This window comes from Bacillus sp. JK62, from assembly GCF_053663455.1.
Genome location: NZ_JBSJQA010000011.1, coordinates 1 through 55,265, shown reverse-complemented (window position 1 = coordinate 55,265; position 55,265 = coordinate 1). Strand labels below are relative to the sequence as shown.

The 55,265-nt window shown below is 45.5% G+C and carries 59 protein-coding genes, 2 tRNA genes and 1 rRNA gene; 61 read left to right on the top strand and 1 reads right to left on the bottom strand.

Annotation, left to right across the window (positions count from 1 at the left end; all coding sequences use genetic code 11):
* Positions 1 to 68: 68 nt before the first annotated feature.
* The 14 genes from rrf (at position 69) to rsmI (ending at position 9,600) form a co-directional block, all read left to right on the top strand.
* Positions 69 to 184: ribosomal RNA gene (rrf, locus tag ACWJJ4_RS19475) — 5S ribosomal RNA — on the top strand.
* Between the two features lie 174 nt (positions 185 to 358).
* On the top strand, positions 359 to 553 hold the full coding sequence (locus ACWJJ4_RS19470) for a sigma factor G inhibitor Gin (RefSeq protein WP_004264749.1): 195 nt from the start codon (positions 359 to 361) through the stop codon (positions 551 to 553).
* A 148-nt stretch (positions 554 to 701) separates the two neighbouring features.
* Complete coding sequence (locus tag ACWJJ4_RS19465; protein WP_014304187.1) at positions 702 to 1,316, top strand: 5-bromo-4-chloroindolyl phosphate hydrolysis family protein; 615 nt, start codon at positions 702 to 704, stop codon at positions 1,314 to 1,316.
* 15 nt (positions 1,317 to 1,331) lie between these two features.
* Positions 1,332 to 2,450 carry a toxic anion resistance protein gene (locus ACWJJ4_RS19460; protein WP_454021878.1) on the top strand — a complete coding sequence of 373 codons (1,119 nt, stop codon included), beginning with the start codon at positions 1,332 to 1,334 and terminating at the stop codon, positions 2,448 to 2,450.
* A gap of 77 nt (positions 2,451 to 2,527) precedes the next feature.
* Positions 2,528 to 3,961, top strand: coding sequence for an aminotransferase class I/II-fold pyridoxal phosphate-dependent enzyme (locus ACWJJ4_RS19455; RefSeq protein WP_454021877.1), 1,434 nt, complete (start codon positions 2,528 to 2,530; stop codon positions 3,959 to 3,961).
* Positions 3,958 to 4,596, top strand: coding sequence for a dTMP kinase (gene tmk, locus ACWJJ4_RS19450; RefSeq protein WP_004264737.1), 639 nt, complete (start codon positions 3,958 to 3,960; stop codon positions 4,594 to 4,596). The genes ACWJJ4_RS19455 and tmk overlap by 4 nt, the downstream gene beginning before the upstream one ends.
* Positions 4,597 to 4,666: 70 nt before the next feature.
* A complete protein-coding gene (gene darA, locus ACWJJ4_RS19445) occupies positions 4,667 to 4,996 on the top strand; it encodes a cyclic di-AMP receptor DarA (protein WP_004264734.1) in 330 nt (109 codons plus the stop codon).
* A 12-nt stretch (positions 4,997 to 5,008) separates the two neighbouring features.
* Positions 5,009 to 5,449 carry a YaaR family protein gene (locus ACWJJ4_RS19440; protein ID WP_004264730.1) on the top strand — a complete coding sequence of 147 codons (441 nt, stop codon included), beginning with the start codon at positions 5,009 to 5,011 and terminating at the stop codon, positions 5,447 to 5,449.
* A gap of 11 nt (positions 5,450 to 5,460) precedes the next feature.
* Complete coding sequence (gene holB / locus ACWJJ4_RS19435) at positions 5,461 to 6,450, top strand: DNA polymerase III subunit delta' (protein WP_077721686.1); 990 nt, start codon at positions 5,461 to 5,463, stop codon at positions 6,448 to 6,450.
* 2 nt (positions 6,451 to 6,452) lie between these two features.
* Complete coding sequence (gene ricT, locus ACWJJ4_RS19430) at positions 6,453 to 7,280, top strand: competence/sporulation regulator complex protein RicT (protein ID WP_004264723.1); 828 nt, start codon at positions 6,453 to 6,455, stop codon at positions 7,278 to 7,280.
* 14 nt (positions 7,281 to 7,294) lie between these two features.
* Positions 7,295 to 7,654, top strand: a complete 360-nt coding sequence (gene yabA / locus ACWJJ4_RS19425; RefSeq protein WP_004264720.1) for a replication initiation-control protein YabA — start codon at positions 7,295 to 7,297, stop codon at positions 7,652 to 7,654.
* A 60-nt stretch (positions 7,655 to 7,714) separates the two neighbouring features.
* Positions 7,715 to 8,458 carry a tRNA1(Val) (adenine(37)-N6)-methyltransferase gene (locus ACWJJ4_RS19420; RefSeq protein WP_004264717.1) on the top strand — a complete coding sequence of 248 codons (744 nt, stop codon included), beginning with the start codon at positions 7,715 to 7,717 and terminating at the stop codon, positions 8,456 to 8,458.
* A complete protein-coding gene (locus ACWJJ4_RS19415; protein WP_007409921.1) occupies positions 8,445 to 8,744 on the top strand; it encodes a GIY-YIG nuclease family protein in 300 nt (99 codons plus the stop codon). Before ACWJJ4_RS19420 ends, ACWJJ4_RS19415 begins: the two co-directional genes overlap by 14 nt.
* The gene (gene rsmI / locus ACWJJ4_RS19410) at positions 8,719 to 9,600 is read left to right on the top strand and encodes a 16S rRNA (cytidine(1402)-2'-O)-methyltransferase (protein WP_070081259.1); all 882 of its coding nucleotides are present in this window, start codon (positions 8,719 to 8,721) and stop codon (positions 9,598 to 9,600) included. Before ACWJJ4_RS19415 ends, rsmI begins: the two co-directional genes overlap by 26 nt.
* Positions 9,601 to 9,649: 49 nt before the next feature.
* Here rsmI and abrB read toward each other — a convergent pair whose 3' ends face one another.
* On the bottom strand, positions 9,650 to 9,940 hold the full coding sequence (abrB, locus tag ACWJJ4_RS19405) for a transition state genes transcriptional regulator AbrB (RefSeq protein WP_169510469.1): 291 nt from the start codon (positions 9,938 to 9,940) through the stop codon (positions 9,650 to 9,652).
* Positions 9,941 to 10,422: 482 nt separating this feature from the next.
* Between abrB and metG the strand changes: the two genes are divergently transcribed.
* From metG to lysS, 47 genes are all read left to right on the top strand, one after another.
* Complete coding sequence (gene metG / locus ACWJJ4_RS19400; protein WP_053573816.1) at positions 10,423 to 12,414, top strand: methionine--tRNA ligase; 1,992 nt, start codon at positions 10,423 to 10,425, stop codon at positions 12,412 to 12,414.
* Positions 12,415 to 12,489: 75 nt separating this feature from the next.
* Positions 12,490 to 13,257 carry a TatD family hydrolase gene (locus tag ACWJJ4_RS19395; protein WP_032868379.1) on the top strand — a complete coding sequence of 256 codons (768 nt, stop codon included), beginning with the start codon at positions 12,490 to 12,492 and terminating at the stop codon, positions 13,255 to 13,257.
* Positions 13,258 to 13,391: 134 nt separating this feature from the next.
* Positions 13,392 to 14,717, top strand: a complete 1,326-nt coding sequence (locus ACWJJ4_RS19390) for a G5 and 3D domain-containing protein (RefSeq protein WP_094247906.1) — start codon at positions 13,392 to 13,394, stop codon at positions 14,715 to 14,717.
* Between the two features lie 134 nt (positions 14,718 to 14,851).
* Entirely contained in the window at positions 14,852 to 15,415 is a 564-nt protein-coding gene (gene rnmV / locus ACWJJ4_RS19385) for a ribonuclease M5 (protein WP_004264696.1), read from the top strand.
* Positions 15,405 to 16,286, top strand: coding sequence for a 16S rRNA (adenine(1518)-N(6)/adenine(1519)-N(6))-dimethyltransferase RsmA (gene rsmA / locus ACWJJ4_RS19380; protein WP_004264694.1), 882 nt, complete (start codon positions 15,405 to 15,407; stop codon positions 16,284 to 16,286). Before rnmV ends, rsmA begins: the two co-directional genes overlap by 11 nt.
* A gap of 172 nt (positions 16,287 to 16,458) precedes the next feature.
* Positions 16,459 to 17,334 (top strand): sporulation peptidase YabG, encoded by an 876-nt coding sequence (gene yabG / locus ACWJJ4_RS19375; protein ID WP_070081260.1) that lies wholly within the window; start codon positions 16,459 to 16,461, stop codon positions 17,332 to 17,334.
* Positions 17,335 to 17,545: 211 nt separating this feature from the next.
* Positions 17,546 to 17,806, top strand: a complete 261-nt coding sequence (veg, locus tag ACWJJ4_RS19370) for a biofilm formation stimulator Veg (protein WP_003218330.1) — start codon at positions 17,546 to 17,548, stop codon at positions 17,804 to 17,806.
* 162 nt (positions 17,807 to 17,968) lie between these two features.
* Positions 17,969 to 18,157, top strand: coding sequence for a small, acid-soluble spore protein, alpha/beta type (locus ACWJJ4_RS19365; protein WP_011996172.1), 189 nt, complete (start codon positions 17,969 to 17,971; stop codon positions 18,155 to 18,157).
* Between the two features lie 143 nt (positions 18,158 to 18,300).
* The gene (ispE, locus tag ACWJJ4_RS19360; RefSeq protein WP_004264668.1) at positions 18,301 to 19,170 is read left to right on the top strand and encodes a 4-(cytidine 5'-diphospho)-2-C-methyl-D-erythritol kinase; all 870 of its coding nucleotides are present in this window, start codon (positions 18,301 to 18,303) and stop codon (positions 19,168 to 19,170) included.
* Between the two features lie 55 nt (positions 19,171 to 19,225).
* On the top strand, positions 19,226 to 20,083 hold the full coding sequence (gene purR, locus ACWJJ4_RS19355; RefSeq protein WP_004264666.1) for a pur operon repressor: 858 nt from the start codon (positions 19,226 to 19,228) through the stop codon (positions 20,081 to 20,083).
* Positions 20,080 to 20,460 carry a 2-iminobutanoate/2-iminopropanoate deaminase gene (gene ridA / locus ACWJJ4_RS19350; protein ID WP_004264663.1) on the top strand — a complete coding sequence of 127 codons (381 nt, stop codon included), beginning with the start codon at positions 20,080 to 20,082 and terminating at the stop codon, positions 20,458 to 20,460. The genes purR and ridA overlap by 4 nt, the downstream gene beginning before the upstream one ends.
* Positions 20,461 to 20,655: 195 nt before the next feature.
* Positions 20,656 to 20,949: a septation regulator SpoVG gene (spoVG, locus tag ACWJJ4_RS19345; protein ID WP_004264660.1), complete on the top strand. Its 294-nt coding sequence runs from the start codon at positions 20,656 to 20,658 to the stop codon at positions 20,947 to 20,949.
* A gap of 191 nt (positions 20,950 to 21,140) precedes the next feature.
* Positions 21,141 to 22,511 carry a bifunctional UDP-N-acetylglucosamine diphosphorylase/glucosamine-1-phosphate N-acetyltransferase GlmU gene (glmU, locus tag ACWJJ4_RS19340; protein ID WP_070081261.1) on the top strand — a complete coding sequence of 457 codons (1,371 nt, stop codon included), beginning with the start codon at positions 21,141 to 21,143 and terminating at the stop codon, positions 22,509 to 22,511.
* A gap of 21 nt (positions 22,512 to 22,532) precedes the next feature.
* Complete coding sequence (locus ACWJJ4_RS19335) at positions 22,533 to 23,486, top strand: ribose-phosphate diphosphokinase (RefSeq protein WP_004264656.1); 954 nt, start codon at positions 22,533 to 22,535, stop codon at positions 23,484 to 23,486.
* Positions 23,487 to 23,570: 84 nt separating this feature from the next.
* Positions 23,571 to 24,179: a 50S ribosomal protein L25/general stress protein Ctc gene (locus tag ACWJJ4_RS19330; protein ID WP_070081262.1), complete on the top strand. Its 609-nt coding sequence runs from the start codon at positions 23,571 to 23,573 to the stop codon at positions 24,177 to 24,179.
* An 84-nt stretch (positions 24,180 to 24,263) separates the two neighbouring features.
* Positions 24,264 to 24,830, top strand: coding sequence for an aminoacyl-tRNA hydrolase (pth, locus tag ACWJJ4_RS19325; protein WP_004264652.1), 567 nt, complete (start codon positions 24,264 to 24,266; stop codon positions 24,828 to 24,830).
* Positions 24,831 to 24,891: 61 nt separating this feature from the next.
* On the top strand, positions 24,892 to 25,122 hold the full coding sequence (locus tag ACWJJ4_RS19320) for an anti-sigma-F factor Fin (protein ID WP_454021876.1): 231 nt from the start codon (positions 24,892 to 24,894) through the stop codon (positions 25,120 to 25,122).
* Positions 25,123 to 25,191: 69 nt separating this feature from the next.
* Positions 25,192 to 28,725, top strand: a complete 3,534-nt coding sequence (gene mfd, locus ACWJJ4_RS19315; RefSeq protein WP_025854078.1) for a transcription-repair coupling factor — start codon at positions 25,192 to 25,194, stop codon at positions 28,723 to 28,725.
* Between the two features lie 136 nt (positions 28,726 to 28,861).
* Complete coding sequence (spoVT, locus tag ACWJJ4_RS19310; protein WP_454021875.1) at positions 28,862 to 29,398, top strand: stage V sporulation protein T; 537 nt, start codon at positions 28,862 to 28,864, stop codon at positions 29,396 to 29,398.
* A 168-nt stretch (positions 29,399 to 29,566) separates the two neighbouring features.
* Positions 29,567 to 31,147, top strand: coding sequence for a putative polysaccharide biosynthesis protein (locus tag ACWJJ4_RS19305; RefSeq protein WP_454021874.1), 1,581 nt, complete (start codon positions 29,567 to 29,569; stop codon positions 31,145 to 31,147).
* Entirely contained in the window at positions 31,137 to 32,612 is a 1,476-nt protein-coding gene (locus ACWJJ4_RS19300; RefSeq protein WP_173613290.1) for a bifunctional methyltransferase/pyrophosphohydrolase YabN, read from the top strand. Before ACWJJ4_RS19305 ends, ACWJJ4_RS19300 begins: the two co-directional genes overlap by 11 nt.
* A 1-nt stretch (position 32,613) precedes the next feature.
* Complete coding sequence (locus ACWJJ4_RS19295; protein ID WP_004264639.1) at positions 32,614 to 32,874, top strand: RNA-binding S4 domain-containing protein; 261 nt, start codon at positions 32,614 to 32,616, stop codon at positions 32,872 to 32,874.
* Positions 32,875 to 32,952: 78 nt separating this feature from the next.
* Positions 32,953 to 33,255 carry a sporulation protein YabP gene (yabP, locus tag ACWJJ4_RS19290; protein WP_004264638.1) on the top strand — a complete coding sequence of 101 codons (303 nt, stop codon included), beginning with the start codon at positions 32,953 to 32,955 and terminating at the stop codon, positions 33,253 to 33,255.
* Positions 33,252 to 33,887 (top strand): spore cortex biosynthesis protein YabQ, encoded by a 636-nt coding sequence (gene yabQ, locus ACWJJ4_RS19285; RefSeq protein ID WP_004264635.1) that lies wholly within the window; start codon positions 33,252 to 33,254, stop codon positions 33,885 to 33,887. The genes yabP and yabQ overlap by 4 nt, the downstream gene beginning before the upstream one ends.
* 17 nt (positions 33,888 to 33,904) lie before the next feature.
* Entirely contained in the window at positions 33,905 to 34,282 is a 378-nt protein-coding gene (divIC, locus tag ACWJJ4_RS19280) for a cell division protein DivIC (RefSeq protein ID WP_004264632.1), read from the top strand.
* Positions 34,283 to 34,362: 80 nt separating this feature from the next.
* Positions 34,363 to 34,749 carry a S1 domain-containing RNA-binding protein gene (locus tag ACWJJ4_RS19275; RefSeq protein WP_004264630.1) on the top strand — a complete coding sequence of 129 codons (387 nt, stop codon included), beginning with the start codon at positions 34,363 to 34,365 and terminating at the stop codon, positions 34,747 to 34,749.
* 157 nt (positions 34,750 to 34,906) lie between these two features.
* A tRNA-Met gene (locus ACWJJ4_RS19270) sits at positions 34,907 to 34,983 on the top strand.
* Positions 34,984 to 34,992: 9 nt separating this feature from the next.
* Positions 34,993 to 35,064 (top strand) — tRNA-Glu (locus tag ACWJJ4_RS19265).
* Positions 35,065 to 35,273: 209 nt separating this feature from the next.
* Positions 35,274 to 37,763, top strand: a complete 2,490-nt coding sequence (gene spoIIE / locus ACWJJ4_RS19260; RefSeq protein ID WP_004264625.1) for a stage II sporulation protein E — start codon at positions 35,274 to 35,276, stop codon at positions 37,761 to 37,763.
* Positions 37,764 to 37,830: 67 nt separating this feature from the next.
* Positions 37,831 to 38,568 carry a vWA domain-containing protein gene (locus tag ACWJJ4_RS19255; protein ID WP_004264624.1) on the top strand — a complete coding sequence of 246 codons (738 nt, stop codon included), beginning with the start codon at positions 37,831 to 37,833 and terminating at the stop codon, positions 38,566 to 38,568.
* Entirely contained in the window at positions 38,534 to 39,535 is a 1,002-nt protein-coding gene (locus tag ACWJJ4_RS19250) for a protein kinase domain-containing protein (protein ID WP_025650390.1), read from the top strand. Before ACWJJ4_RS19255 ends, ACWJJ4_RS19250 begins: the two co-directional genes overlap by 35 nt.
* Before the next feature lie 104 nt (positions 39,536 to 39,639).
* Entirely contained in the window at positions 39,640 to 41,058 is a 1,419-nt protein-coding gene (tilS, locus tag ACWJJ4_RS19245) for a tRNA lysidine(34) synthetase TilS (RefSeq protein ID WP_454021873.1), read from the top strand.
* Positions 41,055 to 41,594, top strand: a complete 540-nt coding sequence (hpt, locus tag ACWJJ4_RS19240; RefSeq protein WP_004264611.1) for a hypoxanthine phosphoribosyltransferase — start codon at positions 41,055 to 41,057, stop codon at positions 41,592 to 41,594. The genes tilS and hpt overlap by 4 nt, the downstream gene beginning before the upstream one ends.
* Before the next feature lie 97 nt (positions 41,595 to 41,691).
* On the top strand, positions 41,692 to 43,611 hold the full coding sequence (ftsH, locus tag ACWJJ4_RS19235) for an ATP-dependent zinc metalloprotease FtsH (protein ID WP_004264608.1): 1,920 nt from the start codon (positions 41,692 to 41,694) through the stop codon (positions 43,609 to 43,611).
* Positions 43,612 to 43,759: 148 nt separating this feature from the next.
* Entirely contained in the window at positions 43,760 to 44,536 is a 777-nt protein-coding gene (locus tag ACWJJ4_RS19230) for a type III pantothenate kinase (RefSeq protein WP_025650393.1), read from the top strand.
* Between the two features lie 10 nt (positions 44,537 to 44,546).
* Positions 44,547 to 45,422 carry an Hsp33 family molecular chaperone HslO gene (gene hslO, locus ACWJJ4_RS19225; protein WP_004264606.1) on the top strand — a complete coding sequence of 292 codons (876 nt, stop codon included), beginning with the start codon at positions 44,547 to 44,549 and terminating at the stop codon, positions 45,420 to 45,422.
* A 45-nt stretch (positions 45,423 to 45,467) separates the two neighbouring features.
* The gene (locus ACWJJ4_RS19220) at positions 45,468 to 46,358 is read left to right on the top strand and encodes a peptidyl-prolyl cis-trans isomerase (protein WP_060561971.1); all 891 of its coding nucleotides are present in this window, start codon (positions 45,468 to 45,470) and stop codon (positions 46,356 to 46,358) included.
* 75 nt (positions 46,359 to 46,433) lie between these two features.
* Positions 46,434 to 47,360, top strand: coding sequence for a cysteine synthase A (gene cysK, locus ACWJJ4_RS19215; RefSeq protein ID WP_004264603.1), 927 nt, complete (start codon positions 46,434 to 46,436; stop codon positions 47,358 to 47,360).
* Positions 47,361 to 47,527: 167 nt separating this feature from the next.
* Positions 47,528 to 48,949 carry an aminodeoxychorismate synthase, component I gene (gene pabB / locus ACWJJ4_RS19210; RefSeq protein WP_024084798.1) on the top strand — a complete coding sequence of 474 codons (1,422 nt, stop codon included), beginning with the start codon at positions 47,528 to 47,530 and terminating at the stop codon, positions 48,947 to 48,949.
* Between the two features lie 6 nt (positions 48,950 to 48,955).
* Positions 48,956 to 49,543: an aminodeoxychorismate/anthranilate synthase component II gene (pabA, locus tag ACWJJ4_RS19205; RefSeq protein ID WP_003150674.1), complete on the top strand. Its 588-nt coding sequence runs from the start codon at positions 48,956 to 48,958 to the stop codon at positions 49,541 to 49,543.
* Positions 49,540 to 50,424: an aminodeoxychorismate lyase gene (pabC, locus tag ACWJJ4_RS19200; protein WP_025854072.1), complete on the top strand. Its 885-nt coding sequence runs from the start codon at positions 49,540 to 49,542 to the stop codon at positions 50,422 to 50,424. The genes pabA and pabC overlap by 4 nt, the downstream gene beginning before the upstream one ends.
* Positions 50,405 to 51,262, top strand: a complete 858-nt coding sequence (gene folP / locus ACWJJ4_RS19195) for a dihydropteroate synthase (RefSeq protein ID WP_003150672.1) — start codon at positions 50,405 to 50,407, stop codon at positions 51,260 to 51,262. The genes pabC and folP overlap by 20 nt, the downstream gene beginning before the upstream one ends.
* Positions 51,255 to 51,617: a dihydroneopterin aldolase gene (gene folB / locus ACWJJ4_RS19190; RefSeq protein ID WP_094247301.1), complete on the top strand. Its 363-nt coding sequence runs from the start codon at positions 51,255 to 51,257 to the stop codon at positions 51,615 to 51,617. The genes folP and folB overlap by 8 nt, the downstream gene beginning before the upstream one ends.
* On the top strand, positions 51,614 to 52,117 hold the full coding sequence (gene folK / locus ACWJJ4_RS19185; RefSeq protein ID WP_007409947.1) for a 2-amino-4-hydroxy-6-hydroxymethyldihydropteridine diphosphokinase: 504 nt from the start codon (positions 51,614 to 51,616) through the stop codon (positions 52,115 to 52,117). Before folB ends, folK begins: the two co-directional genes overlap by 4 nt.
* On the top strand, positions 52,069 to 52,278 hold the full coding sequence (locus ACWJJ4_RS19180; protein WP_003150668.1) for a helix-turn-helix domain-containing protein: 210 nt from the start codon (positions 52,069 to 52,071) through the stop codon (positions 52,276 to 52,278). Before folK ends, ACWJJ4_RS19180 begins: the two co-directional genes overlap by 49 nt.
* Positions 52,279 to 52,299: 21 nt before the next feature.
* Positions 52,300 to 53,301, top strand: a complete 1,002-nt coding sequence (dusB, locus tag ACWJJ4_RS19175; protein ID WP_014304210.1) for a tRNA dihydrouridine synthase DusB — start codon at positions 52,300 to 52,302, stop codon at positions 53,299 to 53,301.
* Between the two features lie 90 nt (positions 53,302 to 53,391).
* Positions 53,392 to 54,891, top strand: coding sequence for a lysine--tRNA ligase (gene lysS / locus ACWJJ4_RS19170; protein ID WP_014304211.1), 1,500 nt, complete (start codon positions 53,392 to 53,394; stop codon positions 54,889 to 54,891).
* Positions 54,892 to 55,265: the final 374 nt, after the last annotated feature.

Here is a 55,265-nt window from a genome sequence, read left to right as displayed (position 1 = left end):
GATCGAGGACTTAACCAATTTGAATGTATGCTTACTGTTATCTAGTTTTGAGAGAACACTCTCAATGGTTTGGTGGCGATAGCGAAGAGGTCACACCCGTTCCCATGCCGAACACGGAAGTTAAGCTCTTCAGCGCCGATAGTAGTCGGGGGTTTCCCCCTGTGAGAGTAGGACGCCGCCAAGCTATCATTACGGTAAAGGCAGCTCATCATGAGCTGCCTTTTTTGTTTTTGAATAAAAACAAAACAAACACCGAAATACGGGAACGCCCATATACTAATTGCAAACTTCAAAAAGATCCAAATTGTGTATACAATCAACAGCTTAAGGGAAGGCTATTCATACGGAGGTGGGCAAAATGAATGAAACGTCCGGCCATGAAGAAACATGTATTGTGTGTGAAACCAAGAAAAGCAGGGGAATCCATATTTATACGAAATTTATATGTTTAGAGTGTGAGAAGAAAGTAGTTTCCACTCCGACCTCTGATCCGAATTATGAATTTTTCGTTCGTAAACTGAAAAGCCTTCATACACCGACGTTATATTCTTAACCCTGAAAAGGGTCTTTTTTTTGCCTGAAATTAGAGGAGTTTTTTCACTTTTTATAAAAGAACTGATACGATAAGAAGAGGAACTTGTTTAGACATGGAATGTAATAGATAATACTGATAAAAGTGAATAAATAGGAGTCGATCAAGTATGAAACCGTTTATTCAATATATGAAATGGACGTTTTGCGGCAGCACAGTTTTTGTATTAGCGGGGATAACCTTCTTTACGATAGGGCATCAGCCTTTTCTGTATTCGCTTTTATACGGGGCAGCCGGCGGAGCCGCAGTCAGTGCGTCCGGCTTGTGGAATGCGAAGCGTCTCTTTTTAAAAAAACACCGGCTGACAAGAAAAGAATATGCTTATATCAAGGAAAATCTTGAGGAAGCAAAGGGTAAAATCATCCGATTACGCAGGGCGCTTTTTCGCTCTAAAAGTATACAAATGCTGAAGCAGAATGCAGAGATACTGCGGATAACCCGACGAATATATCTGCTCACCAAGCAGGAGCCGAAGCGTTTTTATCAGGCAGAGCGTTTCTATTATCAAACGCTTGATTCTGTTGTGGAACTGACGGAAAAGTATGCTTTGCTCTCATCACAGCCGCGAAAAAATAAAGATTTATCAATGTCCTTGAGTGAGACGAGGATGACTCTGGCAGAGCTTTCCAGAAGGCTGGAAGAGGATCTTCATGAACTGATGAAGGAGGACATCGACGACCTGCACTTTGAATTAGATATGGCAAAGCATTCACTGAGAAAATAAGAAAGGAAGAAGGAAATGGCCAAAGACCGTTCCGACGACAGTATGGGCGCCCAAAATGACCAGACTCATCTAAAGCTTGCAGATACGCTGCCGGAAGAAAAAAGAGAAGCGGCACTTCAGCTCGCTGAAAAACTGGACCCTGGGAACATGCAAAGCATTGTTCTGTTTGGTTCACAGGCGCAGGCGAATCTTCTGGAATTTTCCCACACGATGATAGAGCACGTGCAAAGAAAAGATGCAGGAGAGATGGGACAGATATTGGCTGATCTGATGCTGAAGCTTGACCAGGTAAACCCCGATGATCTGCAGGTAAAGAACAAAGGATTTTTCGCCCGGCTGTTTAAAAGGGTATCCGGATCTGTGCAGGAAGTGCTTTCGAAATATCAAAAGACAAGTGTGCAGATTGACCGTATCAGCAGAAGGCTGGAACATTCTAAAAATGTGCTGTTGAGTGACAATAAATGGTTAGATCAGCTGTACGCCCAAAATAAACAATACTTTTCTGATTTAACTATGTATATAGCAGCGGGTGAATTAAAATTAGATGAGCTGAAAACAAAGCTCATTCCTGAAGCGGCAAGAAAAGCCGAATTACGAGAACACAATCAAATGGACGCGCAGGAAGTGAATGATCTTCGCCAGTTTGCCGACCGTCTGGATAAGAGGGTGCATGATCTGCTGCTGAGCAGGCAGATTACGTTTCAGAGTGCGCCGCAAATCCGTCTGATTCAAAACACGAATCAGGCACTGGCAGAGAAAATTCAGTCCTCCATTGTTACGGCTATTCCTTTATGGAAGAATCAAGTCGCCATCGCGCTGACGCTTATGAGGCAGCGGAGTGCGGCAGATGTGCAGCAGAAGGCGGCGGATACGACAAATCAATTGCTGCTGAAAAACGCCGAACTTCTGAAAACAAGCACAGTCGAGACGGCCAAAGCCAATGAGCGCGGGCTTGTTGAGGCAGACACCCTCAAAAAAGTGCAGGAAAGCTTAGTCAGCACACTTGAAGAAATCATGTCTATTCAAGAAGAAGGCAGGATGAAACGCAGGCGTGCCGAGGAGGAGCTTGTTATCATGGAAGGCGATTTAAAAAAGAAGCTGCTTGATATGAGGTCCGGCCGGGATAACGGCTAGATGGCAAAAAGTCTTAGCTTTAAGTTGGCTCGCAGGCACGATATAATAAGAAAGACAGGCAAAGGATTTGTTTAAAAATGGACACACCTTTATATACAGCGCTGATGAAGCATGCGCACCGAAATACGTATTCTTTTCATGTTCCGGGACATCACAATGGAGATGTCTTTTTTGATGAAGCCAAATCTGTATATCAATCTCTTTTATCTATTGATATGACTGAGATCACGGGTCTGGATGACTTGCATCACCCGACGGGGGTCATTAAGGAAGCGCAGGATTTGGTGAGCAGATTGTACGGCTCTCAGGAAAGCTTCTTTCTCGTCAACGGAACGACCGCCGGCAATCTGGCGATGATTTTAGCTGTTTGTGAACCGGGTGAACCCATTCTGATCCAGCGTAATTGTCACAAGTCTGTTTTCCATGCGGTGGCATTGGCCGGAGCCAAGCCGGTTTATTTGGCGCCGGAAATCGATGAAAACATGCATGTGCCGGCACATGTATCCCTTTCAGTCATCGAAAAAGCGCTGGCGTCATATCCGGACGCGAAAGGACTTGTTTTGACCAATCCGACTTACTACGGACACGCCGCCGATTTGACTGCGGCAGTTAAAAAAGCCCATTCATACGGTGTTCCTGTACTGGTGGATGAGGCTCATGGGGCTCACTTTGTATTAGGGCAGCCTTTCCCGCCTTCATCATTGGCTATGGGGGCGGACGCCGTTGTTCAATCGGCTCACAAAACGCTTCCGGCTATGACGATGGGATCTTACTTTCATTTAAACAGCACCCGAATTGACAGAGATCGATTAACTTATTATGTAAGCAGTTTGCAAAGCAGCAGCCCGTCATACCCGATTATGGCATCTTTAGATACGGCGCGTGCTTATGTGCAGGACATTGCTGAAAAAGGGACACTTCCCGTCCATATGGAGCACATTGAGAAAATCAAACGAAGGTTCGCATCAATTTCTTCTATTGAAATAATCGAGCCTTCCGGATATGGGCTGCGGGCGGACCCGTTAAAATTAATACTTCGGTCAAAGCTCGGACATTCCGGCTATTCATTACAACGCATTTTGGAGAGTGAAGGCATTGTTGCCGAGCTGGCTGACGAGTACCAAGTATTGCTCGTACTGCCGATAGGCGGCCGGCGGATGATAGAACAGGCAGCCGTAAGAAACATACAGCAGAAACTGGAGAATACACCGCCCGATAAATTGCCGGATGCCGTGTATTGGACATTTCCGTCCATTTCGACACTTGAATATCCGCAAAATGAGATGCGGAAGTTTACAAAAGAGCCTGCAGATATAAATAAGGCGGCCGGGCGCTTGCATGCGGGGAACATTATTCCTTATCCGCCGGGAATTCCGCTGATCATGGACGGAGAACGGATAACAGAAGAGATTGTACAGAAGCTTTCCCGTTTAATCGGCATGGACGCGCATATTCAAGGCTTGTTAAACGGGGAACAATTACTTGTCTATATAGAAGAGGAGAAATCATGAGCGGTTTATTTATAACATTTGAAGGTCCTGAAGGTGCAGGGAAAACGACTGTGCTTCAGGAACTGAAAGAGATTCTGTCGGCAGAGGGGCTCCCGGTGACAGCGACAAGAGAACCGGGCGGCATCGACATTGCGGAACAGATCAGAGAAGTGATCTTAAATAAAAACAATACACTGATGGATGCAAAAACGGAGGCGCTGCTTTACGCCGCGGCGAGAAGACAGCATTTAACCGAAAAGGTGCAGCCTGCATTGAAAGAAGGGCGCATTGTGCTGTGTGATCGTTTCATCGACAGTTCGCTGGCTTATCAAGGCTATGCGAGAGGGCTCGGCATTGATGAAGTTCTTTCTATCAACCAGTTTGCAATCGGCGATACGATGCCTGATGTCACCATCTATTTTTCTATTGAGCCTGAAGAAGGGTTGAAACGGATTACGTCGAATGATTCAAGAGAAAAGAATCGTCTCGATCTTGAGGCCCTGCACTTTCACACGAAAGTACGGGAAGGATACCAAAAGGTTATGCAGCGTTTTCCGGAAAGATTCCATACAATCGACGCATCGAAAAAGAAGGAACTCGTCATTCAGGACGCACTTCAAGTGATAAATGAAGCATTGAAAAAAATTCAGTTGTGACCTGTTTCTCATAAGTTGCTATAATGAATGTAACGACAATGTTCTTTCCAACCTAAAGGGGGCCTAGAGAATGAAATTAATAGTGGCAGTGGTGCAGGATCAGGACAGCAACAGGCTTTTGAAAGTATTAACCGACCACAACTTCAGGGTGACGAAGCTTGCGACAACAGGCGGATTCCTTAAATCAGGCAATACGACGTTTATGATCGGGGTGGAAGATATCCGTGTCGATAAAGCGCTCAGCCTCATTAAAGAGAATGGCTGTAAACGTGATCAGATGATTGCCCCGGTATCCCCGATGGGCGGGAATGCGGATTCATACGTTCCATATCCCGTCGAAGTGGAAGTCGGCGGAGCGACGGTCTTTGTCCTCCCGGTCGATGAATTTCATCAATTTTAAGGATTTGACGACGTGAAAATAAATTCTGACTTACGTACATTTATTGAGAAAAAGCAGCAGCCTGCTTATAAAGCGGCAGAGCTTTCCGGAACGTTTAAAAGTTCAATGGACAGCCAAAGCAGCAAGCTGAAATTTGATCAGCTGAGCAGGTTCTTAACGGATATAGAAACGTTCGGGAAAAGGCTGACGAAGTCGAGAAACTTCAAAGACTTAGCGAAATTCAAAGGATTGGTAAAACGTTTTGTAAAAGAGGCCGTAGACAGCGGATTATCGCATGAGACGGAGAAAAGCTTTGACTTGTACGGCAGCAGCCGGACCCTGGGGCTTGTGAAAGAAATAGATGAAAAACTGCTTCAGCTGACGGAAGAAATGTTAGATCAGGAAAAACCGGCAATTGATTTGCTGGATCGAATCGGAGAAATAAAAGGTTTATTAATTAACCTTTACACATAGAGAGTGATACAATGGCAATATCATGGAAGGAAATGACCGGGCAGCAGCCCAGAGTGATGCGGCTTTTGCATAACAGCATTAAAAAGAAAAGGCTTTCTCACGCATATCTGTTTGAAGGCAAAAAAGGTACGGGCAAATTGGATGCCGCACTGCTTCTCGCAAAAAGCTTTTTTTGCCTTGAAGGCGGGACTGAGCCTTGCGGGGAGTGCCGGAACTGTAAGCGTATCGAATCCGGAAACCATCCCGACCTGCATGTGGTTCAGCCCGACGGATTATCCATTAAAAAGGCTCAGATCCAATCGCTTCAGGAAGAGTTTTCTAAAACAGGACTGGAATCGCATAAAAAGCTGTACATTATATCCCATGCGGATCAAATGACGACAAATGCGGCAAACAGTCTGCTGAAGTTTTTAGAGGAGCCGAGTCAAGACACCATCGCAATTCTGCTTACTGAGCAGCTCCACCGAATACTGGATACCATCGTTTCGAGATGTCAGGTTCTTCCGTTCCAGCCGCTTCAGCCGAAAGCCATAGAAGAAAGACTGATTGAACAGGAAGTGAGCCCTCACATGGCCCGGCTCTTAGCAAATATGACAAATAATATTGCGGAAGCAGTCGAATTAAGTCGAAATGATGAGTTTGCAGAGTCCAGAGCGAAAGTGATAAAATTGTATGAAGTCTTACATCAGCGGAAAGGACATGCCTTTTTCTTCATTCAGGATCAGTGGGTGCCCTTTTTCAAAGAAAAAACCCATCAAGAAATGGGTCTTGATATGCTCTTATTGATATACCGTGATGTATTATCCATCCAAATTGGAAATGAAGATAAACTGATTTATCAAGACTTATTCCAATCAATAAAACAGCATGCGCTGCAATTTACACAACAAAGCGTTACGAACCAAATTCTCGCTGTTTTAGAAGCAAAAAAACGGCTTCATTCCAATGTGAATGTGCAGGGATTAATGGAGCACTTGGTGTTAACGTTGCAGGAGGGATAAGCTTGTACAACGTAATAGGCGTCCGCTTTAAAAAAGCGGGGAAAATTTATTATTTTGATCCGAACGGATTTGATATAGAACAAGACAGCTGCGTCATTGTTGAAACCGTAAGAGGTGTCGAATACGGGCAGGTTGTCATCGCAAATAAACAAGTGGACGAGCATGATGTTGTGCTTCCGCTTCGAAAGGTCATTCGCGTTGCTGATGAACGCGATCTTCTCATTGTAGAAGAAAACAAACAGGAGGCCCTGTCCGCTTTTGAAGTCTGTCAGAAAAAAGTGGCTGACCACGGCTTAGATATGAAGCTGGTTGATGTTGAGTTTACGTTTGACCGAAATAAAGTCATTTTTTACTTTACGGCAGACGGACGGGTTGATTTCAGGGAATTGGTCAAAGACTTGGCTTCTATCTTTAAAACGAGAATCGAATTGCGCCAAATCGGGGTAAGGGACGAGGCGAAAATGCTCGGCGGTATCGGACCATGCGGGAGAATGCTTTGCTGCTCCACGTTCCTCGGTGATTTTGAACCGGTGTCCATCAAAATGGCGAAGGATCAAAATTTATCGTTGAACCCAACGAAGATTTCCGGTCTGTGCGGCCGTTTGATGTGCTGTTTGAAGTACGAAAATGATGAGTATGAGACGGCAAAAGAACAGCTGCCGGATTTAGGCGAAATGATTACGACGGCAAACGGCCCCGCAAAGGTTGTCGGTCTTAATATTCTGGAACGGGTGCTTCAGGTGGAACTGAAGAATCGTGAAAAAGTGATAGAATATACTTGGGAAGAGCTCTTGGAAGAGGGCGTCGTATCCGCACAAACCACAGATTAACGAGGTGTGGAACCTTGGATAAAAAAGAGTTATTTGATACTGTCATAAACCTGGAGGAACAAATCGGTTCGCTGTACCGTCAGCTGGGTGACTTAAAGCAGCATATCGGCGAAATGATTGAAGAGAATCACCATCTTCAGCTTGAAAATAAGCATTTGCGTAAGCGGCTTGATGACACGACGGAGCAAATTGAGAAATTCAAAGCCGATCAGAAAGAAACAAAAACACAGAAGGCAGAGCAGAGTGATATAGGAGAAGGGTACGACAATCTGGCCCGGCTGTATCAAGAAGGCTTTCATATTTGCAACGTCCATTATGGGAGCGTCCGCAAGGGAGATTGCCTTTTTTGTCTGTCCTTCTTAAATAAAAAATAAGGAAAAGGCTTCCGCTGATGTCGGAAGCCTTTTTCAAAGAGTGCCGAAAGGAATAAGATTATGGTTTCATTACGTGATGATGAAAGATTGGATTACTTATTAGCAGAGGATATGAAAATAGTACAGAGTCCGACGGTTTTCGCTTTTTCATTAGATGCCGTGCTGCTGTCTAAGTTTGCATACGTTCCGATTCAAAAGGGGAACATCGTTGATTTATGCACGGGGAACGGCATTGTGCCGCTTTTGCTCAGCACAAGGTCAAAAGCCGATATCACCGGGGTTGAAATTCAGGAACGCTTGTATGATATGGCGCTCCGAAGCGTGGAATACAACGGGCTGGGCGGTCAGATCAGTCTCATTCATGATGATCTGAAAAATATGCCGGAAAGACTCGGACATAATAAATATGATGTTGTCACCTGCAATCCGCCTTATTTTAAAACACCGAAAGAGGCGGAGCAGAACCTGAACGAGCATCTCAGAATCGCAAGGCACGAAATCCTTTGCACGCTTGAAGATGTGATTTCCGTCAGCAGCAAACTGCTGAAGCAAGGCGGAAAAGCGGCTCTCGTTCATCGGCCGGGGAGGCTTCTGGAAATCTTTGAATTAATGAAAGCATACCGAATAGAACCGAAACGGGTTCAGTTTATTTATCCGAAACAAGGTAAAGAAGCGAATACCATTTTGGTTGAAGGAATTAAAGGCGGCCGCCCTGATCTCAAAATTCTTCCCCCGCTCTTTGTATACAATGAACAAAATGAATATACGAAAGAGATCCGCACGATTTTATATGGAGACAAATAGCCATTTCTTTTATGTGCTGCTGTGCAATGACAACAGTCTGTATGCCGGTTATACAAATGATCTGCAAAAACGGCTGAAAACCCACAATGAGGGAAAGGGCGCGAAATATACAAGGGCGAGAAGGCCGGTTTCGTTATGCCATGCGGAATCATTTGAAACAAAACGGGAAGCGATGCAGGCGGAATACCGTTTTAAACAGCTGACCCGAAAGAAAAAAGAGCAATATATAGAAGAAAAACGACGCAGCAAGGAGGCTGTATATGTTAAGACGCCAGATGAGTTTTAACGGAAAATCTGAAATGGGAACTCTGTACCTTGTTCCTACACCGATCGGCAATTTGGAGGACATGACCTTTCGTGCAGTAGAGACGCTGAAATCGGCCGATGTCATAGCTGCCGAAGATACGAGACAGACGAAAAAGCTGTGCCATGTTTATGACATAGAAACATCTCTCATCAGCTATCATGAACATAATAAAGAAAGCAGCGGCCATAAAATCATTGAATGGCTGAAAAGCGGAAAGAATGTGGCATTGGTCAGTGATGCCGGTATGCCGACAATTTCCGACCCGGGGGCTGAGATTGTGAGAGATTTCACCCAAATCGGCGGATATGTCGTTCCGCTTCCGGGTGCAAATGCGGCATTAACCGCGCTGACCGCATCAGGGATCACCCCGCAGCCGTTTTTCTTCTACGGATTCTTAAACAGACAGAAAAAAGAAAAGAAGAAAGAACTCGAACTCCTGAAAAAACGGCAGGAAACGATGATATTTTACGAAGCGCCGCACAGATTAAAAGAAACATTAACAGCAATGCATGACGTTTTGGGTAATCGAACCATCGCCGTCACGAGGGAATTAACGAAAAAGTACGAGGAATTCATCAGAGGAACCATCGCCGAGGTGCTTGAATGGGCAAATGAAGATCAAATCCGCGGTGAGTTCTGTCTCGTTGTCGAAGGCAATCAAGGCGATGAACCGGATGAAGAGGAAAAGCCTTGGTGGACGGAGCTTTCTGAGAAAGAACATGTGGAGCATTACATAAATGAAGGATCCTCTTCCAAACAGGCCATAAAACAAACAGCGGTAGATCGGGACGTACCGAAACGCGAGATTTATGACGCTTATCACATTCAATCATAAAAAAAACCGTTCTTGTGTCGTAACAAGAACGGTTTTTGTATGAAATAGCTTATTTTTGGTTTTGAAGCTGGTTTTGAATTTCAGAGATGATTTGCTCAGCGCCTTCTTTGCTGAGTACCAATTTGCCGCCGGCAAGTTTAAGGTTATCATCAGAAACTTCACCAGTTACTTGGCAAGTCATGTTTGGTTTATATTTTTTAAGGATGATTTTTTCATCATCAACATAAATTTCAAGAGCGTCTTTTTCTGCGATGCCCAGTGTACGGCGAAGTTCGATAGGGATAACGACGCGTCCAAGTTCATCAACTTTACGTACGATACCAGTAGATTTCATTAACAGTCTCCTCCCGAGAGATAATTATTTGTAGTTTATATTTTTCTTCGTCATTATTCGACAAAATTCCTTACATTCCTAGCATAACAAGGTTTCCAATAATCGTCAATCTTTTTGTTTGCTATTGTTTGTAAGAATTAGTTCTTATAGTAAGTAAAGCCTTGGAAATCCTGAAATAACAGGCTTTTTGACTGCTTTTTCGAACCTATTATCCTACTGAAAATCCTTTTAAATCAAGACTTTCGAACCAAGATGTTTTATATTAGTAGATTATATACGACAAATTTCGACATGTTAAGACTTTTTTTAATTTCAATAAAAATTTTTAATTTTATTTACTCTTTTACACGCAGTACGTATATATCCTTGATCTTAAAGGCTAAGATGGTATCATAGATAGAGGACAAATATCAATATTGTATATCAAATAAAACCGCTCTCGTCCTTTGGGCGTGAGCTTTTCGACATTCTGAATGGGAGGTTGCAACATGCCGCAAGACAATAATACTTTTTATATTACGACCCCGATATATTATCCGAGCGGAAAATTACATATCGGCCATGCTTATACTACCGTGGCCGGCGATGCGATGGCGCGTTACAAAAGATTAAAAGGATTTGACGTACGCTACTTAACCGGAACGGATGAGCACGGACAGAAAATCCAGCAGAAAGCGGAGGAAGAGAATATCACGCCTCAAGCTTATGTGGATCGCGCAGTTGCTGAAATCCAAAAACTATGGAAGCAGCTCGACATTTCTCACGATGATTTCATCCGGACGACGGAAAGCCGGCACAAAGAAATTATCGAGAAAGTGTTTCAAAAACTTCTTGATAATGGTGACATTTACCTGGATGAGTATGAGGGCTGGTACAGCATCCCTGATGAAACATTCTATACGGAAACACAGCTGGTGGATGTGGAACGAAATGAGAAGGGTGAGGTTGTCGGCGGAAAAAGCCCTGACAGCGGCCACCCGGTCGAATTAATCAAAGAGGAGTCATACTTCTTCCGCATGAGCAAATATGCAGACCGCCTGCTGAAGTTTTATGAGGACAATCCTTCTTTCATCCAGCCTGAATCACGCAAAAATGAAATGATTAACAACTTCATTAAACCAGGGCTTGAAGATTTGGCCGTTTCCAGAACGACGTTCGACTGGGGCGTAAAAGTGCCGGGAAATCCGAAGCATGTCGTATATGTATGGATTGACGCACTGTTCAACTATATTACAGCGCTCGGTTACGATACGGAAAATGATGAGCTTTACAAAAAGTACTGGCCGGCTGACGTCCACCTTGTCGGTAAAGAAATTGTCCGTTTTCATACCATTTACTGGCCGATTATGCTGATGGCGCTTGATCTCCCGCTGCCTAAGCAAGTATTCGCGCATGGCTGGTTATTGATGAAAGACGGAAAAATGTCGAAATCAAAAGGAAATGTCGTTGATCCGGTAACGTTAATTGAACGCTACGGCTTGGATGAACTTCGTTATTACCTGCTTCGCGAAGTACCGTTCGGTTCAGACGGTGTCTTTACGCCGGAAGGTTTCGTAGAACGGATTAATTATGACTTGGCGAACGACTTAGGAAACCTTCTGAATCGTACAGTCGCAATGATCCAAAAATATTTTGACGGCGAGATTGGTTCATATGAAGGAAATGTGACCGATTTTGATTCAGAGCTTTCTTCTGTAGCCGGTGAAACGGTTAAAGCTTATGAAAAGGCAATGGAAAACATGGAGTTCTCAGTAGCTTTATCAACGCTATGGCAATTAATCAGCCGTACGAACAAATATATTGATGAAACTGCTCCGTGGGTGCTTGCTAAAGATCAGGAAAAAGAAAAAGAATTACGTTCTGTCATGTATCATTTAGCTGAATCATTGCGTATTTCGGCCGTATTGCTCCAGCCTTTCTTGACGCAGACACCTGAAAAAATGTTTGCCCAGCTCGGAGTTGAGGATCAGTCTCTTAAAGCTTGGGACAGCATTCAGACATTCGGCCAATTGAAGAACGCGAAAGTGAAAAAAGGGGAACCGCTTTTCCCTCGTCTTGAAGCTGAAGAAGAAGTAGCTTATATCAAGCAAAAAATGCAAGGAACTGCTCCTGCTAAAGAAGAAAAGGCGGAAGAGCCGCAAGAAGCAGAGCGTCTTCCTGAAATTACGTTTGATCAATTTATGGATACAGAACTTCGCGTCGCAGAAGTCTTGTCCGCAGAGCCGGTGAAAAAAGCAGATCGGCTGCTGAAATTGCAAATTGATCTGGGCTTTGAACAGCGCCAAGTTGTATCAGGTATCGCGAAGCATTACACACCGGATCAGCTTGTGGGAATGAAGATCATTTGTGTAACGAATTTAAAACCGGTAAAACTGAGAGGCGAACTTTCTCAAGGAATGATACTGGCAGGAGAATCGGACGGCGTTCTCAAAGTTGTAGCTGTCGACCAGTCATTACCGAAAGGCACTCGAATTAAATAATAGGGGCAAAAGGTGTTTCACGTGTAACATTCCGTCGAACACCTTTTGTTTTTCAACAAGAAAGGAGTTTTTATGATGCTTTTTGATACACATGCGCACTTAAATGCCGAGCAATTTGACACAGACTTAGAGGAAGTCATTGCGCGTGCAAAGGCTGAAAAAGTTGAACGAATCGTCGTTGTCGGGTTCGACAAACCCACTATCACGCGTGCGATGGAGCTGATTGAGGAATATGACTTTATATACGCTGCGATCGGCTGGCATCCGGTAGACGCAATTGACATGACAGAGGAAGATTTATCATGGATTAAGGAACTGTCCTCTCACGAAAAAGTCGTGGCGATCGGAGAGATGGGCCTTGATTACCACTGGGATAAATCACCAAAAGACATTCAAAAAGAAGTATTTCGGAAACAAATCGCTCTCGCCAAAGAAGTGAACCTTCCAATTATCATTCATAATCGTGATGCAACGGAAGATGTTGTCACAATTTTGAAAGAAGAGGGAGCGGAAGAAGTCGGCGGCATTATGCACTGCTTTACGGGGAGCGCGGAGGTTGCGCGGCAGTGTATGGATATGAATTTCTATATTTCATTCGGCGGACCGGTTACCTTCAAAAACGCGAAGAAACCAAAAGAAGTAGCAAAGGAAATTCCGAATGACCGTTTGCTGATTGAAACGGACTGTCCTTTCCTGACACCGCATCCTTTCCGCGGCAAACGAAATGAGCCAAGCTACGTAAAATATGTTGCTGAACAGCTCGCTGAATTAAAAGGGCTGACATATGAAGAAATTGCCTCAATTACAACCGAAAACGCAAAAAGACTTTTCCGCATGAACTGACAGAATGCGCTGTCATAACGTGTAAAAGCTTGTCCGATTCAGTGGATATGTATAACGGTTCTACAAGCTTCCTTCTCCTCATAAGATAGGTTGTCGATATGTCTCTCTTCCTTTTTTTGCTTTGTTTTTGCATAATGAGGGATACGCTGAAGGTTTTTCATCTTCGAGATGGGAGGGTTGACAGCATTTTAGATACTCTATATAATCTCTCCGAGGAGAAGGAGGCGTTTTTCATCACACAAAAAATGAAAAAACTGTTTTCCGTAAAGCTTGGTAAAAGCAAGGTTATTCTTATTGCAGCTATTATTCTGCTGGGCGGAACCGGGACTGCATACGGGGCACATGAGCTCTCAAAACAATCAGTTTCTGTTTCCATCAACGGCAAGAAAAAGCAAATACGCACTCATGCAAAAACGGTTGGGGAACTTCTGGAAGATTTACATATAGAGACGAGAAATGAAGACCGGATTACCCCGTCTAAGCAGACAGCATTGGCAGACAACATGAATGTCGTGTATGATGCTGCAAAGCAGATCCGTGTGACAAGAGGCGGAGAAGAAAAGACTTTATGGTCAACGGCAAAAACAGTCGGCGCATTTCTGAACGAACAGCATACACCTGTGAATCAGCACGATAAAATAGATCCAGCAGCAGATACGAAAGTGACAAACGGCATGAAAGTCACGGTCGACCCGGCTTTTCAGGTCACTGTAAATGATGCGGGAAAGAAAAAGAAAATATGGACGACTTCGACTACGGTCGCTGACTTTTTAACGCAGCATAAGATGGACATGAAAGACGAAGATAAAGTAAAACCGGCATTACACGAAAAGCTCACAAAAAATCAGGCCGGCATACAAATCACTCGTATCGAAAAAGTCACCGATGTAGTTGAGGAAAAAATAGCGTATCAAGTGAAAGAAAAAGAAGATGCGTCTCTCGACAGCGGGAAAGAAAAGATCGTTCAAAAAGGAAAAGAAGGCAAACTTAAAAAGCATTTTCACGTTGTCAAAGAAAACGGAAAAGAAGTATCAAGAAAGCTTGTCAAAGAAGAAACATCTGAAAAAAGCAAAGATCAGATCATTGCGGTCGGCACAAAGCGGCACAGTCCCAAGATTGAGCAGCTCAGTGCACCTGTGAAGGCATCTTCGGGCGAAAACGGATCTTCCGGTAAAGTGATTACCGTGTCTTCCACGGCTTATACCGCAAGCTGCAGCGGCTGTTCCGGCCAAACGGCTACAGGCGTTAACCTGACAAGCAATCCGAATGCCAAAGTCATTGCGGTAGACCCAAGCGTCATCCCGCTCGGCACAAGAGTCCACGTAGACGGATACGGGGATGCCGTGGCCGCTGATACAGGCTCAGCCATTAAAGGAAGACGGATTGATGTCTTTTTCCCTGAAAAATCTTCAGCTTACCGCTGGGGAAAGAAACAAGTCAAAATAAAAATCTTAAATTAATTCCGATTCACTCAGAGGGTTTTGCGCCCTCTGTTTTTTTCGTTATAATAGGTAAAGTGTATTTTCAGTATATTAGACGTGACATGCAAGCAAAGGTTTCGTTTTGGATATAAAAAGTTTTTTTGGAGGAAGTAATGAAAATTAAAGAAATTATTGTAGTCGAGGGACGCGATGACACTGCGCGCATAAAACTTGCCGTTGATGCGGATACGATCGAGACAAACGGTTCCGCAATCGGAGACGAAGTCATCAGGCAGATTCGGCTGGCGCAGGAAACGAGAGGGGTCATCGTGCTGACGGACCCGGATTTTCCGGGGGAGAAGATCCGGAAAACCATTTCTGAAGCAGTACCCGGCTGTAAACACGCATTTCTGCCCAAACATCTTGCCAAACCGAAAAACAAGCGCGGCATTGGCGTTGAGCACGCATCCATTGAAAGCATCAGAGCATGTCTGGAAAATGTGCATGAAGAGATGGAGGCAAAGCCGAGTGAGATTTCAGCTGAAGATGTCATACAGGCCGGTCTGATCGGCGGACCGGCTGCCAAAAGACGCCGCGAACGATTGGGCGACCTGCTGAAGATCGGCTATACAAACGGCAAGCAGCTTCAAAAACGGCTGCAAATGTTTCAAATCAAAAGAAGTGATTTTATTGATGCGCTCGATGCTATGAGGCAGGAGGAACAGGATGAACAATAAAGATATCGCGACACCTATCAGAACGAAGGAAATTCTGAAAAAGTACGGTTTCTCTTTTAAAAAGAGTCTGGGACAGAATTTCTTAATTGATACAAATATATTGGACAGAATTGTGGACCATGCGGAAATTACGGATCGGACCGGAGTCATTGAAATCGGGCCCGGAATCGGCGCGCTGACAGAGCAGCTTGCCAAACGGGCGAAAAAGGTCGTCGCGTTTGAAATTGATCAGCGCCTGCTGCCCATTCTCAATGATACGCTGTCTCCATATGACAATGTAACGATCATCCATCAAGATGTGCTGAAAGCAGACGTCAAATCCGTCATTGAAGAGCAGTTTCAGGATTGTGATGAAATTATGGTGACGGCGAATCTCCCATATTATGTGACGACGCCGATCATCATGAAGCTTTTGGAAGAACATCTTCCGTTAAAAGGAATTGTCGTGATGCTGCAAAAAGAGGTCGCTGAGCGGATGGCCGCTGATCCTTCCTCTAAGGAGTACGGATCGCTTTCCATTGCGGTTCAGTTCTATACGGAGGCCAAAACCGTCATGACCGTCCCGAAAACAGTGTTTGTGCCTCAGCCTAATGTCGATTCCGCCGTCATCCGTCTCTTGCTTCGTGACGGCCCGGCGGTTGACGTCGATAATGAACCGTTTTTCTTCCAGCTGATTAAAGCAAGCTTCGCACAGCGCCGGAAAACCTTGCTGAACAACCTTGTGAACAATCTTCCGGGCGGAAAAGAGAAAAAAGCTCAAATTGAAGAAGTTCTTCAAGAGACGAATATTGACGGAAAGCGGCGCGGTGAATCCCTGTCCATAGAAGAATTCGCGCTCTTGTCCAACGGATTGCATAAAGCCCTTTTCTAAGAGGGCTTTTTGTTTTGCGTCACCACTTGGACTGCCGCTACATAGGCTAGAGGAGAACCTTATTCATTCAACTGCAAGAAAAGCTTGAAACATCAAGCGCCGCAGCGGAAAGAGGTGCATTTGCCAAGACTTCTTTCATGATGAGGCTTAGTCTATTTGTGGAGTGGGTAACGTGCAATTTCAAATAGGAGATATGGTAGCCAGGAAATCCTATCAAATGGATGTTTTATTTCGCATTATCGGTATAGAGCAAACAAGCAATGGAAATTCAATTGCCATCCTGCATGGTGACGAAGTCAGATTGATTGCGGATGCTGATTTTTCTGATTTGGAGCCTGTCAGAAAAGACGAACAGGCCATGAGAAAGAAAAGAGATGAAAGCAGGATGAATGAATCTCTCGAGCTGCTCCGCCAGGATTATAAGCTGCTTCGGGAAAAACAGGAATATTATGCGACAAATCAATATCAGCATCAGGAGCACTACTTTCATATGCCCGGAAAGGTATTGCATCTGGACGGCGATGAGGCCTATTTGAAAAAGTGCCTGAACTTTTATGAAAAAATCGGTGTGCCGGTATACGGAATTCATTGCCATGAGAAAAAAATGCCGGCGTCAATTGACGAGCTGCTTGATAAATACAGGCCGGATATTTTAGTCATCACCGGCCATGATGCATATTCCAAGCATAAGGGAGACGTGAACGATTTAAGCGCCTACAGGCATTCCAAACACTTTGTCGAAACCGTTCAGAGAGCGAGGCGTAAAGTCCCTCATTTGGATCAGCTGGTCATATTCGCGGGGGCCTGCCAATCTCATTTCGAGTCTTTAATCAGAGCGGGCGCGAATTTCGCAAGTTCGCCGTCACGCGTCAATATTCATGCGCTTGACCCGGTATATATTGTCGCGAAAATCAGCTTCACTCCGTTTATGGAGCGGATCAATGTATGGGATGTCCTGAGAAATACGCTGACGAGAGAGAAAGGGCTGGGAGGAATTGAAACGAAGGGTGTGCTGCGTGTCGGTATGCCGTATAAATCAAATGGATGAGTGATAAAACCCGCATATATTTCGCTATGCGGGTTAATTATTTTACATATTGATACATAAATTTCCGGAACTTGTGAAAAATAACGCAGAAATCAATAGAATTTTGTCAAAATAATTTTGTTGACAATGACTTATTAACGTTGATATAATTTAAATTTTATTTGACAAAATTGGGCTCTTGTTGTACAATAAATGTAGTGAGGTGGATGCAATGGCGAAGACGTTGTCCGATATAAAAAGATCGCTTGATGGGAATTTAGGTAAACGGCTTACGTTAAAAGCAAACGGCGGCCGCCGAAAAACGATTGAGCGTTCGGGCATTTTAGCTGAGACGTACCCTTCTGTTTTTGTGATACAACTAGATCAAGACGAGAATTCGTTTGAAAGAGTTTCATACAGTTATGCTGATATTCTGACTGAGACTGTTGAATTGACATTCAATGACGATGCGGCAAGCTCAGTAGCATTTTAATGGGCAGTGAACCTTTTGTTTACTGCTTTTTGTTTTGCCTTCTAAAGCTCTTCTAATTATTCCCTCGAAAGTTTCAGCCGATTAAACGGAAGCTATAGGTGTCACATGTTTTATCGTGGCGTGCACGAATGGTGATCAATTCTATAAAAGGGGTTGTTTCGTTTGGGCAGACGTCGTGGAGTTATGTCAGATGAGTTCAAATATGAGCTGGCGAAGGACCTTGGTTTTTACGATACGGTGAAAAACGAGGGCTGGGGAGGCATTCGGGCGCGTGACGCCGGGAATATGGTAAAGCGCGCGATCGAGATTGCCGAACAGCAGATGGCGGCTCAGAACCAAAATAACCGATAATGCAGTGGCCCGGGGGACAATCCGTTCCCCGGTTTTTTCTATCGGCTGTCGAAACCGGCGTCAATTTCGGATAAGTACCTCCGGGTCTCCAAATGTGATACAATGTTCATACTTATGTTTAGATGGAGAAGTAGGTGAAAGCTATGCGTATTTTAGAAAAAGCGCCGGCCAAAATCAATCTGTCCCTCGATGTGACGAGTAAACGCCCGGATGGTTATCACGAAGTGGAGATGATCATGACGACAATTGATTTGGCAGATCGGATTGAACTGACAGAACTGCCCGAAAACGTTATCAGAGTGGCGTCGCATAATCGCTTTGTTCCGGATGATCAAAGGAATCTGGCTTATCAGGCAGCCAAACTGCTTAAAGAACGGTTTCAAGTCAAAAAAGGCGTTTCGATTATGATTACAAAGGTGATCCCTGTAGCGGCAGGGCTTGCCGGCGGAAGCAGCGATGCGGCAGCCACGCTCAGAGGGCTGAACAGGCTTTGGGATTTAAAGCTTTCTGTCGAAGAGCTTGCAGAGCTTGGAGCTGAAATCGGTTCAGACGTGTCCTTCTGTGTATACGGAGGCACTGCCCTGGCAACCGGACGCGGTGAGAAGATCAGGCACATCAGTGCTCCGCCTCATTGCTGGGTCATGCTCGCCAAACCGACGATCGGGGTATCGACTGCCGAAGTGTACCGCCGGCTGAACTTACAGCAGGTTCGGCATCCTGATGTGCAGGCGATGATTGACGCGATTGAAGAAAAAAGCTTCCAAAAGGTATGCGGACAATTAGGGAACGTATTGGAGTCGGTTACGCTCAGCCTCCATCCCGAGGTGGCGATGATTAAAAATCAAATGAAACGCTTCGGCGCTGATGCGGTGTTAATGAGCGGAAGCGGACCGACTGTATTCGGTTTGGTTCAATACGAATCTAAGGTGCAGCGGATTTATAATGGGTTAAGAGGTTTCTGTGATCAAGTGTACGCGGTGCGGATGATCGGCGAACAGAATGCTCTTGATTAAATCCGTATGTTAAGTTATATTATTTTTAAATTATTCGGATTTTGGGGGTAAGTTCATGAAGTTTCGTCGCAGCGGCAGATTGGTGGACTTAACAAATTATTTGTTAACCCATCCGCATGAATTAATACCGTTAACGTTTTTCTCAGAACGGTATCAATCAGCAAAGTCATCAATCAGTGAAGATTTAACGATTATTAAACAGACCTTTGAACAGCAAGGCATTGGGACGCTGCTTACAGTGCCGGGAGCTGCCGGAGGCGTCAAATACATTCCGAAAGTGAAACAGGCTGAAGCAGAAGCGTTTATACAGGAGCTGGGACAGTCTTTAGTAAATCCTGAGCGTATCCTTCCGGGCGGTTATGTATATTTAACGGATATCTTAGGAAAACCATCTGTCCTCTCTCATGTAGGCAGGCTTTTTGCTTCCGTTTTTGCGGAGCGGGAGATTGATGTGGTGATGACCGTTGCGACAAAAGGAATCCCTCTTGCTTACGCAGCGGCCAGTTATCTGAACGTTCCGGTTGTCATCGTGCGAAAGGACAATAAAGTGACTGAAGGCTCCACGGTGAGCATCAATTATGTATCAGGATCGTCTAACCGCATTCAAACAATGTCGCTTGCGAAAAGAAGTTTGGCTACGGGTTCGAACGTTTTGATTATTGACGACTTTATGAAAGCCGGCGGCACCATTAACGGCATGATCAGCCTGCTTGATGAGTTTAATGCAAACGTCGCGGGAATAGGCGTCTTGGTTGAAGCCGAGGGAGTGAATGAACGGCTTGTCGATGAATACATGTCACTGCTCACGCTTTCAACCATCAATATGAAAGACAAAACGATTGAGATTCAAAACGGCAATTTTCTGCGATTTTTTAAAGAACAGCATTTAAAGAATGGGGAGACAGAAAAATGACAAAAGCAATCCATACGAAACACGCGCCGGCAGCGATCGGGCCATATTCACAGGGAATCATCGTAAACAACATGTTTTACAGCTCAGGCCAGATTCCTCTTACTGCTGAAGGAGAAATGGTAAACGGTGATATCACAGAACAAACGCATCAGGTGTTCAGCAATTTAAAAGCTGTGCTGAAAGAAGCGGGCGCTTCTCTCGAGACGGTTGTCAAAGCCACGGTATTTATTGCTGATATGGAGCAGTTTGCGGAAGTGAATGAAGTGTACGGACAATACTTTGATGTACATAAGCCGGCAAGGTCTTGTGTGGAAGTGGCGAGACTGCCGAAAGACGCTCTCGTGGAAATTGAAGTCATTGCGCTGGTAAAATCTTAAATCTCAGAAAAGTGGTTCCGGTCTCCGGGATCACTTTTTTTATGCAGTATATGATCCCCAAATATGGTTTATCACCTAATTGTGTATGTATATCCTATATTTTCAAAAAAACTTTTTGAAACGTGCAGGAATTTAAAAAGAATCGTGGAATTGTTAGACTAATGCTTTTATATAGGGAAAAGGTGGTGAACTACTGTGGAAGTTACTGACGTAAGATTACGCCGCGTGAATACCGATGGTCGCATGAGAGCGATTGCATCCATCACGCTGGATCACGAATTTGTCGTACATGATATTCGTGTGATTGATGGAAACAATGGTCTTTTCGTTGCGATGCCGAGTAAACGCACCCCTGATGGAGAATTCCGCGATATTGCTCATCCTATTAATTCCAGCACGCGGGGCAAGATCCAGGATGCTGTTTTAAATGAGTATCATCGTTTGGGTGATTCTGAAGCATTAGAATATGAAGAAGCCGGGGCTTCTTAAACATAACAAAATGTAAGGACTGCTGATAAAGGCTGACACAAGGCCTTTTCCGGCAGTCCTTTTTTAAATCTGATTTTTCAGTAATAAAGCGATTACATAGAAAATTCTTGCACTTTTTGATGTCTTCTTGAAATCAACAGCTATTTAGGATATATTTTTCTATGGATAAAAGGGATATTGGAGGCCATTAAATGGATAAGCGGTTTGCAGTGATTTTAGCTGCCGGAAAAGGAACGAGAATGAAATCGAAGCTTTATAAGGTCCTTCATCCGGTATGCGGAAAGCCTATGGTAGAGCACGTCGCAGACGAAGCTCTGAAATTATCTTTAGCGAAGCTTGTCACCATCGTAGGACACGGCGCCGAAGATGTGAAGAAGCAGCTCGGACAGAAAAGCGATTACGCTCTCCAAGCAGAACAGCTCGGTACGGCTCATGCGGTCAAGCAGGCAAAACCATTTCTTCACGGAGAAAAGGGTGTCACGATCGTTATTTGCGGCGATACACCGCTTCTGACGGCGGAGACGATGGAAGCCATGCTGAATGAACATACAGACAAAGGTGCAAAAGCCACGGTGTTAACGGCCGTTGCCGACGATCCCGCCGGATACGGAAGAATCATCCGCAGTGAAGACGGCGCCGTTCAAAAAATCGTGGAGCACAAGGATGCTTCGGAGCAAGAACGTCTTGTGAAAGAAATCAACACGGGAACGTACTGTTTTGATAACGAGGCTCTTTTTCGTGTCATCGAACAGGTTTCGAATGAAAATGCCCAAGGCGAGTATTATCTGCCGGATGTGATCGAAATCCTCAAAGACGAAGGCGAAACTGTTGCCGCTTACCAGACTGGTAACTTCCAAGAGACGCTCGGAGTGAATGATAGAGTCGCTCTTTCTCAGGCTGAAATGTATATGAAAGAGCGTATTAACAAACGGCATATGCAGAACGGAGTCACTTTAATCGATCCGATGAATACGTACATCTCACCTGACGCGCGTATCGGACAAGATACAGTTATTTATCCCGGAACTGTGTTAAAGGGACAAGCTGAAATCGGCGATGAATGTGTCATCGGCCCTCACACTGAGATAGAGGACAGTTCAATCGGCAGCCGCACTGTGATTAAACAATCCGTTGTCAACCGCAGCAAAGTTGGGAATGATGTAAATATCGGTCCTTTTGCTCACATCAGACCCGATTCCGCAATCGGCAATGAAGTGAAGATCGGAAACTTTGTTGAAATTAAGAAAACAAAATTCGGCGACCGAAGCAAAGCATCTCATTTAAGCTATATCGGTGATGCCGAAGTGGGCACGGATGTGAATCTGGGCTGCGGCTCCATCACGGTCAATTATGATGGGAAGAAAAAATATTTAACCAAGATTGAAGACGGCGCTTTTATAGGCTGCAACTCCAATCTGGTCGCACCTGTCACAGTGGGAGAAGGCGCGTACGTCGCTGCGGGTTCAACCGTAACTGAAGATGTGCCGGGCGAAGCGCTTGCCATTGCCAGAGCAAGACAAGTAAATAAAGAAGATTATGTGAAAAATATTCATAAAAAATAATCCTAAAATCGGAGGTTTACCATGTCTAACGAATACGGAGATAAGAATTTAAAGATTTTTTCTTTGAATTCAAATCCAGAACTTGCAAAAGAAATCGCGGATAATGTAGGGGTTCAATTAGGAAAGTGCTCTGTTACAAGATTCAGTGACGGAGAGGTCCAGATCAACATAGAAGAAAGTATTCGCGGCTGTGATTGCTATATCATTCAGTCTACAAGTGCGCCGGTTAATGAGCATATTATGGAATTGCTGATTATGGTTGACGCTCTAAAGCGCGCTTCCGCGAAAACAATCAACATTGTGATTCCGTACTACGGTTATGCGCGCCAGGACAGAAAAGCAAGATCACGTGAACCGATTACGGCAAAACTTTTTGCAAACCTGCTTGAAACAGCGGGTGCGACACGCGTGATCGCGCTTGATTTACACGCGCCGCAAATTCAAGGTTTCTTTGATATTCCGATTGACCACTTAATGGGTGTTCCGATTTTAGGCCATTACTTTGAAGGTAAAGACTTGAAAGATATCGTTATTGTTTCTCCTGACCACGGCGGTGTGACGCGCGCCCGCAAACTTGCAGACCGTCTGAAAGCGCCGATCGCGATTATCGACAAACGCCGTCCTAGACCGAATGAGGTGGAAGTGATGAACATCGTCGGTAACGTGGAAGGAAAAACGGCGATTCTGATCGATGATATTATTGATACGGCCGGCACAATCACACTTGCCGCTAACGCGCTGGTTGAAAACGGAGCTGCAGAAGTGTATGCATGCTGTACGCACCCTGTACTGTCAGGCCCTGCCGTTGAGCGGATCAATAACTCTAAAATCAAGGAGCTTGTCGTAACGAACAGCATTAAGCTTCCTGATGAGAAAAAAATCGACCGCTTTAAGCAGCTTTCTGTCGGACCGCTTCTGGCTGAAGCGATTATCCGCGTTCACGAGAAACAATCTGTCAGCTATTTATTCAGCTAAACCGAAACTTTAAGGTTTAAATCCCAGTTATTGTGGGTATTGTTCTAATAGGACGATAAAACGATAATTAGGATGGTGCTGAATATGGCAACTTTAAAAGCAAATGAAAGAACAGATTTTAAACGTTCGACGCTTCGGAAAATCCGTCATTCAGGACATGTTCCAGGGATTATATACGGTAAAGAAACAACGAATACGCCTGTCTCTTTAGACAGTGTCGAATTGCTTAAAACATTGCGGGACGAAGGAAAAAACACGATTATCACAATTGATGTCAACGGAAATCAGCAATCGGTTATGGTGACCGATCTTCAGACAGACCCGCTCAAAAACGAATTGACGCACGCCGATTTTCAAGTCGTGAATATGAGTGAGGAGCTGGAGGCCGAGGTGCCGATTCAGCTGACGGGAGAGGCGCAAGGAGTCAAAGACGGAGGCGTTATCCAGCAGCCGCTGCATGAACTTTCGATTAAGGCTAAGCCGAAGGACATCCCTCAGACAATCAATGTTGATATTTCCGGGCTTGAAATGAATGATGTGCTGACCATCGCAGATCTGACTGCTGACGGCAATTATACATTTACAAACGACCCGGAAGAAGTCGTGGCTTCCATCCTTCCTCCTAAGCAGGAAGCATTCGAAGAAGATGCAGAACCGTCTCCTGAGGAAGAGCCCGAAGGAGAAAATCAATAAGCGCTTTAAGACGTAACCCGCCCGAGGTTACGTCTTTTGTGCTAGAATGAGAAGAATTACAGCGATGTTGAGGGAGGATTTACGATGCTTGTGATTGCCGGTCTCGGTAACCCGGGAAAAACCTATGAGAACACGAGACATAATGTCGGCTTTATGGCCATTGACGAGCTTTCTAAAGAATGGAATATTGAACTGAATAAAACGAAATTCAACGGACTTTACGGAATGGGGTTTGTTTCCGGAAAAAAAGTTCTACTTGTTAAACCGCTTACATATATGAATTTATCAGGAGAATGTTTGCGGCCGCTGCTGGATTATTATGATGCTGATCATGAAGATCTGAAAGTCATATACGATGACCTTGATCTTCCGACGGGAAAAATCAGGCTTCGGACGAAGGGGAGCGCAGGCGGACATAACGGAATTAAATCGCTTATACAGCATCTCGGAACCCCTGAATTTGACCGGGTCAGAATCGGAATCGGCCGCCCCGTTAACGGAATGAAAGTCGTTGACTATGTACTGGGAGCTTTTACGAAGGAAGAAGCGCCGCATATCAATGATGCCGTCTCAAAAACCGTAAAAGCCTGCGAAGCTTCCTTAACGAAACCATTTTTAGAAGTCATGAACGAATTTAATGCAAATGTATAAGATAAATAATGGGAGACCATACTAGGGAAAAATGATTTTTTCACATCAGGAGGTCCAACGTATGGCTTTGCATTATTTCTGCCGCCACTGCGGCTTTAAGGTAGGGAGCCTGGAATATTCGACGGTGCCGACACAGTCACTTGGATTTCAGCACTTAACAAATGAGGAAAGAAACGATATGATTTCATATAAAGACAATGGAGAGGTCCATGTTCTTACAATTTGTGAAGACTGCCAAGAGGCGCTGGAACGCAATCCGCACTACCATGAACACAACACATTTATTCAATAAGAAGCTTTGGTGTAGATTCTAGACCAAAGCGTTTTTCTGTTCTTGCAGAAAATAGAGAGGAGGGCCCATATGGACAACATTCAAACCTTTATTAAAGAAAGCGATGATTTTAAATCCATTGTCAACGGTTTACATGAGGGGCTGAAGGAACAGCTGCTTGCGGGTCTGTCAGGTTCCGCGCGTTCTGTTTTTACCTCCGCCCTTGCACAGGAAACGAAAAGGCCGATTTTCTTTATCACCCATAATTTATATCAGGCCCAAAAAGTGACGGAAGATCTGACGGCGCTTCTCGGGGATCAATCTGTTTTTTTATACCCCGTGAATGAATTGATTTCTTCAGAAATTGCGGTAGCGAGTCCTGAACTGCGCGCTCAGCGGCTTGATGTCATTAATAGATTAACAAACGGAGAAGCGCCGGTCGTTGTGGCGCCCGTTGCGGCAGTGAGAAGAATGCTTCCGCCGAAGGAGCTGTGGAAAAGCAGCCAGCTCGTCATTTCACTCGGAGACGATATAGAACCGGATCAGCTGTCCGCGCGCCTTGTAGAGGTGGGGTATGAGCGTTCCGATATGGTTTCTGCACCCGGTGAATTCAGTATTCGCGGCGGAATTATCGACATTTATCCGCTGACGTCGGAGCATCCGGTGCGAATTGAACTGTTTGATACGGAGGTCGATTCCATCAGAAGCTTCAATTCTGATGACCAGAGATCAATTGAGACGCTCAAACATGTGGCGATCGGACCGGCGAAGGAATTGATCATCAGGGCGGAAGAAAAAGCCCGGGCAATGGAAAGGCTCGATAAAGGGCTTGCCGACAGTCTGAAAAAGCTGAAGCAGGACAAACAAAAGGAAATGCTTCATATCAATATCTCACATGATAAAGAACGGTTATCAACGGGACAGACTGATCAGGAACTTGTGAAGTATCTCTCGTACTTTTACGAAAAGCCTGCTAGTTTGCTAGATTATACACCGGCAGACACGTTGTTACTGTTAGACGAGGTCAGCCGCATTCATGAAATGGAGGATCAGCTGCAAAAAGAAGAGGCCGAATTTACGACAAGTCTGCTCGAGGAAGGGAAAATTCTGCATGACATTCATTTATCCTTCAGCTTTCAGGAGCTTATGAGCGAAAAGCGGCGTCCGGCTATTTATTATTCATTATTTTTGCGTCATGTCCAGCATACAAGCCCTCAGAATATCGTGAATGTGACAAGCCGGCAGATGCAGAGTTTTCACGGGCAGATGAATGTGCTCGCAGGTGAAATGGAGCGCTTTAAGAAATCAAACTTCACCGTCGTCTTTTTAGGCGCAAATAAGGACAGAACCGACAGATTGGCATCCGTGCTGGCTGATTACGAAATTGAAGCCGCGAAAACGGACAGCTCCAAAGCGCTTGTGCAAGGACAGGTCTATGTCATGGAAGGCGAGCTGCAATCCGGTTTTGAACTGCCGCTGATGAAGCTGGCCGTCATTACGGAGGAAGAGCTGTTCAAAAACCGAATTAAGAAAAAGCCGAGAAAGCAGAAGCTGACAAATGCCGAACGGATCAAAAGCTATTCCGAGCTTCAGGTCGGTGACTATGTCGTCCACGTCAACCACGGGATCGGTAAGTATTTGGGGATCGAAACACTGGAAATCAAAGGCATTCATAAAGATTACCTCAACATTCATTATCAGGGCAGCGATAAGCTGTATGTCCCTGTAGAACAAATCGATCAGGTGCAGAAGTATGTCGGCTCTGAAGGAAAAGAACCGAAGCTTTATAAACTGGGCGGCAGTGAATGGAAACGGGTGAAGAAAAAAGTTGAAAACTCCGTTCAGGATATTGCCGATGATCTGATTAAGCTTTATGCGGAACGGGAAGCAAGCAAAGGCTATGCGTTCTCGCCCGATCATGAAATGCAGCGGCAGTTCGAATCTGCTTTCCCTTACCAGGAAACAGAGGACCAGCTCCGTTCCATTCAGGAGATTAAAAAGGATATGGAAAGAGAACGCCCGATGGACCGTTTGCTTTGCGGTGATGTGGGTTACGGGAAGACGGAGGTAGCCATCCGAGCGGCCTTTAAAGCGATCGCAGACGGAAAGCAGGTCGCGCTTCTTGTGCCGACGACAATACTCGCGCAGCAGCATTATGAAACCATTACGGAGCGTTTTCAGGACTATCCGATTAACATCGGTCTTCTCAGCCGATTCAGAACGAGAAAAGAATCCAATGAAACGATTAAAGGCCTGAAAAACGGAACGGTAGACATCGTAATCGGAACCCACAGGCTCTTGTCTAAAGACGTCGTCTATAAAGATCTCGGCTTGCTCATCATTGATGAAGAGCAGCGCTTCGGCGTAACGCATAAGGAAAAAATCAAACAGATCAAAGCCAATGTCGATGTGCTGACTCTTACAGCGACGCCGATTCCGCGTACGCTTCATATGTCCATGCTCGGTGTGCGGGACTTATCCGTTATTGAAACGCCGCCGGAAAACCGTTTCCCTGTTCAGACATATGTCGTGGAATACAACGGCGCGCTTGTACGAGAAGCTATCGAAAGAGAACTGGCGCGCGGAGGACAGGTATATTTCCTGTACAACCGCGTGGATGACATCGAGCGGAAGGCTGATGAAATTTCCATGCTTGTTCCCGATGCGAAAGTGGCATATGCCCACGGAAAAATGACTGAAAATGAATTGGAAAGCGTCATGCTCAATTTTCTGGAAGGGGAATCAGACGTCCTTGTCAGCACGACTATTATTGAGACAGGCGTAGATATACCAAATGTCAATACCTTGATTGTGTTCGACGGAGACAAAATGGGGCTGTCTCAGCTGTATCAGCTGAGAGGACGGGTCGGCCGTTCCAACCGCGTCGCTTACGCGTATTTTACGTACCGCAGAGACAAAGTGCTTACTGAGGTGGCGGAAAAACGGCTGCAGGCGATTAAAGAATTTACCGAGCTGGGATCAGGCTTTAAAATTGCCATGCGTGACTTGACGATCAGGGGAGCGGGGAACCTTCTCGGCGCCCAGCAGCACGGCTTTATCGACTCAGTCGGTTTTGACCTGTACTCGCAAATGCTCAAGGAAGCGATTGAAGAGCGGAAAGGCGATATTCCGAAAAGCGAACAGTTTGAGACAGAAATCGATATCGAGCTTGACGCGTATATTCCCGAAAACTATATACAAGACGGCAAGCAAAAAATCGACATGTATAAACGCTTCAGGTCAATCGCCACAATTGAGGAGAAAAATGAGCTCCAAGATGAAATCATCGACAGGTTCGGCAGCTACCCTAAAGAAGTTGAATGGCTGTTTACGGTTGCTGAGATGAAGGTATACGGAAAATATGAACGCGTCGAACTCATCAAGCAGGATAAAGACGCGATCAGATTTACCATTTCTGAAGAGGCCAGCGCACAGATTGACGGCCAGAAATTATTCGAACTCGGCAATAAATACGGCCGGCAGATCGGACTGGGAATGGAAGGGAAAAAGCTGAAAATCTCAGTACAGACGAAAGGCCGCAAAACGGAAGAGTGGCTGGAGACCGTTCTCGGCATGCTGAAAGGCCTTCAGAATGTGAAGAAAGAAACAATCGCATCTTCATAAAAATTGTTACTCTCTGGTGTATATTACATTTGATGTGACGGATACTAATTTCAAGCGAGTGGCGGAAGCTACATAAAGTAAAGAGCTTTAGTACTTTCCCTTAAATATCATCACATGAAAGAGAGGCACCAGAGAGATGAAAGCTACAGGTATCGTACGTCGTATTGATGATCTAGGACGGGTCGTCATTCCTAAAGAAATTCGGAGAACACTGCGGATCAGGGAAGGAGACCCGCTTGAAATATTCGTTGACCGCGACGGAGAAGTTATATTGAAAAAATATTCTCCTATCAGTGAGCTTGGCGATTTTGCGAAAGAATATGCAGATGCATTGTATGACAGTCTCGGCCATTCCGTCTTGATTTGCGACCGTGACGCGTATATTGCCGTTTCAGGCAGTTCGAAAAAAGAATTTCTGAACAAATCCATCAGCGATTTGCTCGAAAAAACGATGGATCAGCGCAGCTCTGTGGTAGAAAACGACGTGAAGTCCGCGCAGCTTGTGAATGACATTGATGAAGATATGAGCTCCTATACAATCGCTCCGATCGTGGCAAATGGCGATCCTATCGGCGCCGTGGTCATCTTTTCCAAGGAACAGGCGCTTGGAGAAGTAGAACATAAAGCGGTAGAAACGGCAGCCAGTTTTTTGGCGAGACAGATGGAGCAGTAGGTCTTATTACCATTATTGAAATAAGAAAACGGAGAAAGAGCAGCTCTTATACAAGTGCTGTTCTTTTTCATATTCATATGTGCTCTCTATCGGTTCGGCTGTTAGGATTGTGATATAATAAGCTCGTTTTATAGACGTAATTTTCTAGCGGCTGGAAGGAGCTTTTGGATGAACGATTCAGTTGGCGCCAAGCGGCAATCGGCATGGAAAGGTGCTTTTGTGCTCGTCGTTGCGGGTATCGTGACGAAGATATTAAGCGCCGTGTACAGGGTTCCTTTTCAGAATATTGTCGGTGACGTCGGATTTTACATTTATCAGCAGGTGTATCCGTTTTTAGGGATCGCGGTCATGCTGTCAACATCCGGTTTTCCGGTGATCATCTCAAAATTAATGAACGATTATAGCGATCATAAACAAAAAATAATGAAAATTTCCGCCCTTTATGTCACGGCGGCCGGACTTGTTCTGTTTGCGCTCATGTATGCCGGCGCGGCGCCGTTGGCCGGTTTTATGGGTGACGCCCGCCTTGTGATGCTGATAAGGGTCGCGGCGTTCGCTTTCATACTGTTTCCGTTTACGGCGGTTATCCGGGGGTATTTCCAAGGCGTGCATGATATGATGCCGTCAGCCTTATCCCAGATTACGGAACAGCTTCTTCGGGTGGCGGTGCTTCTCGGTTTATCCTTATGGCTTTTGAAAAGCGGCCGTTCATTATACGCGGCGGGTGCGGGGGCGGCCTCGGGATCAATAGCCGGGAGCTTTGCGGCCCTTTGTGTATTGGCTGTTTTCTGGTATAAGCGGGAAGAAACAAAGAAAGATGGCGGACATATCGAAACGGCCGTCATTGTAAAAAAGCTGCTGCTTTATTCAGTCACCATCTGTATCAGCAGTGTACTCATGCTTTTGATTCAGCTTGTAGACGCCTTAAACTTATATTCGCTGCTTTCAGACGGGACGGAGAGCCATGCCGCGAAACAGCTGAAAGGCATATATGACCGCGGACAGCCGCTCCTTCAGCTGGGAACCGTGTTTGCCGTCAGTATCGCCGCGTCCTTGGTTCCTTCAATTTCAAAAGCGGTGCATGAGAACAAGCCGTTTATCATAAAAGAGAAAGCGACATCAGCCGTCAAGCTCTGCCTTGCGGTAGGGATCGGCGCATCGGCCGGGCTTTTTTGCATTTTAGAACCGGTGAATATCATGCTTTTCCAAAACAGTGAGGGGACGCAGACCTTACAAATATTCAGCTTATCTATCTTTTTTGCCTCAATTGCGCTTACGGCAGCCGCGATTCTGCAAGGAGCGGGACATACCGTTTTCCCCGCCGTATCCGTTTTGGCGGGAGGGGCGCTGAAATGGGTGCTGAATGTTTGGCTGGTCCCCGGCTGGGGTATTACAGGAGCGGCACTGGCGACCGTCTTGGCATTTGCCGCAGTTGCGTGCTTGAATCTCCGGAGAATTTGGTCGAAGGGCTGGCTGACGAATATCGGCGGCGTGATTGTCCGTCTGTGCTGGTGCAGTCTGCTGATGGTCTTCTTTTTGCTCGTATATATGAAGCTTTGGCAGTTATTTGTTCCCGTCAGCAGGGGCGGAGCTGTATGTGAGAGTCTGTCTGCGTCAGTCATCGGAGGGCTATTGTTTATTTATTGTATGATAAGAATGAAGATTTTCACGGACGAAGAGCTGAGCGGCCTTCCTTTCGGCAGTGCTTTAAGCAAATTGAAAAAGAGGAGAGAAAAACATGGCAGGTAACATTACGGTCGTCGGCCTCGGCGCCGGAGACATGGATCAGTTGACAGTGGGCGTACATAAGCTGCTGACTCAGGCGAAGCATTTATATATAAGAACGAAAGACCACCCTTTGATTTCGGAATTAGAGCAAGAGACGGAAGCGGACATCCGGTATTTTGATGATATTTATGAAAAACATGATCAGTTTGAAGCGGTCTATGAAGAGATCGCAGACATTCTGTTTGAAAAAGCGAAGCAAGAGGATGTCGTCTATGCTGTGCCCGGGCATCCGTTTGTCGCTGAGAAAACCGTTCAGCTGTTATTTGAACGCCGGGAAGAACAACAGATAGCTGTTCATACTGCCGGAGGGCAAAGCTTTCTGGATGCCACTTTTAATGCATTGCGAATTGATCCGATTGAAGGGTTTCAATTTACGGATGCGCAAACAATGACGCCGGATGAAATCGAACTCCGCCATCACCTGATCATCTGCCAGGTTTATGACCAAATGACGGCCTCTGAGGTGAAGCTGACGCTCATGGAGAAATTGCCTGACGACTATGAAGTGGTCATCGTTACGGCAGCCGGGAGCCAGGGAGAAAAGATGACCAAGGTGCCTTTGTTTGAACTTGACCGCAATGTAGAAATAAATAACTTAACAAGCGTGTATGTTCCGCCGATTAAAAAAGAAGAACTCCTTTACCAGGAATTTTCTGCATTCCGAAGTATTATTCGCGAGCTTCGCGGGCCGAACGGCTGTCCGTGGGATCAAAAGCAGACACACCAGTCATTAAAGAAATATATGATTGAGGAATGCTACGAACTGCTTGAGGCCATTGACGAAGAGGACACGGATCACATGATAGAAGAACTCGGGGACGTCATGCTTCAGGTTATGCTGCACGCCCAGATCGGAGAAGACGAGGGGTATTTCTCAATTGATGATGTCATCAGAGACATCAGTGCGAAGATGGTCAGACGGCACCCGCATGTGTTTAAGGATGTTAAGGTTCAGGATGAACATGATGTCGTCGCCAACTGGGAAGAAATCAAAAAGGCGGAAAAGCAAACAACATCCTCTTCATTGCTGGATGCCGTACCGAAAACACTGCCTTCTCTTGCAAAAGCCGCCAAGCTTCAGAAAAAAGCCGCCAAAACCGGCTTTGACTGGGATGACGTTCAGGATATATGGGATAAAGTAAATGAAGAGCTGAAGGAATTTTCTGCAGAGGCTTCCGCCGAATCAGCAGATGAAATCAGCTTAAAAGCTGAATTCGGCGATGTTTTATTTGCATTGGTCAATATCGGCCGATACTATAAAATTGAGCCTGAGGAAGCGCTCGCCATGACAAATGACAAATTCCGCAGACGCTTTGCTTATATTGAGAAAGAAGCGGCAGCAAAGGGACTTGAATTGACCGCAATGTCACTTGAGGAAATGGACAAATTGTGGGATGAAGCAAAAGAAATGGAGAGGAGATCCTGATATGAGACTTGATAAGTTTTTAAAAGTATCCAGATTAATTAAACGCCGTACATTGGCGAAAGAGGTCGCCGATCAAGGGAGAATCACCGTTAACGGGAATCAGGCGAAAGCCAGCTCAGACGTAAAAGCCGGTGATGAACTGAAGGTCCGCTTCGGGCAGAAGCTTGTCACCGTGAAGGTAAATGAATTGAAAGAAACAACGAAAAAAGAAGAAGCCGCGGGCATGTATACAATCGTCAAAGAAGAAAAACTCGGCGAATAGGCTTGTTCTAAACAAGGCTCCCGCCTCATACAATGCAGTAATAATGCTAAAAGTATCGAGGATATGGGGGCTGAATAGATGAATTCATATTATGAGCAAAAAGGTTCTTCTTCTGTTCCGGAACAGCATGATGTAACGATGAAAGGGAGAAAGCATTTAGACATTTCGGGCGTCAAGCATGTGGAAAGTTTTGATAACGAAGAGTTTTTGCTGGAAACGGTTATGGGAATGCTTTCCGTCAGAGGCGAGAACCTGCAGATGAAAAACCTTGATGTGGAAAAAGGGATTGTATCTATAAAAGGCAGGGTGTTTGACCTTGTATATTTAGACGAGCAGCAAGGGGATAAAGCTAAAGGGTTTTTTAGCAAGTTGTTTAAATGACGCTGACGACCCAATTTTATACGATGCTGGCAATGACCGGTATGGGCGCCTGGCTCGGAGCGTCGCTTGATACATACAGGCTGTTTGTCAGCCGCGCCAAAACGGCCAGATGGCTGTTATTCATTCATGACATTCTCTTTTGGATTGTACAAGGTCTGCTGTTTTTCTATGTGCTGCTCAACGTGAATGAAGGAGAACTCAGGGTATACATTTTCTTGGCTGTCTTACTGGGTATTGCGACGTACCAAAGCCTGTTTAAACGAATGTATATAAAAATACTGAAATTTGCCATTCATCTTGCGGTGTCTCTTTACCAATTCGCAAAAAAGCTCATTCAGCACGTGCTGTTCCGTCCGGTGCTTCTGCTCTTTAAGCTGCTCATCGGGCTGATCACGGTTATTTCTTTATACTCCTATCGGGTGAGTGCCTTTTTTGCGAAGTGTCTTTTTAAGATCGTAGCGTTTTTGCTGTATCCGCTGTTTTTCCTGTTGAAACAATTATTGAAACTTCTTCCTGAAAAGTGGCGTCTTACTTTCAAACGATATTTTCAAAAAAGTGCAGGATTTTTACAAAAGAGCAAGAAACTAATCATAACAATCAGATCGACCATGATACGTATTTTGAAAAGGTGAAAGGAGGACCGTCTGGTTTGAATCTATCTAGGGAACGTACAATAACTGAAATTCAAAACGACTATAAAGAGCAGGTTGAACGGCAATCCCAGCTTATGAAAAGAAGGCGGAAAGGGCTTTTCAGACGGTTGATCGTATTCGGCGCCCTTGTGTTGTTGACGGCTATTGTCTTAGCGGGTTCTCTGTGGTCACAGACCTCTTCCCTTAGCGCAAACGAAGAAAAAAAGGCTCAGCTGGAAAAACAAGTAAAAGAATTGAATGCGAAACAGGCTGATTTAAAAGATGAAATTTCCAAATTAAAGGATGAGGATTACGTCACAGAGCTTGCCAGAAGAGACTTGTTTATGTCAGGAAATGGTGAGATTCTCTTTAATGTAGAAAAGAAGAGCAAGTAGCCTTGTTGACACTTAAATTTTTATTTAGGTATAATTAAACAAACGATCTTTTTATAAGCCTAAGGAGGAGCACTTTTTTTATGTCGATTGAAGTTGGCAGCAAGTTGCAAGGGAAAATAACAGGTATTACAAATTTCGGAGCATTTGTTGAATTGCCTGGAGGCTCAACCGGTCTCGTTCATATCAGTGAGGTAGCCGATAATTATGTAAAAGACATTAACGAGCATTTAAAAGTCGGCGATCAAGTTGAAGTGAAAGTCATCAACGTTGAAAAAGACGGGAAAATTGGTTTATCAATTAAAAAAGCTAAAGACCGTCCGCAAGCCAGACCTAGAAATGATTTCCGTCCGAAAGAATCTTTTGAACAGAAAATGAACAAGTTTCTTAAAGATAGCGAAGACCGCTTATCATCTTTAAAACGAAACACGGAATCAAAACGTGGAGGGCGCGGAGCAAGAAGAGGATAACTTGCTGCTTTCTATAAATACATGGAGCATCCGTCTATCCCAGCGGGTGCTTTTTTTGTATGCGCCTTTATAGTCAGAAAATTAAAACTTTGAAGTTTCTGTTGACGGAATGAAGAAACCTTTGTATTATATAACTTGTGCTTATAAGCACCTATATGGCGGTGTAGCTCAGCTGGCTAGAGCGTACGGTTCATACCCGTGAGGTCGGGGGTTCGATCCCCTCCGCCGCTACCATATATATCTGGCCCGTTGGTCAAGCGGTTAAGACACCGCCCTTTCACGGCGGTAACACGGGTTCGAATCCCGTACGGGTCATCAAGCGAATCGGCTTCTGTTGCAGAAGCCGATTTTTTCATATTTAGACAACTTTTTGAGAAATGTCGGAGGAAATACGAAAGGAAAGGGGAACAAGGGAGAAAGCGTCGAAGAGTTCTTTGGAATTGTTACCTTCTTTTGACAAAATCCTATCTGTGCTTTCATTTATAATGACAAGCAACGAATAAAACAGGTGGGGGATGAGAGCAATGGAAAAAGCGGAAAGAAGAGTGAACGGGCCGATGGCGGGACAAGCTCTGGAAAAACTGCAATCGTTTTTTGAAAAGGCGGCAAAGCTTACAGTCCATCAAGCGCATTCACTTTTTTTCTATAAGGGTTTCATTTATGTCGTGATCGGTTTTTTACTTGGACGGGCTTTCATATTATCTGAGGTTCTTCCGTTTGCACTGCCGTTTTTCGGAGCGATGCTTTTGATCAGAAGAGATAAAGCCTTCTATGCTTGTCTGTCTTTGCTTGCGGGCGCTTTAACCATTTCGCCGAAACACTCTTTATTGATTCTCACAGCTTTGGCCGTCTTCACTCTATTTTCAAAAATCGGTACATATATCGTGCAGGACCGGGTGAAGATGCTGCCGATCGTGGTGTTTTTCTCAATGGCTGCCGCGAGAATCGGATTTGTTTATTTTGAAAGCGGCGCTTTTACAACCTATGATTATGTGATGGCTGTTGTCGAGGCGGGCCTGGCCTTTATTTTGACGCTGATCTTTTTACAAAGCCTGCCGATTTTCACGATCAAAAAAGTGAAGCAATCGTTAAAAATAGAAGAAATCATCTGTTTTATGATCTTGATCGCATCTGTTTTAACCGGGCTTGCCGGTGTTTCATTTCAGGGAATGCAGGCTGAGCATATCCTGGCCCGCTATGTCGTGCTGAGTTTTTCCTTTGTCGGCGGGGCAAGCATCGGCTGTACGGTCGGTGTTGTGACCGGACTGATCCTCGGGCTTGCGAATATCGGGAATCTCTATCAAATGAGTCTGCTTGCGTTTTCCGGGCTTCTTGGCGGGCTGCTGAAAGAAGGAAAGAAAGCCGGCGCCGCAGTCGGATTGGTGATCGGCTCACTGCTGATTTCATTATATGGAGAAGGGTCTGCCGGATTAATGACCACTCTTTATGAATCTTTGATTGCCGTTGTTTTGTTTTTGATTACGCCCCAATCGATTACGAAAAAGGTGGCGCGATACATACCGGGCACTGCTGAGCACAGTCAGGAACAGCAGCAGTACGCGAGGAAAATCAGAGATGTCACCGCCCAGAAAGTAGACCAGTTCTCCAATGTGTTTCATGCCTTGTCGGAGAGCTTCGCCACCTTTCATCAGACGTCTTCCGATGAGCAGGCGGAAGAAGGGGAAGTGGATCTCTTTTTAAGCAAAATCACCGAGCATTCCTGCCAATCCTGCTATAAGAAAAGCAAATGCTGGGTTCAAAACTTTGATAAAACATATGACTTAATGAAACAAGTTATGCATGAAACAGAGGAAAAACAGTATGCCTCAAACCGCAGATTAAAAAAAGAGTTTCAACAGCACTGTTCCAAATCCAGACAGGTGGAAGAGCTGATTGAGGACGAACTTGCCCACCATCACGCCCATCTGACACTGAAGAGAAAAGTTCAGGACAGCAGGAGGCTTGTTGCCGAGCAGCTGTTGGGGGTTTCTGAGGTCATGGCGGACTTTTCTCGGGAAATAAAACGGGAGAGGGAGCAGCATTTTATTCAGGAAGAACAAATGATAGAGGCGCTTCAGCATTTCGGAATCGAGATTCAGCATGTCGAGATATACAGCTTGGAGCAGGGCAATATTGATATCGAAATGACAATCCCGTTCAGCGGAGGACACGGCGAGAGTGAGAAAATTATCGCCCCGATGCTGTCTGACATTCTTGAGGAGCAGATACTTGTCAAAAGCGAACAGCACTCGGCTCATCCGAATGGCTACAGCCATGTTGCGTTCGGTTCGACCAAATCGTACCGGGTATCGACAGGCGCAGCTCATGCGGCAAAAGGCGGCGGTCTTGTCTCCGGCGACAGCTACAGCATGATGGAACTGGGGGCGAGAAAGTATGCGGCCGCGATCAGTGACGGCATGGGCAATGGGGCGAGGGCCCATTATGAGAGCAACGAAACGATTAAGCTGCTCGAAAAAATTCTCGAATCAGGTATTGATGAAAAAATAGCGATCAAAACGATCAACAGTATTCTGTCTTTACGGACGACAGATGAAATCTACTCAACTCTCGATCTTTCTATCATTGATCTTCAGGATGCAAGCTGTAAATTCTTGAAGGTCGGTTCAACGCCGAGTTTTATCAAGCGGGGAGATCAAGTCATGAAAGTGCAGGCCAGCAATCTGCCGATCGGTATCATCAATGAATTTGATGTGGAGGTTGTAAGTGAACAGTTAAAAGCGGGAGATCTGCTCGTCATGATGAGTGACGGTATTTTTGAAGGACCGAAGCACGTTGAAAACCATGACCTGTGGATGAAACGGAAAATGAAAGGGCTGAAAACCGAAGATCCGCAGGAAATCGCTGATATATTAATGGAAGAGGTCATCAGAACGCGTTCCGGCCAAATCGAAGACGATATGACGGTGGTTGTTGTCCGGATTGATCACAACACGCCGAAATGGGCTTCCATACCGGTGCCGGCGGTATTCCAAAATAAAAAGGAGATTTCTTAATCGTTTCGTATAAATCACTTTCCTTCTGGCGAAGATGGGACTAATCGTATCACCGGGAGGAATGTATGTGAATAAGGGACATTTAAATCAAGTTCTGCTGATTACAGATGGCTGCTCCAATCATGGTGAAGACCCGATTGCAATGGCGGCTTTCGCCAAGGAGCAGGGGATTACGGTGAATGTTATAGGAATTATGGAAGAAAATGCGATTGACCAAGAGGCAATGAAGGAAGTTGAAGGCATCGCCATGGCCGGTGGCGGCGTCCATCAAGTTGTGTACGCGTCACAATTGTCTCAGACGGTTCAAATGGTGACGAAAAAAGCAATGACCCAGACGCTGCAAGGTGTCGTCAATCAAGAACTTAAACAAATCTTAGGGAAAAACGTTGAAATGGAAGAGCTTTCTCCGGAAAAACGCGGCGAAGTGATGGAAGTGGTTGATGAACTCGGAGAAACAGTTCATCTGCAGGTGCTTGTGCTGGTTGATACGAGTGCGAGTATGGCGCCGAAACTGCCGACGGTGAAAGAAGCGCTGATCGATCTTTCCATCAGTTTAAATTCCCGGGCCGGACAAAATGAATTTGCCATGTGTATATTTCCCGGGAAAAGCCAGGAAGTTGAGCTTGTGCTGAATTGGACGCCGAAGCTTGAATCCCTTTCTGCACTCTTTGCGAAGCTGTCGACCGGCGGTATCACCCCTACGGGCCCCGCTATCCGGGAAGCGACGCAGCAGTTTGAGAGAATCCGCTCAAGAAGGAGCATGTTGGCAGATGATGAACGACGCTTTAACGAGTTTGGCATGTAGTCTGGCACCGGGGACGGCAATTCAGGGCAAATGGAACGGCAAATCCTACAGATTGCTCAAACAGCTTGGAAAAGGGGCTAACGGTATTGTATATCTGGCAGAAGCATCAGGCGGACAGGTCGCTTTGAAAATAAGCAGCGACAGCATGTCTGTTACCTCTGAAGTGAATGTCTTAAAATCCTTTTCAAAGGCCCGGTCGCAAACGATGGGGCCTTCTTTTTTTGATGCGGACGATGCGTTTATTCCGCAGCTGAATAAAAATGTCTCTTTTTACGTGATGGAGTACATAGAAGGGCCGCTTCTTCCGCAATATATCAGCAGTAAGGGAGCGGAGTGGATTCCGGTGCTGATGGTGCAGCTTCTTTCCAGCCTGTCAGTCCTTCATCAGCAGGGATGGGTGTTTGGCGACCTCAAACCGGACAATCTTATTGTAACCGGACCACCGGCTGCCATCCGCTGCATTGATGTAGGGGGAACGACAAAACAAGGCCGGGCGATTAAAGAGTATACGGAGTTTTACGACAGGGGCTATTGGGGGTATGGAACAAGAAAAGCAGAACCATCCTATGACCTGTTTGCTGTCGCAATGATCATGATCCACTGTGTCCAGAAGAAAGAGTGCAAAAAGTCAGGACAGCCGAAAGAACAGCTTCGTTCTATCATTGAAGGCCACCCGTTTCTGAATAAGTATAAGAAGGTTCTGTTTTCTGCTTTAAACGGCCAATATCCGTCTGCGGAAGCCATGAAGCATGACATCCTGACGGCGGGGCAGAGCGCCGGGAGTAAAAGGAAAGCCGCCGCCAAGCCTAAGCCGCCGCAATCAAAACCGCGGCAGGGCGCTGTATCTCAAACGCGGTATAAACCTAAACAAAAACCCGCAAAGCACAATGGTTTGTTTGAAACAACACTTATTTTAATCAGCGTTCTCGCCCTTTATTTCGCTTACATCGTCTTTTTTCTCATCTAATGCCGGCCGGACGCCTGCGCTCATGCTTCTTCTTTGCTTGGAGGGAATGAAAGTGATAGGATATGTATATCTTTAAAAAACCTGCTCATTGTGAGGGGGACATTGTGAAAAGCGTGGAAGATTTTTTCAAAACATATCATCTTCAGGCGGAGGGAGAAACGATTATTGCCGGGGTCTCCGGAGGCCCTGATTCAATGGCGCTTCTCAGTATGCTGAATAAGCACTTCGGGCATTCTTCCGTTATCATAGCGGCGCATGTCGACCATCAGTTCAGGGGTCCTGAATCTGAAGAAGATATGAAGTTTGTGCAGTCATATTGCGAAGCGGAACACATCCTCTGCGAAACGGTACAGATTGATGTTTCTGCATACGCAAAGAAGAATAAGCTGAACAAGCAGGCTGCCGCGCGTGATTGCAGATATCAGTTTTTCGAAGATCTGATGGCAAAACACGAAGCGAAGTTTATGGCGCTGGCTCATCACGGCGATGACCAGGTTGAGACAATGCTCATGAGGCTTGCGAAAGGTACGCTCGGGGCAGGGCTCGCGGGAATGCAGCCCGTCCGCGAATTTGCATCCGGCTGGCTGATCAGGCCTTTCCTCTATGCGGCAAAGGATGAAATCCTAGAATACTGCCGTCAAGAAGGGCTCAGCTACAGAACGGATGAGAGCAATGCAAAAGACGATTATACAAGAAACAGATTCAGAAAGACCGTGCTTCCTTTTTTAAAACAAGAATCACCTGACGTTCATAAAATGTTTCAAAAGGTGAGTGAAGCACTGACAGAAGACGAACAATACTTGCAGTCATTAACGAAAGAACGAATGAATAAGGTTATTACAAGCAAGTCTGACACATCGGTTGAAGTCGATTCCTCTCAATTGCTTGCCCTTCCGATACCTTTACAAAGAAGAGGAGTTCAACTAATATTAAACTATCTTTATGAAAACGTTCCATCGTCGTTTTCCGCCCGACACATACAGCAGTTTCTTGAATGGGCGGAAAATGGAAGCGCCTCGGGAGTGCTTGATTTTCCGAAAGGGCTGAAGGTGGTCAAATCATATCAGACATGTTTGTTTACATTTGAACAATGGCAATGTGAAAAGGTTCCCTTTGAGCTGCAGCTGCAAGGAGCGGAAGGCGAGACTGCTGTTCTCCCCAACGGCTTTATGATAGAGGTGGCCGATCAGGCTGACCCTCATATCAAAAATGGGAATGCTGTTTTTATGACAAGCAGAAATAAGGTGCAATTTCCTTTAACAATCCGGACGAGAAAAATCGGCGACCGGATTAAACTTAAAGGGATGAATGGCTCGAAAAAGGTAAAAGATATATTTATTGATCATAAACTGCCTCTGCGGGATCGGGACGAATGGCCGATTGTAACGGATGCGAGCGGTGAAATTATCTGGCTGCCTGGCTTGAAAAAATCCATCTTTGACGATCTTGTGATTTCAAACAGTGACCGCATTGTATTACAATATAGACAGCATGAAAAGTGTAGGGGGCAAGCATTAACATGAAACAGGATATCGAAAAAGTGCTGATCTCAGAAGATGAGATCCAGCAGAAAGTAAAACAGCTTGGAGAACAATTAACAAGCGAGTACAGCGACACGTTTCCGTTGGCAATCGGTGTGTTAAAGGGAGCGCTCCCTTTTATGGCTGATCTTATAAAGCATATTGATACATATTTGGAAATGGACTTCATGGATGTATCAAGCTACGGAAATTCCACGGTTTCTTCCGGAGAAGTCAAAATCATCAAAGATTTGGATACATCTGTAGAAGGCCGGGACATCTTAATCATTGAAGATATTATCGACAGTGGGTTAACCTTGAGCTATCTCGTAGAACTCTTCCGATATCGTAAAGCGAAATCAATTAAGATTGTTACCCTGTTGGATAAACCAAGCGGAAGAAAAGCGGACATTAAAGCAGACTTCGTAGGCTTTGAAGTTCCTGACGCGTTTGTTGTGGGTTACGGACTTGATTATGCCGAGCGCTATCGCAATCTGCCTTACATCGGAGTATTAAAACCGGCGATTTATGAAAGCTGATCGGCTGCCTGCTTCCGAGATGGTTATCGGTTGTATTGGAATGATTTTCTATGGTACTATTGAACATAGTTGTGCTTACTGTGGGAGGAGGTAAGGAATGAATCGGGTCTTCCGTAATACCATTTTTTATTTACTTATTTTATTAGTAGTAATCGGGGTTGTGAGTTACTTCCAGACCTCAAACCCGAAAACAGAAAATATGTCGTACAGTACGTTTATCAAGAACCTCGATGAAGGGAAAGTTGATAGCGTATCGGTTCAGCCTGTCAGAGGTGTTTATGAGGTAAAAGGACAGCTGAAAAAATACGACAAAGACCAGTACTTTTTAACACATGTTCCTGAAGGAAAAGGAGCAGACCAGATATTTGACGCAATTAAAAAGACGGACGTAAAAGTTGATCCCGCACAGGAAACAAGCGGGTGGGTGACGTTCTTAACGACGATCATTCCGTTTGTCATCATCTTTATTCTGTTTTTCTTCCTGCTCAATCAGGCTCAGGGCGGCGGAAGCCGTGTCATGAACTTCGGGAAGAGCAAAGCGAAGCTGTATACGGAAGAAAAGAAACGCGTGAAGTTTAAAGATGTAGCCGGCGCGGATGAGGAGAAGCAGGAGCTCGTTGAGGTTGTTGAGTTTCTGAAAGATCCCCGCAAATTCGCCGAGCTTGGCGCGAGAATTCCTAAAGGCGTGCTGCTGGTCGGACCTCCGGGAACCGGTAAGACATTGCTTGCGAGAGCCTCAGCCGGTGAAGCGGGCGTTCCTTTCTTCAGCATCAGCGGATCTGACTTCGTTGAAATGTTTGTCGGTGTCGGTGCTTCCCGTGTGCGTGATTTATTCGAAAATGCGAAAAAGAATGCGCCTTGCCTGATCTTTATTGATGAGATCGACGCGGTAGGACGACAGCGCGGCGCCGGTCTTGGAGGCGGGCATGATGAACGCGAACAGACGCTGAACCAGCTGCTTGTTGAGATGGACGGTTTCAGTGCGAATGAAGGAATCATTATTATCGCTGCGACAAACCGTGCGGACATTCTTGACCCTGCATTGCTCCGTCCGGGACGTTTTGACCGTCAGATTACGGTAGACCGTCCGGATGTCATCGGCCGTGAAGCCGTATTGCAGGTGCATGCGAGAAACAAACCGCTTGATGAGACGGTGAACTTAAAAGCAATCGCTTCAAGAACACCCGGTTTCTCAGGCGCAGATTTAGAAAACCTTCTTAACGAAGCGGCACTCGTTGCTGCCCGTCAAAACAAGAAGAAAATTGATATGCGCGACATTGATGAAGCAACGGACCGTGTCATTGCGGGTCCTGCGAAGAAGAGCCGTGTCATCTCGAAAAAAGAACGCAATATCGTGGCGTACCACGAGGGCGGTCACACCGTTATCGGACTTGTGCTGGATGAAGCCGATATGGTTCATAAAGTAACGATCGTTCCGAGGGGGCAGGCGGGCGGATACGCGGTCATGCTTCCGAGAGAAGACCGTTACTTCCAGACAAAACCTGAACTTCTCGATAAAATTGTCGGTCTTCTGGGCGGACGTGTTGCCGAGGAAATTATCTTCGGCGAAGTCAGCACGGGGGCTCACAATGACTTCCAGCGGGCAACGAACATTGCCAGAAGAATGGTGACAGAGTTCGGTATGTCAGAAAAACTCGGACCGCTTCAGTTCGGTCAATCTCAAGGCGGTCAAGTATTCCTGGGCCGGGATTTCAACAACGAGCAAAACTACAGTGATCAGATCGCTTACGAAATCGATCAGGAAATTCAGCGCATCATTAAAGAATGTTATGAGCGTGCGAAAACCATCCTGACTGAAAATCGTGATAAGCTTGAATTGATTGCTCAGACATTGCTTGATGTGGAAACATTAGATGCGGAACAAATCAAGCATCTCGTGGATCACGGAAAACTCCCTGAGCGCAATTTCTCAGATGACCATCTTCAAAAAGACGATGTGAAAGTAAACATCCTGTCTAAAACAGAAGACGAAAAGAAAGACGAGCCGAAAGAATAGTTCGCTTTCTGATATGAAAACCGCCGGCGTATACCGGCGGTTTTTTTACTGGTTTCGTTTTGTTTACAAAAGAGCCGCAGATCGTGTATGGTATTGTAGAATGTTGAAAATGTTATGATTAGAAACTATTCAAAAGTGGTGATAGAGGTTGTTACTGGTTATAGATGTGGGGAACACCAACACCGTGATTGGTGTATATCATGATGGGGAACTAGAATATCATTGGCGCATAGAAACGAGCAGGCACAAAACAGAAGACGAATTCGGCATGCTGCTCCGCTCCTTATTTGAACATTCCGGACTGATGTTTGAACAGATTGAAGGGATTATCATCTCATCCGTAGTGCCGCCGATTATGTTCTCTTTAGAAAGAATGTGCACAAAATACTTTCACATCGAGCCGCAGGTTGTCGGCCCGGGAATGAAAACAGGTTTAAATATAAAATATGACAATCCGAAAGAAGTGGGAGCTGACAGAATCGTCAATGCCGTTGCGGCGATTCATCAGTATGGCGGCCCCTTAATTGTTGTTGATTTCGGAACGGCGACGACGTATTGCTACATTGATGAAAACAAACAATATATGGGCGGCGCGATTGCTCCCGGCATTACAATTTCAACGGAAGCGCTGTACTCACGCGCGGCCAAGCTTCCGAGAATTGAAATCGCCCGACCGGACAATATCATCGGCAAAAACACGGTAAGCGCCATGCAGTCCGGCATCCTTTTCGGCTATGTCGGACAAGTTGAAGGCATTGTAAAGCGGATGAAATGGCAGGCCAAACAAGAACCGAAAGTCATTGCGACAGGCGGGCTTGCGTCATTAATCGCAAATGAATCAGACTGTATTGATATTGTTGACCCGTTTCTTACTTTAAAAGGGCTGGAAATCATTTATGAGCGAAATCGCGTGGGTCACGTATAGGAGGTAAACGATGGATTATTTAATTAAAGCAATTGCATATGATGGTAAAGTGCGGGCTTATGCAGCCAGAACGACAGATATGGTAAATGAAGCGCAAAGAAGGCATGACACGTGGCCGACGGCATCAGCCGCAATCGGCCGGACGATGACAGCGTCTCTGATGCTCGGAGCGATGCTTAAGGGTGAAGATAAGCTGACAGTCAAAATAGAAGGCGGCGGCCCGATCGGAGCCATTGTCGCAGATGCGAACGCAAAGGGTGAGGTAAGAGCATACGTATCAAACCCGCATGTTCATTTTGACCTCAATGAACAAGGGAAACTGGATGTCAGACGGGCGGTCGGAACTGACGGAACACTCAGTGTCGTAAAAGATTTGGGCTTGCGTGATTATTTTACGGGACAAGTAGAGATTGTCTCGGGTGAACTCGGTGATGACTTCACGTATTACCTTGTTTCTTCTGAACAAGTCCCTTCATCTGTCGGCGTAGGTGTTCTAGTGAATCCTGATAACACGATTCTCGCTGCGGGCGGGTTCATCATTCAGCTTCTTCCGGGGACTGATGAAGAAACCATTTCAACAATTGAAAAGCAATTATCTCAAATCGAACCGATTTCAAAATTGATTCAAAAAGGCCTGACACCGGAAGAAATCTTAGAAGAAGTTCTGGGTCAAAAACCGGACGTTCTCGAAACAATGCCGGTCAAATTTCACTGTTCTTGTTCAAAAGATCGATTCGAAACGGCCATTTTAGGACTAGGCAAAAAAGAAATACAAGATATGATAGAAGAAGACGGAAAAGCCGAAGCGGTTTGCCATTTTTGTAATGAGAAATATTTATTTACAAAAGAAGAACTGGAAGAGCTTCGTGACGAAACAACCCGCTAGCTCTTTAGCGGGTTGTTCTATTTTATAAAAGGGATGGGGTAGATTTTGAAATCGAGAACACTTTTAACGATTATTGTAGCGGCGCTGTTGGTATGCAGTGTGGCAGTGGCGTATAAGTTAACAAAATCCCAAGCCGCGGGGTCATCTGAAGAATCCATCGCGACAATCGGTGATAAACATATCACACGGCAGGACTGGATGAAAAAGATGGAGGACGAGTACGGAAAATCAACTCTGGAAGACATGATTAATGCACAAGTAGTGGAAGAACTTGCGAAAAAGAATAAACTCACAGTTTCAAACAGCGAATTGGAGCGGGAATTTCTTTTAATCAAAGCGGTGAATAATTCATTTTATGAAGACAGCCATATTACCGAAAAAGAATGGAGAGACCAGATCCGCTACAACATTCTTCTTGAAGAACTGCTGACGAAGGACATCGATATATCGGATAAGGAAATGCAATCATTTTATAATAAAAATAAAGAACTGTATCATTTCGATGATTCCTACAGAATCAGGCACATTGTCGTCAAAAACAAGGAAGAGGCGGACAGGGTGCTTGCTGATTTGAAAGGCGGTTCCAGCTTTGAAGCCGTCGCCGCTGAGCGTTCCACGGACAGATACACGTCTCAGTACGGCGGAGACCTCGGCTTTGTGACAGAAAACCAGGAAAATATCCCGCAGGCATATATCACAGAAGCTAAAAATCTCAAAGAAGATGAATGGTCCGCTGAACCGATTAAAGTTTCTTCAGGATATGCCGTCATTCAGCTGAAAGAAAAGCTTAAAGCGAGAACTTTCTCATACAATGAAGTGAAGAGTCAAATCAGACGCCAGATCGCGATGGATCAATTAGGTGACAAGGCGACAGTCAAAACGCTGTGGAAAGAGGCGGGGGTCTCTTGGTTCTACGGGGAAAAAAGAACTAAATGATTGACAAAAAATTTTGAAATTGATAACTTATATTTATAATACCAATAAATTTAGTCGGAAATTGAGGTGTCCAACATGGTGCGTATTGCAAATTCTATTACTGAACTAATCGGAAATACTCCTATTGTGAAATTGAATCGCCTGACGGATGAAAACAGTGCAGATGTATATCTGAAGCTTGAATACATGAATCCGGGCAGCAGCGTAAAAGACCGTATCGGAGCGGCGATGATTGAAGCGGCTGAAAAAGAAGGAAAATTAAAAGCCGGCGACACAATCATTGAACCGACAAGCGGAAATACAGGGATCGGTCTTGCGATGGTGGCAGCGGCAAAAGGTCTCAGAGCCATTCTCGTTATGCCTGATACAATGAGTATGGAACGACGCAATCTGCTGCGCGCATACGGGGCGGAGCTTGTGCTGACTCCCGGCGCAGAAGGAATGAAGGGCGCCATTAAAAAGGCGGAAGAACTTGCCGAGGAACACGGATACTTTGTGCCTCAGCAATTCAACAATGCGGCAAACCCGGAAATTCACCGTCAAACGACGGGGAAAGAAATCGTAGAACAGTTTGGTGACGACCAGCTTGATGCGTTCGTGGCCGGAATCGGTACCGGCGGAACCATCACGGGAGCGGGCGAAGTGCTGAAAGAAGCATATCCATCCATCAAAATCTATGCGGTAGAGCCGGCGGATTCTCCGGTTCTTTCCGGCGGAAAACCGGGCCCGCATAAAATTCAGGGTATCGGAGCGGGATTTGTTCCTGAAACATTGAATACGGACATCTATGATCAAATCATTCCCGTCAAAAACGAGGATGCATTTGAATATGCCCGTAAAACGGCAAAAGAAGAAGGGATTCTCGGCGGTATTTCTTCCGGAGCGGCCATTTACGCGGCACTGGAAATCGCGAAAAAACTCGGGAAAGGCAAGAAAGTGCTTGCGATCATCCCTAGTAACGGAGAACGTTACTTAAGCACACCGCTTTATCAGTTTGAATAGAGACATACACACGGCTCCCGGCTGTATCCGGGAGTTTTTTTGTGCCTGAAGTATCGAAAATCCAAAAAACGTTTCGAATTTTATGGTTGGAAGTGAAATTCACTTTTTTCACCAGTGTGATTGCTTTAAAATAAAACTACAGTAAAACGAAGCAGAGGATTGATATGATGGCACAACGCAGACCGGCAGGAAGAAAAATACCTTTTACGAAACAAGCATTTTTACAGCGATATGAAAACCTTTCGAAATCGAGAAAACGGCATGTTCTGCTCGAAAGCGCGAGAGGGGGAAGATTCAGTATAGCCGGTCTAGATCCGATTGCGTCCGTCAGAGGGAAAGACGGAATTACAACGATCAAGCATGAGGGAGAAACACTGTTTAAAGAAGGTGACCCGCTGCGGGCCTTTCATGAATGGTTTGGAACGCTCGGAACGGAAACAAACGTTGAGTTTCCGGACTTTCAGGGCGGTGCGATTGGTTTTATCAGTTACGACTATGCCCGATATATTGAGAATTTTAAGATGCTGTCGTTAGATGATCTGGAAACACCCGATATTTACTTTCTTGTTTTTGATGATGTGGCCGTTTATGACCATGAGGAAGAGGCGTTATGGCTCATTACCCATACTGAAGCGGAAGAAGCGGATCTTGCGGAAGAAAAGCTGTCCGGCTTAGAGGACATGTGGTGTTCCCTCCAAACGGCGGACGAGCCTTTTTCACCGCTGAATCGGAATGGGGACGGATCGTACGCCGCTCCGTTCACTGAGGAAGGATTTTCACAGGCTGTAGAACAAATTAAACAATATATCGCGAGCGGCGATGTGTTCCAGGTTAATTTGTCCATCAGGCAGTCTCAGTCTTTATCCGTTCATCCGTATGAGGTGTATAAACACTTGAGAAACGTCAATCCGTCTCCTTACATGGCCTATCTCGAGACACCGGGGTTTCAAGTGATATGCGGGTCGCCGGAGCTATTGGTGACAAAGAAGGGGAAGAAGCTTGAAACGAGACCGATCGCGGGTACGCGTTCAAGAGGAAAAGACGATGCTGAAGACAAGGCTTTGGCTGATGAATTAATTCACAACGAAAAAGAACGTGCGGAACACGTCATGCTTGTTGATCTTGAGCGCAATGACCTCGGGCGCGTATCGCGCTACGGTTCCGTGCGGGTTAACGAGTTTATGGCGATCGAAAAGTATTCCCACGTCATGCATATCGTGTCAAACGTACAGGGAGAGCTGCAGGACGGATATGACGCGACAGACATTATTCATGCGGTGTTCCCGGGGGGCACCATCACGGGAGCGCCCAAAGTGAGAACGATGGAAATTATAGAAGAGCTTGAGCCGACAAGACGGGGGCTTTATACTGGATCTATAGGCTGGTTCGGATTTAACGGAGATTTGCAGTTTAACATTGTGATCCGGACGATCTATGCAGCCGGCGGACATGCTTTTATGCAGTCCGGAGCAGGAGTGGTTATTGATTCGGTTCCGAAGCATGAATACAAGGAATCGTTCAAAAAAGCTTTTGCGATGAAAAAGGCGTTAGAGCTGAGTGAAGAAGAGACAAAAAATCAGACGAGGTGAGCAGAGATGATTTTAATGATTGACAATTATGATTCATTTACGTACAACTTGGTTCAATATTTGGGTGAGCTCGGGGAGGAACTGATCGTCAGACGGAATGACGAGATTACGATTGAGCAGATTGAAGAGCTGGGTCCGGACTTCTTAATGATTTCTCCCGGGCCGTGCAGTCCTGATGAAGCGGGGATCAGCCTCGAAGCCATCAAACATTTTGCCGGCAGTATTCCTATTTTCGGCGTATGTCTCGGGCATCAGTCGATTGCGCAAGTATTCGGCGGCGATGTCGTCAGAGCAGAGCGGCTCATGCACGGCAAAACGTCAGAAGTTATGCATGACGGACAGACGATTTTTAACGGCCTGCAAAATCCGCTGGTCGCCACCCGGTACCATTCACTTATTGTCAAAGCGGACACGCTGCCGGATTGTTTTACGGTATCCGCTCAAACCAAAGAAGGAGAAATTATGGCAATCCGCCATAATGAGCTGCCTGTTGAAGGTGTTCAGTTCCATCCGGAATCCATCATGACCTCCTTCGGCAAAGAGATGCTCAGAAACTTTATAGAGACACACCGCAAAAAGGAAGTGTCGGTGTGATTATATATTTGAATGGTCAATATATAGAGGAGAAAGAAGCGGCGCTTTCTCCTTTTGACCATGGTTATCTGTACGGGATCGGCGCGTTCGAAACGTTCAGGCTTTACAGCGGCCGGCCGTTTCTGCCGGATGCGCATGTCGCCAGACTCAACAGGGCGCTTCGGGATCTGCAGATTGCATATGAGGTGAACAAACAGGAGCTGCTTGATATGCTTCGGAGACTGTTGCTCCTCAATGACATAAAGGACGGCAGCGCGCGTGTCCGGCTTAACATCTCGGCAGGCGTCAGCGATAAGGGATTTGCCGCGCAGACTTATGAAAAGCCGACCGTTCTTTGTTTCGTCAACCGGCTCAATCCGGAAACTCTGCCTGTTCAAAAAGAAGGCAGGCTTCTCTCTGTCCGGAGAAATACGCCTGAAGGATCTTTCCGGTTAAAATCCCATCACTATTTAAACAACATGTACGCTAAACGGGAGATCGGGAATGATCCCAATCTTGAAGGGATTTTCCTGACCGGAGAAGGAGATGTCGCGGAAGGCATTGTCTCCAACGTGTTTTGGCGAAAAGGAGACAAGGTCTTTACGCCATCTTTGGATACGGGAATTCTCGACGGTGTAACAAGACAGTTTGTCATTGATGAATTGAAACGGCAGGGGACAGAAGTCACCGAAGGCCGATTCCGTTTTCAATCAATGCTTGAAGCGGATGAAGCATGGTTGACAAACTCCGTGCTTGAAATCATCCCGTTTTCTAAAATAGAGGAAGTGCCGCTGCCCGGAATGAGCGGAAAAACGGTGCAATTGCTCCGTAAGCAGTATCAGCAGGAAATAAACAAAATGAATGTACAGGAGGAGGAACAAAATGGCGCAGCAAACAATTGAACAGCCTAAACTGATTCATACAAAAAAAGGCGCTCTGTCCTATAAAGAGAAGACGCTCGTTATGGGGATATTAAATGTAACGCCAGACTCCTTCTCTGACGGCGGCAAATACGACAGTACGGAAAGGGCGCTTCTGCATGCGGCGAAGATGGCTGAAGAAGGGGCGCATATCATAGATATCGGCGGCGAATCGACAAGGCCCGGCGCATCACTCGTTTCGGCTGATGAGGAAATGTCACGAGTCATCCCCGTCATAGAACGGATCACAAGCGAGCTGGACATTCCGCTTTCAATCGATACGTACAAAGCGTCCGTGGCAGACGAAGCGGTCAAAGCGGGAGCCTCTATCCTTAATGACATCTGGGGGGCGAAAGGTGACCCTGACATGGCGTCAGTAGCCGCCGCACACGGAGTTCCGATTATCTTAATGCATAATCGTATGGAAAGAAACTATAACGATCTTATTCCTGATATGCTTGCAGACTTGATGGAAAGCGTAAAAATTGCCGCAGAAGCCGGTGTCACAGATGAAAATATGATTCTGGATCCGGGGATCGGCTTTGCGAAAAACTATGAGGACAATCTGGCTGTCATGAACAAGCTGGAGGTGTTCAGCGGGTTAGGGTATCCGCTGCTCCTGGCGACATCGAGAAAAAGGTTCATCGGCCGTGTGCTTGACCTTCCCCCTGAAGAACGTGCCGAGGGAACGGGAGCGACAGTATGCCTTGGCGTCCAAAAAGGCTGCGACATTGTGAGGGTGCACGATGTCAAAGAGATCGCAAGAATGACTAAGATGATGGATGCTATGCTGAACAAAGGAGGCGCACATTATGGATAAAGTATATGTGGAAGGTATGGAGTTTTACGGATATCACGGCGTGTTCGAGGAAGAAAACAAACTCGGCCAGCGCTTCAAAGTAGACCTGACTGCCGAACTGGATTTGAGCAAAGCGGGAAAAACGGATGACCTTTCTTATACCATTAACTATGCGGAATTGTACAGTGTCTGCCGCGGCATCGTTGAGGGCGAGCCCGTTAATTTGGTCGAGACTCTTGCGGAACGGATCGCAGACACCGTCCTTGAGAAATTTGAGCCGGTGCGGCAATGTACGGTAAAGGTTGTTAAGCCTGACCCGCCGATTCCCGGCCATTATAAATCAGTAGCCATAGAAATGACGAGAAAGAAATCATGAACAATACGGCATATATCGGCCTCGGTTCCAATATGGGCGACCGTGAACATTATTTGCGCCAGGCAGTTGCCATGCTCAGCCGGCATCATGGCGTGACGGTGTCAAAGGTGTCCTCCATATATGAAACAGATCCCGTGGGTTATGAGGATCAAGATCAGTTTCTCAATATGGCGGTTGAAGTGAAAACGTCGTTATCTCCTTTTGAACTTCTTGACGTAACGCAGAGCATTGAAGCTGAATTAGGCAGAACGAGAGAGATTCGCTGGGGACCGCGGACGGCAGACCTTGACATTTTGCTGTATAATCGTGAAAATATTGAAACAGAGCGGCTGATTGTTCCGCATCCGAGAATGTATGAGCGCTTATTTGTCCTTGCGCCGTTAAAAGAAATATGTCCGCAGGCGGATCATATCACGATAAGCGCTGAAACAAACCAAGAAGGTGTAAGAGTATGGAAGCAGAAATCTGGGGTAGGCGAATTCGTGCATTCAGAAAGCTGAAAGGTTATACTCAAGAAGGATTTGCAAAAGCATTAGGTATATCAGTTTCTATTGTCGGTGAAATTGAACGCGGAAACCGATTGCCGTCAGATGCCATCATTCAAGATGCGGCAGATGTTTTAAATATAAGTGCGGACGAATTGGCCCCGCCTGAAAAATAGACAGATGAAAGGAGGGGAAAAATGTTTAAAATCGGTGATATTCAATTGAAAAACCGGGTTGTGCTTGCCCCTATGGCCGGTGTCTGCAACTCAGCGTTCAGATTGACTGTAAAGGAATTCGGAGCCGGATTGGTATGCGCTGAAATGGTCAGTGACAAAGCGATACTTTACAACAACGCAAGAACAATGGGGATGCTTTACATTGATGAACGTGAAAAACCGCTCAGCCTTCAGATTTTTGGAGGAAAAAAGGAAACCCTTGTGGAAGCGGCGAAGTTTGTAGATCAAAACACGACTGCTGATATTATTGATATTAACATGGGATGTCCCGTACCAAAGATTACAAAATGTGATGCGGGCGCCAAATGGCTTCTCGATCCTGATAAGATTTATGAAATGGTATCCGCAGTAGTAGATGCTGTTGATAAGCCGGTTACAGTGAAGATGAGAATGGGTTGGGATGAAGATCACATTTATGCGGTGAAAAACGCCCAAGCCGTTGAACGTGCCGGCGGAAAAGCCGTTGCCCTTCACGGCCGCACAAGAGTGCAAATGTATGAAGGCACTGCGAACTGGGATATCATTAAAGAAGTGAAGCAATCCGTCTCCATTCCCGTCATCGGAAACGGTGATGTCAAAACGCCTCAGGACGCGAAACGCATGCTTGAGGAAACAGGAGTTGACGGCGTCATGATCGGCCGGGCCGCACTCGGCAACCCGTGGATGATTTACCGTACGGTGCAGTACCTTGAAACCGGTGAGTTAAAAGACGAGCCGAAAGTCCGTGAAAAAATGTCGGTATGCAAACTGCACTTAGACCGCCTGATTAAGTTAAAAGGCGAAAATGTGGCAGTCAGAGAAATGAGAAAACACGCTGCCTGGTATCTGAAAGGTGTCAGAGGCAATGCGAATGTACGCAATGAAATTAACCAATGTGAGACGCGTGAAGAATTTGTGCAGCTTTTAGATGCATTTACCGCCGAAGCAGAGGCAAAAGAGCTTCAAGATGCAAAAGTAGGTTAATAATACACCCTCTATTGCTGCTCACTGCCAGCTTACCGCTGGCAGTTTTTCTGCTTTTTCGTGAAATCAAAATGTAACGGAGTGATACCAATGAGTCAAGAAGAGCAAAATCATGAGGAATTGAACGACCAGCTGCAAGTCAGACGAGATAAAATGAACCAACTGAGAGAAAACGGCATTGACCCTTTCGGCGAACGTTTCGAGAGAACGCATCAATCTCAACAGATCATAGAAGCCTACCAGGAGCTTTCTAAAGAAGAACTGGAAGAAAAAGCGATCGAAGTGACCATTGCAGGCCGTATGATGACAAAGCGCGGAAAAGGGAAAGCCGGCTTTGCGCATCTGCAGGACTTAGAAGGTCAAATTCAAATTTACGTAAGAAAAGACAGTGTCGGCGAAGAACAATATGAAATCTTTAAATCTTCAGACCTCGGAGACGTTATCGGCATCACGGGGAAAGTTTTCAAAACAAACGTAGGCGAGCTTTCTGTCAAAGCGACATCTTTTGAACTGCTGACAAAAGCACTGCGTCCTCTTCCTGATAAATATCATGGGTTAAAAGACGTTGAACAGCGTTACCGCCAGCGCTATCTCGATCTCATCGTAAACCCTGACAGCAAACAAACGTTTATCACACGCAGCAAAATCATCCAAGCGATGAGAAGATACTTAGATGACCATGGATACTTAGAAGTTGAAACACCTACGATGCACAGCATACCGGGAGGAGCGTCTGCACGCCCGTTCATCACGCACCATAACGCGCTCGACATGCCGCTTTATATGCGTATTGCGATTGAACTGCACCTGAAACGCCTGATTGTCGGCGGATTGGAAAAAGTCTACGAAATCGGCCGCGTGTTCCGTAACGAAGGTGTTTCTACACGCCATAACCCTGAATTCACGATGATCGAGCTGTATGAAGCGTACGCCGATTATAAAGATATTATGAGTCTTACGGAAAACCTCGTAGCACATATTGCGCAGGAAGTGCTTGGAAGCACCACAATCCAGTACGGCGAAGAGCAGATTGATCTGAAACCTGAGTGGAAACGACTCCACATGGTAGATGCGGTCAAAGAAGCGACAGGCGTAGATTTCTGGAATGAGATGACTGTTGAAGAAGCACGCGGTCATGCAAAAGAGCATGGTATCGAGATCACAAACTCAATGACGGTGGGTCATATCATCAATGAATTCTTCGAACAAAAAATTGAAGAAACACTCATTCAGCCTACATTTATTTACGGCCACCCTGTAGAGATTTCTCCTCTTGCTAAGAAAAATCCGGAGGACCCTCGCTTTACAGACCGTTTTGAGCTGTTTATCGTCGGCCGTGAGCACGCTAATGCGTTTACGGAGCTGAATGACCCTATTGACCAGAGGGAACGCTTTGAAGCGCAATTAAAAGAAAGAGAAGAAGGAAACGATGAAGCGCATATGATGGATGAAGACTTCGTTGAAGCTCTTGAATACGGCATGCCGCCGACCGGGGGATTGGGTATCGGTATCGACCGCCTTGTCATGCTGTTAACAAATGCTCCGTCTATCAGAGACGTTTTATTATTCCCTCAAATGAGACAACGCTAATAAAAGGGAAGGCGCCGTTTCTGCTTATCGCAGTCCGGCGCTTTTTTAGAAACAAGCCGCTCGTAAAACTTTTTTGATTTTCTTTTAAAAAACTATTGCACTATTATTTGTGAGGTGGTATATTATTATTCGTTGCCGCTAAACAAGGCGCTGACGAAAAAGGAAATTCAAAAAAAGTTGTTGACTTCAAGAGATTGATAAGATATAATAATAAAGTCGCTTGAACGAAAGACGAAATGATCTTTGAAAACTAAACAAGACAAAACGTACCTGTTAATTCAAAGTTTTAAATAAATCGCACAGCGATGTGCGTAGTCAGTCAAACTACTTTATCGGAGAGTTTGATCCTGGCTCAGGACGAACGCTGGCGGCGT

What these genes read in the sequence shown, in the direction of transcription:
- folK (WP_007409947.1), top strand. Translation starts at nt 51,614, where the DNA reads ATGAACAATACGGCATATATCGGCCTCGGTTCCAATATGGGCGACCGT.
- ACWJJ4_RS19275 (WP_004264630.1), top strand. Translation starts at nt 34,363, where the DNA reads ATGTCGATTGAAGTTGGCAGCAAGTTGCAAGGGAAAATAACAGGTATT.
- ACWJJ4_RS19305 (WP_454021874.1), top strand. Translation starts at nt 29,567, where the DNA reads ATGAACGATTCAGTTGGCGCCAAGCGGCAATCGGCATGGAAAGGTGCT.
- rnmV (WP_004264696.1), top strand. Translation starts at nt 14,852, where the DNA reads ATGAAAATTAAAGAAATTATTGTAGTCGAGGGACGCGATGACACTGCG.
- yabQ (WP_004264635.1), top strand. Translation starts at nt 33,252, where the DNA reads ATGACGCTGACGACCCAATTTTATACGATGCTGGCAATGACCGGTATG.
- ACWJJ4_RS19335 (WP_004264656.1), top strand. Translation starts at nt 22,533, where the DNA reads ATGTCTAACGAATACGGAGATAAGAATTTAAAGATTTTTTCTTTGAAT.
- darA (WP_004264734.1), top strand. Translation starts at nt 4,667, where the DNA reads ATGAAATTAATAGTGGCAGTGGTGCAGGATCAGGACAGCAACAGGCTT.
- ispE (WP_004264668.1), top strand. Translation starts at nt 18,301, where the DNA reads ATGCGTATTTTAGAAAAAGCGCCGGCCAAAATCAATCTGTCCCTCGAT.
- folB (WP_094247301.1), top strand. Translation starts at nt 51,255, where the DNA reads ATGGATAAAGTATATGTGGAAGGTATGGAGTTTTACGGATATCACGGC.
- yabP (WP_004264638.1), top strand. Translation starts at nt 32,953, where the DNA reads ATGAATTCATATTATGAGCAAAAAGGTTCTTCTTCTGTTCCGGAACAG.
- veg (WP_003218330.1), top strand. Translation starts at nt 17,546, where the DNA reads ATGGCGAAGACGTTGTCCGATATAAAAAGATCGCTTGATGGGAATTTA.
- ACWJJ4_RS19460 (WP_454021878.1), top strand. Translation starts at nt 1,332, where the DNA reads ATGGCCAAAGACCGTTCCGACGACAGTATGGGCGCCCAAAATGACCAG.
- ACWJJ4_RS19420 (WP_004264717.1), top strand. Translation starts at nt 7,715, where the DNA reads ATGGTTTCATTACGTGATGATGAAAGATTGGATTACTTATTAGCAGAG.
- spoIIE (WP_004264625.1), top strand. Translation starts at nt 35,274, where the DNA reads ATGGAAAAAGCGGAAAGAAGAGTGAACGGGCCGATGGCGGGACAAGCT.
- rsmA (WP_004264694.1), top strand. Translation starts at nt 15,405, where the DNA reads ATGAACAATAAAGATATCGCGACACCTATCAGAACGAAGGAAATTCTG.
- ACWJJ4_RS19320 (WP_454021876.1), top strand. Translation starts at nt 24,892, where the DNA reads ATGGCTTTGCATTATTTCTGCCGCCACTGCGGCTTTAAGGTAGGGAGC.
- folP (WP_003150672.1), top strand. Translation starts at nt 50,405, where the DNA reads ATGGCGCAGCAAACAATTGAACAGCCTAAACTGATTCATACAAAAAAA.
- ACWJJ4_RS19295 (WP_004264639.1), top strand. Translation starts at nt 32,614, where the DNA reads ATGAGACTTGATAAGTTTTTAAAAGTATCCAGATTAATTAAACGCCGT.
- ACWJJ4_RS19470 (WP_004264749.1), top strand. Translation starts at nt 359, where the DNA reads ATGAATGAAACGTCCGGCCATGAAGAAACATGTATTGTGTGTGAAACC.
- ACWJJ4_RS19300 (WP_173613290.1), top strand. Translation starts at nt 31,137, where the DNA reads ATGGCAGGTAACATTACGGTCGTCGGCCTCGGCGCCGGAGACATGGAT.
- mfd (WP_025854078.1), top strand. Translation starts at nt 25,192, where the DNA reads ATGGACAACATTCAAACCTTTATTAAAGAAAGCGATGATTTTAAATCC.
- ACWJJ4_RS19390 (WP_094247906.1), top strand. Translation starts at nt 13,392, where the DNA reads ATGAGGGATACGCTGAAGGTTTTTCATCTTCGAGATGGGAGGGTTGAC.
- ACWJJ4_RS19250 (WP_025650390.1), top strand. Translation starts at nt 38,534, where the DNA reads ATGATGAACGACGCTTTAACGAGTTTGGCATGTAGTCTGGCACCGGGG.
- hpt (WP_004264611.1), top strand. Translation starts at nt 41,055, where the DNA reads ATGAAACAGGATATCGAAAAAGTGCTGATCTCAGAAGATGAGATCCAG.
- cysK (WP_004264603.1), top strand. Translation starts at nt 46,434, where the DNA reads ATGGTGCGTATTGCAAATTCTATTACTGAACTAATCGGAAATACTCCT.
- holB (WP_077721686.1), top strand. Translation starts at nt 5,461, where the DNA reads ATGGCAATATCATGGAAGGAAATGACCGGGCAGCAGCCCAGAGTGATG.
- ACWJJ4_RS19395 (WP_032868379.1), top strand. Translation starts at nt 12,490, where the DNA reads ATGCTTTTTGATACACATGCGCACTTAAATGCCGAGCAATTTGACACA.
- pabA (WP_003150674.1), top strand. Translation starts at nt 48,956, where the DNA reads ATGATTTTAATGATTGACAATTATGATTCATTTACGTACAACTTGGTT.
- tmk (WP_004264737.1), top strand. Translation starts at nt 3,958, where the DNA reads ATGAGCGGTTTATTTATAACATTTGAAGGTCCTGAAGGTGCAGGGAAA.
- ftsH (WP_004264608.1), top strand. Translation starts at nt 41,692, where the DNA reads ATGAATCGGGTCTTCCGTAATACCATTTTTTATTTACTTATTTTATTA.
- ACWJJ4_RS19415 (WP_007409921.1), top strand. Translation starts at nt 8,445, where the DNA reads ATGGAGACAAATAGCCATTTCTTTTATGTGCTGCTGTGCAATGACAAC.
- ridA (WP_004264663.1), top strand. Translation starts at nt 20,080, where the DNA reads ATGACAAAAGCAATCCATACGAAACACGCGCCGGCAGCGATCGGGCCA.
- pabB (WP_024084798.1), top strand. Translation starts at nt 47,528, where the DNA reads ATGGCACAACGCAGACCGGCAGGAAGAAAAATACCTTTTACGAAACAA.
- ACWJJ4_RS19180 (WP_003150668.1), top strand. Translation starts at nt 52,069, where the DNA reads ATGGAAGCAGAAATCTGGGGTAGGCGAATTCGTGCATTCAGAAAGCTG.
- lysS (WP_014304211.1), top strand. Translation starts at nt 53,392, where the DNA reads ATGAGTCAAGAAGAGCAAAATCATGAGGAATTGAACGACCAGCTGCAA.
- hslO (WP_004264606.1), top strand. Translation starts at nt 44,547, where the DNA reads ATGGATTATTTAATTAAAGCAATTGCATATGATGGTAAAGTGCGGGCT.
- ACWJJ4_RS19465 (WP_014304187.1), top strand. Translation starts at nt 702, where the DNA reads ATGAAACCGTTTATTCAATATATGAAATGGACGTTTTGCGGCAGCACA.
- purR (WP_004264666.1), top strand. Translation starts at nt 19,226, where the DNA reads ATGAAGTTTCGTCGCAGCGGCAGATTGGTGGACTTAACAAATTATTTG.
- dusB (WP_014304210.1), top strand. Translation starts at nt 52,300, where the DNA reads ATGTTTAAAATCGGTGATATTCAATTGAAAAACCGGGTTGTGCTTGCC.
- rsmI (WP_070081259.1), top strand. Translation starts at nt 8,719, where the DNA reads ATGTTAAGACGCCAGATGAGTTTTAACGGAAAATCTGAAATGGGAACT.
- ACWJJ4_RS19455 (WP_454021877.1), top strand. Translation starts at nt 2,528, where the DNA reads ATGGACACACCTTTATATACAGCGCTGATGAAGCATGCGCACCGAAAT.
- metG (WP_053573816.1), top strand. Translation starts at nt 10,423, where the DNA reads ATGCCGCAAGACAATAATACTTTTTATATTACGACCCCGATATATTAT.
- glmU (WP_070081261.1), top strand. Translation starts at nt 21,141, where the DNA reads ATGGATAAGCGGTTTGCAGTGATTTTAGCTGCCGGAAAAGGAACGAGA.
- spoVT (WP_454021875.1), top strand. Translation starts at nt 28,862, where the DNA reads ATGAAAGCTACAGGTATCGTACGTCGTATTGATGATCTAGGACGGGTC.
- pth (WP_004264652.1), top strand. Translation starts at nt 24,264, where the DNA reads ATGCTTGTGATTGCCGGTCTCGGTAACCCGGGAAAAACCTATGAGAAC.
- ACWJJ4_RS19330 (WP_070081262.1), top strand. Translation starts at nt 23,571, where the DNA reads ATGGCAACTTTAAAAGCAAATGAAAGAACAGATTTTAAACGTTCGACG.